The following is a 55,155-nucleotide window of genomic DNA, read 5'->3' on the forward strand; positions in this document are numbered from 1 at the left end:
CCGCACGCTGGACCGGATCCCCGGCCTTGCGCGGATCCGCTACACCACCAGCCACCCCAACGACATGGCGCAGGGGCTGATCGACGTGCATCGCGACGTCGAAAGCCTGATGCCCTTCCTCCATTTGCCGGTGCAGGCGGGCAATGATCGCGTGCTGAAGGCGATGAACCGCAGCCACACGCGCGATTCTTACCTTCGCCTGCTCGACCGCATCCGCGCCGCGCGGCCCGATATCGCGCTGTCGGGCGACTTCATCGTCGGCTTTCCCGGCGAGACCGATGCCGAGTTCGCCGACACGCTCAGCCTGGTCGATGCGGTCGGCTATGCCCAGGCGTTCAGCTTCAAATACAGCCCGCGCCCCGGCACGCCAGCGGCCGATCTGTCGGGCCAGGTGCCCGATGATGTGATGGCCGATCGTCTCCAGCAGCTCCAGGCCGCGCTCAACCGCGATCAGCACGCCTTCAACACCGCCACGGTGGGGCGCACCTGCGACGTGCTGATCGAACGGCGGGGCAAGTACCCCGGCCAGATGCTCGGCAAGTCGCCCTGGCTCCAGTCGGTGCTGCTGACCGGCGATCATGCGATCGGCGATCTCGTCTCCGTCACGCTGACTCAGGCCGGTCCCAATTCGCTGATCGCCGTCCCCCGGCTCGACCGCGCCGCCTGATCGCAGCGCCGCCTGATCGCCGCCTCGGGCGCCAACTTGCTGGCGGGTTGCGCGAAATCAGCAACAGGGGGGCTTACACTCGCCGATCCGCGCTGCCACATTGCAGTGACATGATCCGCTTCCAAGGAGCCCGATGAGCCGCAAGCCCGTAGCCGCCCAGCCGGGCGAGCGTAGTCGCGTCGAACTGACGTTCGATCGTCCCCAGCTGCTCAGCGCCCTGTTCGGTCAATATGACCGCAACCTCGTGATGCTCGAAAACCGGCTCGGCGTGTACATCACCGCGCGCGGCAACCGCGTCGGGCTGGAGGGGTCGGCCGAACAGGTGGCGCTCGCCCGCGACGTGCTGAACGATCTCTACCATCGCATCCAGCGCGGCGAGGAGGTCGACGGCGGCCTCGTCGACGCGGCGATCGCGATGGCGGCCGAACCGACGCTCGACGGCATCTTCGCCGCCGACCGGGGCAGCGCCGGCGGCACCGGCGGCGGCGCGCCGCCCATCATGATCCGCACGCGCAAGAAGACGATCGTGCCGCGCACCCCGGCGCAGGCGCATTACATGCGCGAACTGGTCAACAACGACATGATTTTTGCGCTCGGCCCCGCTGGCACCGGCAAGACCTATCTCGCCGTGGCGCAGGCGGTGGCGCAGCTCATCACCGGCAGCGTGCAGCGGCTGATCCTGTCGCGCCCGGCGGTGGAGGCGGGCGAGCGGCTCGGCTTCCTCCCCGGCGACATGAAGGAAAAGGTCGACCCCTATCTGCGCCCGCTCTACGACGCGCTCTACGATTGCCTGCCGGCCGAGCAGGTCGAACGGCGCATCGCGAGCGGCGAGATCGAGATCGCACCGATCGCCTTCATGCGCGGCCGCACGCTGGCCGATGCCTTCGTGATCCTCGACGAGGCGCAGAACACCACGCCCGCGCAGATGAAGATGTTCCTCACCCGCTTCGGCCAGAACAGCCGGATGGTGATCTGCGGCGATCCCAACCAGACCGACCTTCCCGGCGGCGTCGCAGCGAGCGGGCTGGCCGACGCGACCATTCGGCTGGAGGGCGTGGAGGGGATCGCGATGGCGCGGTTCAGCGCGGCGGACGTGGTGCGTCACCCGATCGTCGGCCGCATCGTCGAGGCCTATGAAGGGCCCGATGCCTGACACATTGGGATTTTTGGGCCTGATCAAACGCGCCGCTTTGCTCTACGGACAGGTTCGATGATCGAGATTGCCCTTTCGCAGGAAGTCCCCTGGACTCAGGATCGGTGGGAAGCGCTGGCGCTGGCGGCGGTGCGTGCCGCCGTCGGCGCGACGCCCTACGGCACCCTGCTTGCCGCCCCCGCGACGGTGGAGGTCAGCATCCGCCTGACCTCCGACGTGGAGGTGCAGGCGCTCAATCATCAATATCGCGGCAAGGACAAGCCGACCAACGTCCTGTCCTTCCCGATGGTGCAACCCGACCTCATCGACACCGTCAGCCAGAATTCGGACGACGGCGAGGTGCTGTTGGGCGACATCGTGCTCGCGCACGGCGTCTGCACCGCCGAAGCCGCCGAACGGGGGATCAGCGTCGCGGATCATGCGACCCATCTGATCGTGCATGGCACCTTGCATCTGCTCGGCTATGATCACATCAACGACGATGAAGGGGACGCGATGGAAGCGATCGAGCGTGATGCGCTCGCCTCGCTCGGCATCGCCGATCCCTACATTATACGAGAGGACTAAGTGTCCGAGGACCGAAGTAGCGCCGGAAACGGCGAGCCTGGCGAAGGCAGTATCTGGCGCGGCCTGCGCACCTTGATCTTTGGTGATTCCGAAGAGGCCACGCTCCGCGAAGTGCTCGAGGCGGCGATCGACCGCCACGAGGAGGAGGATCGTCCCGAAACGAAGGGCGATCTGACCCCGCTCGAACGGCAGATGGTGCGCAACCTGCTGCATTTCAGCGAGCGCGATGCCGGCGACGTCGGCGTGCCGCGCGCGGACATCATCGCGATCGAGGAACGCACCCCGTTCGACGAGCTGGTCCACGTTTTCGCCGATGCCGGCGTCAGCCGCGTGCCCGTTTATCGCGAGCGGCTCGATACGATCATCGGCATGGTCCATGTGAAGGACGTGTTCGCGATCCTCGCCGGGGATGGCCCGCGGCCGGATGACATCACTGGCCTCATCCGCCAGCCGCTCTACGTCCCGATGAGCCGCGGCGCGCTCGATCTGCTCGCCGACATGCGCCAGACGCGCGTCCACCTCGCCGTGGTTCTAGACGAATATTCCGGCACCGAGGGGCTGGTGACGATCGAGGATCTGATCGAGGAGATCGTCGGCGAGATCGAGGACGAGCATGACGAGGCACCCGCCGCGCTGCTGGTCCCGACCGATGGCGGCGCGTGGGATGCCGACGCCCGTGCGGAGCTGGAGGATATCGCCGAGCTGGTCGATGCCCGCTTCGACAAGGCCGGTTATGACGTCGACACGATCGGCGGCCTCACCGCCGCACTGGCCGGCCATGTGCCCGAGCCGGGCGATTGCATCGACCACCCCAGCGGCTGGCGGATCGAGGTGCTCGACGCCGACGAACGGCGCGTCAATCGCGTGCGGCTGCACCCGCCGCGGCCGGAGCCGGAAGAGGATTGATCCGGCGGCGCTGCGCCGATCGCCCCTGACGGGCCGGTCGGCGCGCGCCGCTCAGCTCAGCGGCGCCGCGGATCAGCGGAAATTGTCGGCGTAGCTCTGCAGCTTCAGCGTCTTCTTCGGCGCCGGGATGACCGTATAGGCCAGCCCTTCGCGCTCGGCATAGCGATCGCCGCCTCCACCGTCGGGAAGAACAGGTTCACCTGCTCGCGCGTGTCCGCGCCCCCGGCCCAGCCGGTCAGCGGATCGGGGCGCTTGGGATCGTCGGACGGGATCTCGAGCTGCCACAGGTCGGTGCGGTGCTTGCCCGATTGCATGGCGTTCTTCGGGCGCTGAAAGATACGGGCGGTCGACATGGCCCTGCCCTTACCGCGAACCGCGCGCTCTTGCATCGGCATTTTTCGTCCGCAGCGTCGCCGCCGCCGCGGCCGGGTCATCGGGCCAGGGATGGCGCGGGTAGCGACCGCGCATTTCCTTGGCCACCGCGGCCCAGCTTCCCGCCCAGAAACCGGGCAAGTCGCGCGTCGTCTGGATCGGGCGGCCGGCGGGTGACGTCAGCGACAGGACCAGCGGCACGCGCGCCGTCCCGACCGTCGGATGCTCCGCCAGCCCGAACAGCGCCTGCACGCGCAGCTCCACTCTTGGCCCCCCTTCCGCGCCATAATCGATCGCATGGCTGCTGCCGGCCGGGCTGGTGAAATGCGACGGCGCCACGCGCTCGACGCACTGCTGCTCGTCCCAGCTCAACAGGCCGCGCAGCGCATCGCCAAGCGCGCCCGGCGGGATGGCGTCCAGTCGCCGGCGCCCCGCCACCAGCGGCGGCAGCCACTCGTCCAGCCGCGCCAGCAGCGATTCGTCGTCGAACGGCAGCCCGGCATAGATCGCCCGCTGGCGATAGGCCTCGGCCCCCGCCTGCCACGGCAGCAACGCCAGCCCATGCGCCCGCACCCCCTCGACCAGCGCCGCCTCGATCGCCGCCGGAGCGGCGCTGCTGTCGGGCCCGCTGCTCAGCCGGATCGCACCCAGCCGCCGCTCGCGCAGCGGCCGCACGCCGCCCGTCGCGGGATCGAACTCGGCGATGTGCCGCGTTTCGATCCGCTCGCCGAACAAGGCCGCCACGCTTTCCTCGTCGATCGCCGCCGCCGACAGGATTCGCGCGCCGGCCGCCATGCCCTGCGTTTCGGCCACCGCCAGCCATTGCTCGCGCGCCAGCGTCGACGCCGGGTCCAGCTTGAACCCGCGCCCGCCGACCGAGGCCCAGCGTTCGCCGCTCGCATCGCGCCGCCGCGCCACGCGATCGGGAAAGGCCAGCGCCACCGCCACCGCGACATCATGCCCGCCCGCCGGCGGCGCGCTGACGGCCGCCGGCATCGACCGCGCCCAACGCTCCGCCAGCTTGCGCGCCGCCTGCGCCTTGGGCGATCGATCGCCGCGCCAGCGCCGCAGCCGAAGCTCAAGGTCCGGGTCATTGCCCCCCAGCCCGCGCTCGCCAAGCAGCACCGCGACCTCCGCCGCCACGCCGCCCAGCCCCATCTCGCCCGCGCGCACCAGCATGTGTGCCAGCCGCGGCGGCATCGGCAGCGCGGCGATGGCGCGGCCATGCGCGGTCGGCCGCCCGTCCGCGTCGATCGCATCCAGCGCGCCGAGCCGCGCCCGCGCCTCGCTGACCGCTGCCTCGGGTGGCGGGTCGATCCACGAAAAGTCGCGCGGATCAGCCACGCCCCAGATCGCGCTGGCCAGCACCAGCGCCGACAGGTCCGCCTCCACTATCTCGGGCGGGTCGAACCGCGGCAGGCCGGCGGTCGCCGCTTCCTCCCACAGGCGATAGGCGACGCCCGGCCCCTGCCGCGCCGCACGGCCGGCGCGCTGAGTCGCCGACGCCTGGCTCGCGCGCTCGGTCACCAGCCGGGTCATCCCCGCCGCCCGGTCATAGCGCGGCCGCCGCGCCAGCCCCGAATCGACCACGATGCGAATGCCATCAAGCGTCAGGCTGGTCTCCGCGATCGACGTCGCCAGCACCAGCTTGCGCCGCCCGTCTGGCTCGGCGCGGATCGCCGCGCGCTGCGCCCCCGGATCAAGGCTGCCGTGCAACCGATGCAGCGCCACGCCCGGCAGCCCCTCCAGCCGCTCCGCCGTCCGCTCGATCTCGGCGACGCCCGGCAGGAACGCGAGCACGCCGCCCTCCGCCTCGCCAAGCGCCAGCCGCACCGCCGCCGCCACCGCATCCTCGATCCGGTCATGCGTGCGCCCGATGTGGCGCAGCGTCAGCGGCCAGCTTCGCCCCTCGCTCTCGATCACCGGCGCGCCGCCCATCAACGTGGCAAAGCGCGCCCCGTCGAGCGTCGCCGACATCGCCACCAGCCGGATGTCCTCGCGCAGCCCGGCCTGCGCGTCGAGCGCCAGCGCCAGCCCGAAATCGCCATCCAGGCTGCGCTCATGCACTTCGTCGAACAGCACCGCGGATACGCCCGCGAGTTCGGGGTCGCGCTGGATCCGCGCGGTGAAGATCCCCTCCGTCACCACCGTCACCCGCGTCTTTGCCGAGCGTTTGGTGTCGAGCCGAGTCGCATAGCCGAAGGTTTGCCCCACCGGCTCGCCCGCCAGCGCCGCCATCCGCTCCGCCGCCGCGCGCGCCGCCAGCCGCCGCGGCGATAGCAGCAGCACCTCGCCGGTACACCATTCCTCTCCCAGCAGCGCGGGCGCGACGGCGGTGGTCTTGCCCGCCCCCGGCGGCGCGACCAGCACCGCATTGGCGCGGGTGCGCAGCGCCCCCAGCAGATCGGGGAGGACGGCGTGGATCGGCAGGTTGTCGACCATCACGGCAGCGCCATCACCTCGGGCGACCGGAGCGCCGCGTCGATCAGCGCCTCGTCGGGCTGGCGCACCGGCGTCGTGTAGGGCGGCACCTCCACCGGCGCGCCCACGGTCACCGCGGCGAAACGCGCCGGATCGCCGCCGGTCTGCCGCAGGATCGCCTCCAGCATCCGCACCGGCGTCTCGCGCCCCTCATAGCTCAGGCGGAACGTGCCCCAATGGAGCGGGATGGCATGTGACGCGCCCAGCCGGTTGAACACGCGCACCGCATCGGCCGGGCCGATATGGCTGCCCGTCCCCATCTGCCCGGGGACGAAGCGGAATGCGCCGACCGGGATCAGTGCCAGCCGCACCGGGCCAAGCGCCGCCGCCTCGCGCGGCCAGTTGCCGTCGCCCATCCCCGTGTCACCGGCGAAGAACAGATTGCCGCCGGGCAGCGTCACGGTGAAGGCGGACCAGAGCGCGCGGTTGCGATCGCGGAACCAGCGGCTGCCCCAATGGTGGTTGCGCGACACCGCCACGGCGACGCCCGGCTTCACCGTCACCGACTGCCCCCAGTCGAGCGCGGTTGCCGGCACGCCGGCCTGCCCGATCACGCTGTCATTGCCGAGGCTGGTGACGATCAGCGGCCGGTCACGCTCCCACAGCCGCTTCAGCGTCGCCTTGTCGAGATGGTCGTAATGATTGTGGCTGACCAGCACGAGGTCGATCCGCGGCAGGTCCTCCAGCCGCACGCCCGGTGCGGTGACCCGGCCGGGGCCAAAGCCGAACGGCCCGGCGCGATTCGACCAGATCGGGTCGGTCAGGATGTTCAGCCCCTGCGTCTGCACCAGCACGCTGGCATGGCCGATCCAGGTGGCGCGCATCCGCTCGCCCTCGACCTGCGGCAGCGGCCGGGTCTGGGTCACCGGCACCGCCGCCGGCCATTCGGGCCGGCCGTCGCCCCCCGTCAGGTACCGCCAGAAAAAGCCGCCTCGGCTGCCCGCCGTCGGTGGGCGAACCGTATCGGCGTCGCCATCGGGGTTGAAGAATCGCGCGCCATCGAAATGGTCGCCCGCCGGCCCCTCGTAATAAATGCGGTCCAGGAATCGCGGCACGATCGTGATCGCCAGCAGCCCGCCGATCACCAGGAACAGCAACCCTGTCCCCGCCGCCTTCAAAATCGTCTTCAACCCGGTGGCTCCTCAGCGCAGCAATTCGTCAGGCACCCGGATCGCGCGGATGGACATGTGAACTTCGACCATGAACAGAACGAGGCTGGCGATCAGAAGGACCATCGCCAGGATGAAACAGACCGCGAGATACTGGCCGATGTGAAGCCCCGCCAGCACCGCGACGAACAGCAGCGCGACGACCAGGCAGGTCATCACCGCGGAGGATACCGCCAGGAACAGCGCATGGTTGATGTTGTTCATCCGCCGCGCCAGCAGCCGCAATTCCATGACATGGCGGTCATGCTCCGGCCCGGTCGTGCGCGGATGCAGCGCCTGCAGGCTGCGCGACCGATCCACCACCCGCGACAGTCGGCCCGCCAGCACGTTCAGCAAGGCGCCGATGCCGGCCAGCATGAACACCGGGCTCACCGACAATTGGATGGTCTGCGCGATGGTGAGGACTTCGGGCGAATAGGGCATCGTCATGGAGTCTGGCCTGTTCGGGGCGGCGCAACAAGCAGCAATGGCGTGGTAACCTGGATCAGGATAGGCAGCGAAGCATGACCAGCCATGCCGCGCGTGCCCGAATCAACCGTGCGCCGGGGCCGTGGCATGTCCGTCTGGCAGAGGGCCTGCCCTCGGCAATCGATCACGTCGCCGCCGCCGCGCCTGCCAGCCATGGCTTTCTGCGCCGCGCCTGGTTCGCCGCCGCGATGCAGACCTATGGCGGCTCGGTACGGACCATGATCGTTGAGGCGGGCGACACGCCCGTCATCGCGCTGCCGCTGCGCACCGTCGGCCCAAAGCTGGCGCGCCTTGCCGCCGTGCCGGGCAGCTTCTGGCCGTTCCGCAGCGTTCCGGTGGCTGAGGGCACCCCGCCCGCCGCTTTCGACACGCTGCTGTCCGCCCTCGCGCGCACCGTCCGCGTGCTGCGTATTGGGCCGGTCTATGATGGCGACCCCGCCGCCACGCCGCTGATCGATGCGGCGCGCGCCAGTGGCTGGCGCGTGATCGACCGCACCATCGCCACCAGCTTCCTGCTCGACATGGCCGCCGCGCGGGCGGAGGGGGTCTGGCCGCGCAATTCAACGCTGCGCAAGAACCGCTTCCACGAAAAGCATCTCGCCGAACACGGCTCGCTCGGCTGGTCGTTCCTGACCGGCGCGGACTGGCCCGCCGCCTTCGACGATCTCGCCGCGATCGAATGGTCCAGCTGGATCGCCGCCCGCACCGACGGCCGCGACGCGAAATTCACCCGCGCGGGCCACGGCGCCTTCTGGCGTGCCGCCGCAACCGATCCGGTGCTGGCGGGCATGTTCCGCGCCGCGCTGCTGACGGTTGACGGCCGGCCCGCCGCCTTTTCCTTCGATCTGGACGCCGGCGACCTGAAATATGCCGTCGCCAACAGCTATGATCCGACGTTCGGCAAACATTCGCCGGGCAAGCTGCTTTATTACCGCAACCTCGTCGACGCGCTCGACCGTGGCATCACGCGGGTCGATTGGGGCGCGGGCGACAGCGGCTACAAGCGGACGATCGGCGCCGCGCCCGGCCCCACCATCCGGGATTATCTGCTGGTCCGCCCGGGCGCGTCCGCCGCGCTCGCGCCGCTGATCAGGCTGGCGTGGCGGAAACGCTAGCAGCGGCGGGGCGCGACACATCCCCCGATGCGGGCGGCCCGATCAGGATCGCCTCCACCGCATCGATCATCCCCTCCAGCGCGACCGGCTCGCCCCAATAGGGATGGTCAGGCCCGGCGCCCGCATCACGCGCCGCCTCGCGCCCCGCCAGCAAGGTGCGCAGCGACAGGCCCGCGAACAGCAGCCGCTGGTTGACCAGCGCATGCGGCAGATGCGCCAGCAGCCGGTGGAAATGCGCCAGGCAGCGGACATAGCCTTCGGAATGTTCGCCGCCCGCCCATTCGTCGAACATCTGCCGACGCTCGGTCTGCATGCTGGTCATGAAGCGGAAATAGGTCTCGCCCTCCCCCGTCTCGCCCTGCAGCTCGGCATTGGGCACGACCAGCGCACGCACCACGTCGCGCAAGGACATCTCGCCCTTCGCCTCCGCCTCGTCCAGCATGGTCATGCGCGATGCGTCGATCAGGTCCGCGCCCTCGACCACCAGCTCGCGCAGCAGGTCGTCCTTGCTGCCGAAATAATAATGCACCGCCGCCGCGTTGCGCTGCCCCGCGGCTTCCACGATCTCGCGCATGCCCACCGCCGCGATGCCGCGTTCGGCGAACAAGCGGCGCGCGGCGCGCTTCAGCTCGTTGCGGGTGGAGCCGCCACGGCCGGCGGAGGGGGGACGCACCATGTTCATGCGGCGGGACCATCGGCCATGCGCGCCCGCGGTTCAAGTCACATGGCTTAGATTGACGCATCCCGGCCCCGCCGCCATGCTAAGGCGACCGACTTAGAAGCGGCGACCTGACAACGGCGGAGCGGGAGAGAGATGGCGGCATTGGCGCATGATCGTGAGGCATGGGCGGAACTCATCGATCTCGACGTGCTCGCGCGCTGGATGGATCGCCAGGGGCTCGGCGACGGGCCGATCACCGGGGCGCAGACGCTGGGCGGCGGCACGCAGAACATCCTGCTGCGCTTCGACCGCGCCGGCCGCACCTATGTCCTGCGCCGCCCGCCGCGCCGCCCGCGTCCCGAAAGTGATGAGGTGATGCGCCGCGAGATGAAGGTGCTCGCCGCGCTCGCCGGATCGGACGTGCCCCACCCCGGCTTCATCGCCGGCGAAGGCGATCCGGCCGTGCTGGGCACCGCTTTCTACCTGATGGAGCCGATCGACGGCTTCAACGCCACCGTCGGCCTGCCCCCGCTTCACGCCGAAAGCGCCGATGTGCGCCGGCAGATGGGCGAGGCGATCGTCGACGGCGCGGTGGCGCTGTCGCGGGTCGACCCGCATGAGGCGGGGCTGGACGATCTGGGGAAGCTCGACGGCTGGCTCGAACGGCAGGTGCCGCGCTGGCGCGCGCAACTGGATGGCTATGCCAAGTTCGACGGCTGGACCGGGCTCGACGCGCTGCCCGATGTCGATGCGATCTGCGCCTGGCTGGAGGCGAACCGCCCGACGACAATGCGCCCCGGGCTGATCCACGGCGATTATCACCTCTCCAACGTCATGTACCGGCCGGATTCGCCCGTGCTCGCCGCGATCGTCGACTGGGAACTCGCCAGCCGCGGCGATCCGTTGCTCGATCTCGGCTGGCTGACGGCGACGTGGCGCGACCCCGATGAGGCCAATCCGCGGCTGTCGGTCACGCCGTGGGACGGCTTCCCCACGCTGGCCGAGATCGCCGACCGCTATCTCGCCGCTACCGGCCGCACTGCGGCGGAGGCACGCTGGTACACCGTCCTCGCCCCGTTCAAGCTCGGCGCGATTCTGGAGGGAAGCCACGCCCGCGCCTGTGCCGGCCTGACGCCAAAGCCGATCGGCGACGCGCTCCACGCGCACACCATCTCGCTGTTCGACCGCGCGTTGCGCCGCATCGACAAGCCTTTGCTCTAGGCCCTCACTCGCCCCGCGCCAGCCGCTCCTCGGTCAGCGTCAGCGCCGATCGCGCGCCCGGCTCAGGCGTCACATTGGTCGCGAAATAGGCGATTCCGGTGCCGGCCGCGCGATCGACCCACAGGCCCGACCGCAGGCCATAGGCCTCGCCCGCATGGCCGATCCGTGGCCGCTTGTCGCCCACCGGATCATCACGGCAGGCCGGCAGCGGCGTCGCGGTAAAGCTGACCGCCAGGCCATAGCGGCAGTTGAAGCCGCCCGCGCGCACCCCGCTCTCCGCCTCCTCATTCTGCACGCCATTGCTGCCGTCGAACGTCCATTCGGGCGTCGTCAGCACCCGCATCGACGCCGGCGACAACAATCGCACGCCATCCACCGCCCCGTCGCTCAGCAGCAGCCGCCCGATCTTGGCCAGCCCGCGCATCGAGATGCGAAGCCCCCCCTGCGGCGAGAACAGCGCGCCATTGCGCCCCGCCTGCCAGGTCGTGAGGTCGCAGCTGCCGTCCTTGGCGGGCGTCACCGGACAGCCGGCAACGAACGCCTGTTCGTCGCGCACCGGCTGGCCCTCATCGTACAGCACCACTGCGCGCGCCTTCGCCTCGGCGCTGCACCCGGCCCAGTTGAAACAGGCGTCGAGCTTCAGCGGCGCCAGCACCAGCCGCTCCATCAGCCGGTCGAACCGCTCACCCCTCGCCCGCTCCATTACGCTCGCCACCACGGGGAAATTGAGGTTGGTGTAGCGAAAGAACCGCCCCGGCGGGTTGGCGTCATCCCACGCCTTCGGCTCCGCCACCGCGCCCTCAATGCCCTCGCCCAGCGCGATCAGATAGCCGCCCTGATCGGTCAGGCCCGAACGGTGCGAGAGCAGCAGGCGCAAGGTGATCGGCACGTCGGGATAGCGCGGGTGGCGCAGCCGCCAGCCAAGCCGCTCGGACACATCGGCATCAAGGTCGAGCACCCCTTGCTCCACCAGCCGCATCACCCCGATCGCCACCACCAGCTTGGAGATGGAGGCGATCCGCACCGGATCGTCCCCCGTCACCGCCCGGCCGCTCGCCGCGTCTGCCAACCCGCGGCTGTCGACCGTCGTCACGCCGTCGCGATCGAACGCCACCCGGACGGTCGCCATCGGCGCACTCGCAGCAGCCAGCATCATCAGCAGCATCACCATTCCCCCTCACCCCCTCGATCGCTCGCCGGAAAGAAAACGATCGACTTAATTGTGCACAACGGTAATCCTCCCGCTCATGCTGCCGCCGACGAGCAGCAACCGGAAGAGGACCGCCATGACCATCCTGCTGCACCAGTATGACAGCTCGCCCTTTTCCGAAAAGGTGCGTGTGTGCCTCGGCATCAAGCAACTCGCCTGGGCCGCGGTCGACCAGCCGGTGATCATGCCCAAGCCCGATCTGCTGGCGCTCACCGGCGCCTATCGCCGGATCCCGGTGATGCAGATCGGCGCCGACATCTATTGCGACAGCGTGCTGATCGTGCGCGAGCTGGAACGCCGCTTCCCGAGCCCCTCGCTCTTCCCCACCGGCAGCACCGGGCTCGATCAGGCGTTGGCGCAATGGACCGACCGGTCGTTCTTCCAGGCGGCGGTCGGCGTCATCTTCGGCGGCCTGGGTGACAAGGTCGATCCCGCCTTCCGCGCCGATCGCGAGAAATTGAGCGGCGCGCCCTTCAACCCGCAGGCGATGGCCGCCGCCGTCCCCTATATGGCCGCGCAGCTGCGCAGCCACGCCGCGCTGGTCAGCGATCAACTCGCCGATGGCCGCGCCTTCCTCACCGGCGACCGACCCGGCCTCGCCGATGCCAACGCCTTCTACAATCTGTGGTTCGTGCGCTCCTTCCACGCCCCGGCGGCGGACGCCTTCCTCGACCTGCCGGGCCTCGCCGCCTGGTATGACCGGGTGGTGGCGATCGGCCATGGTGATCGCAGCGCGGCCACGCGGGAGGATGCGATCGCGGCCGCGCGCGACGCCACGCCCGCCCCCGCCAGCGTCGATCCCGCCGATCAGGCGCTCGCCGGCCGCACCGTCACCGTCGCCGCCACCGATTACGGCCGCGATCCGGTCGCGGGCCGACTCGTCGGATCATCGCCGCACCATTGGTCGATCGCGCGTGATGACGACCGCGCGGGACCGGTGGTCGTTCACCTGCCCCGGCTCGGCTTCGCGCTAACACCCGCCCACTGATTGTTGCGCCATTTCCCCGGTACACAGCGGAAAGGATGCGCGCATCACGGCGATGGAAACGATAAATAAACCCTGATCGTGTCATCCGGGTGTCGTGAAACTGCCGTTCAGCCCTGGTCCGGTCCCCGTGCCTTTATGGCAGCTGCTGGGTATCCGGAATGGTGACGACCCGGAATTGTGGGGGCGGTTGCGCGCGACTCAGCTGTTTGTCGGCCGCCGACTCGCGCTGTTCCTGCTCGCCGCCAACCTGTCGGGCGCGGTTGCCGTCTCGATTCTGTTCAACGGGCGCGTACCGCATTGGTGGCTCGCGACCTGGTTCGTCGGGCTGGTCGCGGTATCGACCCTCATCACCCTTCGCCGCCTCAACACACGGCATCTGGCGGAGGGGCAGGCCTCGCTGCAGGAGATGCGGGACACCGCGCTCGAAGGGCTCGCGCTCGCCGCGATCTGGAGCTTCCCGCCGCTCGTCTTCGCCGCCACCGCCCCGGCGGCGACCTTCGACCTGTGGATGATCCTGTCGGTGCTGATGACCGCGGCTGCCTTCGCCATGGCGCCGCTGGTTCTTGCCGCGCTCAGCTTCATCGGCGGCGTCGCGGCCTCTGCGATCCTCCTGCTGCTGCTCCAGCAAGCGATCATCCCGGCGCTCGCGACCTTGATCTTCGCCGCGCTGCTGGTCGCCGCCTGCATCACGCGCGCCCGGTTCCATGTCATGCTGCGCGCGATCGAGCTGAACCTCTCCGACAGCAATGAAACCGTCAGCCTGCTGCTCGGCGAGTTCGAGGATTCGCGCGCCGACTGGCTGTGGGAAACCGATGCGCAGCGCCGGCTCTGCCGCGTCAGCACTCGGGTTGCCAGTGCGCTCGGCTACACCCCCGATCAGCTGGAGGGCATGTCGCTGCTCCAGGCGCTGGCCGGCCCCAGCTGGGACACCGGCGATTTCAGCCCCGGGCTCCGCCTGCTCGCCGACAAGCTGAAACGGCGCGAGCCGTTCCGCGACCTCGTGCTGCCGGTGATCGTCGGCGGCAAGCAGCATTGGTGGGAAATCACCGCCAGCCCGCGCCACGACGAAAGCGGCCGTTTCGTCGGCTTCCGCGGCGTCGGCTCGGACGTCACCGAACAGCGCACGTCGGCCGACAAGATCAACCGGCTGGCCCGCTTCGACGCGCTCACCGGCCTTCCCAACCGGCTCTACGTCAACGAGGCGCTGGCGCGCGCGCTGGCGGAGGCGGAACGCTGGGGCAGCCGCGCCGCGTTCATGATGATCGACCTTGATCGCTTCAAGGCGGTGAACGACACGCTCGGCCATCCGATCGGCGATCGCCTGCTGGGCCGCGTTGCCGAGCGGCTCGGCCAGCTCATCACCGAAAACGAGCTGATCGGCCGGCTCGGCGGCGACGAATTCGCCGTCGTCGTCAACGATGCGACCGATCCGGCGCGGGTCGAATCGCTCGCCCGCACGATCATCGACACGCTGTCGCAACCCTATGAGGTCGATCAGCACACGCTCCACATCGGCGCCTCGGTCGGCGTCGCCACCTCGCCGCGTGACGGCCGCACCGCGGAAACGCTGATCCGCTCGGCCGATCTTGCGCTCTATCGCTCGAAGGACGCCGGCGGCGGCGTCTTCCACGCCTATGAGCCGCAGCTTCATGTCGATGCGGAGGAGCGGCGCGTGCTCGAAATGGCGCTGCGCAAGGCGCTCGACCGCGGCGAGCTGCAGCTCGACTACCAGCCCGTCGTCGATGCGACGAGCGAGCGTCTGTCCGGCTTCGAGGCGCTGCTGCGCTGGCACAATCCCGAATTCGGCACGATCTCGCCGGCGAAATTCATCCCGCTGGCGGAGGAGACCCGGCTGATCGGGCCGATCGGCGAATGGGTCGTGCGCACCGCCTGCGAGGAGGCGACCCGCTGGCCCGATGACGTGCGCGTCGCGATCAACGTCTCGCCCGAACAGCTGCACAATCCCAATTTCGTCGCGGTCGTCGCCCGCACGCTCGCCAGCACGAAGCTTGCGCCGCACCGGCTGGAACTGGAGGTCACCGAAAGCGTGTTCATGCGCGAGGGGACCGGCGCGGTGAAGGTGCTGGACCGCATCCTCGAATTGGGCGTCCGGCTCAGCCTCGACGATTTCGGCACCGGCTATTCATCGCTAGGCTATCTGTCGCGCACGCGCTTTTCCTCGATCAAGATCGACCGCAGCTTCGTGACCGCCGCGGCAAAGGGCGTGCCGGAGGCGCTGGCGATTATCCGCGCGGTCGTAGCGCTCGCCGGCAGCCTCGGCATGGCGACGACGGCGGAGGGGGTGGAAACCTCCGACGAACTGACGCTCGTACGCGCGCTCGGCGTCTCCAAGATCCAGGGTTTCTACTTCGGCCGCCCGCTGCCGGTGAGCGAGGCGCGCGCCCTGGCCGGCCGGACGGGCCCCGCGTTTCGTGCCGCTTGAACCTTTGCGCCAGGGCCGCTAAGGGCCGTGTCGCTGCAGGGGTGTAGCTCAGCTGGTTAGAGCGTCGGTCTCCAAAACCGAAGGCCCTCGGTTCGAATCCGAGCTCCCCTGCCAAGCATCCGGTGCGGCCAGGCCGCACGATCCGACGGACATATCCGGCGCCACGATCTCCCGCGCGCCCTGCCGCCCCTCACGACCCGTCCCTTTTGCGCGGCATGCCGTGCGCCCTTGCTCTTGACGGCGCGCATCGCTATTTCGCTGGACGCATCCGACAGCGCGGACGGCTTTTACCACCGTTTCCCCCCGGGGACGCGGTAGAAGGCACATGCCCCGCTCGCGGTATCGAACGATTAAAAGGCTAACGCACGTGGCGAAGACGTCCCCGATCGAGTTCATCAACCAGGTTCGTGCCGAGACCAGGAAGGTCGTGTGGCCGAGCCGGCGCGAAACGATCATGACCGGCGTCATGGTGATGATCATGACGACCATCCTGGCGCTCTTCTTCCTTGGCGTCGACACGGTCTTCAACGCGATCGTCAACGCCCTGCTCAGCCTGGCCAAGTAAGAAAAAGGACGCGCCCGCAACATGCCACGCTGGTACATTATCCACGCTTATTCGGGCTTCGAGGGCAAGGTTCGCGACGCGATCATGGCCGAGGCCAGCCGCATGGGCCTCGAACAGCTGGTCGAGCGGATCGAAGTGCCCACCGAGACGGTGCAGGAGGCGCGTCGCGGCAAGAAGGTCCAGGTCGAGCGCAAGTTCATGCCGGGCTACGTGCTCGCCAAGCTCGAGATGACCGACCAGGTCTATCACCTCGTCAAGAACACGCCCAAGGTCACCGGCTTCCTCGGTTCGTCCGGCAAGCCACAGGCGGTGAGCGAGGCGGAAGCCGCGCGCATGCTCAACAGCAAGGAAGAGGCGGCCGCCGCGCCGAAGACCAAGATCAAGGTCGATTTCGAGATCGGCGATTCGGTCAAGGTGCTCGACGGCCCGTTCGCGAGCTTCAACGGCACCGTCGAGGAGCTCGATTTCGACAAGGCGAAGGTCAAGGTGTCGGTGTCGATCTTCGGCCGCGCCACCCCGGTCGAACTCGACTTCGAACAGGTCGAACGCAGCAAGTAATCGCACGGCTTCGCTCTCCTTCCCGCCATCCGGCCGGGAGGGAGAGCGCCGTCATGCAGCGGCGATCATTGCCTTGCCGCCACCGCCGTCATCGGCCGCGGCCAAAGCGCCGCTCCAGCCACGGCCGGACGATCAGCGCATTCACGTCGACCACCGCGTGCAGCAGCATCGCGGCCCATAACAGCCCGGTCGACAGATACAGCCACCCCAGCCCCGCGCCGACGAGGCCAACCGCGATCATCCCGCCGCGCCCCTGGTAGCGATGCGCCAGCGTGAACAGCGCCCAGCCCAGGACGCAGCCGATCGCCGCGCTCCCCGTCACGATCGCCGCCAGCAGCGGCACCGTCAGGCGGAAGAACAATTCCTCCGCCACCCCAGCGCTTGCCGCCAGCAGCAGCGCCGCGCCCGTCTCCCGGGGTGATCGCGCGATCGCGGGCGAGCGGTAGGTCGGCCCTATCACCCGCCACCGCCGCCACAGCGACACCGCGACCAGCCCGGCGCCCAGCAGGAAGCCGCCACCGATCGACAGCGCCGTCTCGCGCAGTGCCACGCCATCAAGGGGAAGGATGCCAAAGGCGCCGTGCAGCTCGGGCGGCAGCACCGCTACCGCCTCGATCCGCCCGATCAGCGCCAGCGCCACCAGCGAGGTCGCGCCATACATGCCGGCGATCCCCGCCGCCCAGCCAAGCGAGGCGCGCGGCCGCGAGGGGGAAGCGCCGCGCACCGCGTCGGCGATCCGCGCGGCGATGCTGCGCCGGCTGCGCAGCGCATGGGCGATCAGCGCGATCGCCCCGATCAGCAGCGCCAGGGCCGGCAGCATCCCCGCCGACATGCCCGCCGACGTCCCCGCCAGCATCAGCGCGGCCGGTTCACCGCGGCCCGGTCACGCCCGCCGCATCAGCGGTTCAGGCGGTGCTCGCCGCGTACCCAGCGCACCGTGCCCGACGAGGCGCGCATGACGACACTCTCGGTGGTCATGATCTTGCCCTTGCGCTTCACGCCTTCCAGCAGCGACCCGTCGGTCACGCCGGTCGCGGCAAAGATGCAGTCGCCCTTGGCCAGCTCGGTCAGGTCATATTGCTTGTCGAGGTCGGTGATGCCCCATTTGCGCGCACGGGCCCGCTCGTCCTCGTTGCGGAACAAGAGCCGGCCCTTGAACTGGCCACCGACGCAGCGCAGCGCCGCGCAGGCCAGCACGCCTTCCGGCGCCCCGCCCGACCCCATGTACATGTCGATCGTCGTGTCGGGATCGGTCGTCGCGATCACGCCCGCGACGTCGCCATCGCCGATCAGCACCACGCCGCATCCGATCGAGCGCAGCTCGGCGATCATCTTCTCGTGGCGCGGGCGATCCAGCACGCACACGATGATCTCGTTGGGCTCGACGCCCTTCGCCGCGGCCACTGCCTTGACGTTCTCGGTCGGCGACTTGTCGAGGTCGATGACGCCCTCGGGCAGCCCCGGGCCGACCGCCAGCTTTTCCATGTACACGTCGGGCGCGTTCAGCAGGCAGCCTTCCTCGCCGATCGCCAGCACGGCCAGGCTGTTGGGGCCAGCCTTGGCGCAGATGGTGGTGCCTTCCAGCGGATCGAGCGCGATGTCGATCTTCGGCCCGGTGCCCTGCGCCGCGCCGACCTTCTCGCCGATGTACAGCATCGGCGCCTCGTCGCGCTCGCCCTCGCCGATCACGACGGTGCCGTCGATGTCGAGGGTGTTGAGCGCCTCGCGCATCTTCTCGACCGCGGCTGCGTCGGCCGCCTTTTCGTCGCCGCGCCCGATCAGGGTGGAGGCGCCGATCGCCGCCGCTTCCGTCACGCGAACCATTTCAAGCACCAGAACGCGATCAAGCACCTTGCTGGGTGTCGGCATTCAATCCCCCAAAGAAAATCGTTGTTTCGCCGATGCGATAGGCATCAACCGCGACCGTGTCGAGACGCCGCTTGCCCGCCCGCCGTCGCCGAGCGACAAGTGGCCGCATGGCGAAGCTGAAGGTCTATCGCACCCCCGCTGGCTTTCACGACGCCTATGTCGCGGCGACCAGCCAGAAGGCGGCGCTCGCGGCATGGGGCAGTGATGCCAATCTCTTCGCGCGTGGCATCGCGGAGGAAGTGACCGATCCCGCGCTGATGGTCGCCCCGCTCGATCGTCCGGGCGAGGTGATCCGCGTCGCCCGCACCATGGGCGACGCCGACGAGCCCCCACCCCGCCGATCGACGCGCGCCCCGTCGAAAGCGAGCGCGCTGGAAACTCCCGCCGCAAGGGCCAAGGGCCGGCCGCAGCCCAGGGCAGCACCCAAGCCCAAGCCCAAGCCCAAGCCCAAGCCGGAGCCGAAACCAAAGCGCACGAAACTCGACCAGGCCGAAGCCGCCCTCGCCGCGGCCGAGGCGCGTCACAAGGCCGAACGCGAGGCGCTGCGCCGCGAGGAACAGGCGCTCGCCGCCAAACGCCGCGCGCTCGACAAGGCGCAGACCGCCGAGCGCACCCGGCTCGATCGCCGCCGCATCGACGCGCGGGAGGCGTATGAGGCCGCGCTCGACCAATGGCGCGAGCCATGATGACCAATGATGCCGGGCCGCCCGCGACGTCGCCCCTCACCCCCACCCCCGCCCCCTGCTAGCACCGGCGCGATCATGGAAAGCGACACGATCCTTCCCGCCTTCGCCGCCTGGTTCGACCTTGCGGGGCTCGCCGTCTTCGCCGCCTCGGGTGCGCTGGCCGCGGCGCGACGCGCGCAGACGCTGGTGACGTTGCTCTTCTTTGCCCTCATCACCGGCGTCGGCGGGGGCACGATGCGCGATCTCCTGATCGGCGCGCCGGTGTTCTGGATCGTCGACAGCCGCGCCTCGACCGTGTGCCTTGGTGTCGGCCTGCTGATCTGGGTCACGCCCGAACGCTGGTGGCGCGGCCAGGCGCTCGACTGGTTCGATGCCGTCGGGCTCGCCGCCTATGCCGTCTACGGCGCGGCCAAGGCGATCGGCTATGGCGTGCCGCCGGTTCCGGCCTTTGTGATGGGAGTGGTCACCGGCTGCGTCGGCGGCATCATCCGCGATGTGCTGGCCAACGAACCCTCGATCCTGATGCGGCCGGAGCTCTATGTGACGGCTGCCGCGCTCGCCGCGGCGCTCTACGTCGGGCTGACGTATGTCGCGCTCCCCGGCTGGGCAGCGGCGATGATCGCCGCCTCTGCCGGCTTCGCGCTGCGCGCCGCGGCGATCCACTGGCAGATCCACCTTCCCGCCTATCGCGGCCGGCGCTGATCCTCAGTTGCCGACCGGCGCGGCCCCGCCGCCCCCCGGCAACCGCACCCCCACCTCGGTGAACGGCAATATGTCGGCGGCAGGCGCATCGCGCTCGCCCAGCGCGCATTGCCACAGGCCGACGTCGATCCAGCGGCCATATTTGTGGCCCACCGCCTCCAGCACGCCGACGGGGCGAAATCCGACCGCCTCGTGCAACCTCACCGATCGTTCGTTGGGCAGCGTGATGACCCCCATCGCCTGGGTGAAATGCTGCACGCGCAGCGTCTCCAGCAGCGCCTGGTACAGCCGCCGACCGATGCCGCGCCCGCGCGCCTCGGGCGACAGGTAGATCGACGTTTCCACCACATGGCGATAGGCCGCACGCTCGCGGAACCGGCCGGCATAGGCATAGCCGGCGACCGTCTCGCGCGCCGGCCCGGCCACAGTCGCCACCAGCCAGGGATACAGCCCGTCCGTGCCCGTCATGCGCAGCGCCATCTGCGCTTCGTCGGGCGCCTGGGTCTCGAACGACACGACGTCACTGGTGACGAAGGGGGCGTAGATGGCGGCGACCGCAGCGGCGTCTCCCGGCCGTGCCGCGCGGATCGCCAGCGTCACCGCTGGACCGCGACCGTCAGCGCGCTGATCCGCCCACCCTCCAGGATGCCGCGCAGCCGCGCCCGCCGCGGTGCGGCACCGGCCACGCCTTGCGTGCCATAGATGCTGAGCTCGCCCGTGCCGTCACTGCGGCAGCGGACGTCCAGCGATTGCGCATCGGCCAGCCGCGCCGCCATACGCCGCACCTCCGCCAGCACGCCGGCATCGACCGGCTTGCCGCCCACCGTCAGCCGGTCAAGCATCACCGGATTGCCCGTCGCGGGCGCGGCGGTCAGCTGCAACTCATAGGTCACGGTACCGCAGGTGAACCGTCCCGACAGGCTGCGCGGCGACGCCGCCTGCACCGTCACCGCCGCTGCCGGGTCCGGTGCCCCGCCGGCGGGCGCCGCCGCCTGCACCAGCAACAGCGCCGCACCGAGCATGGTTACAGGGCCAACGATCACAGACCCAGCCGCGCCAGCAGCAGGTCCATCAGCCGTGCATCGCTCGCCGTCGCCTGCTGCGGTCCCAGCCCGCCGCACTCCAGGCAGCGCGCCTGCACGCCGCCGCCCGCGGCCATCCGCCGCAGGTCGCCTGCCGCCTGCGCCATCGCCTGGCGCTGGACCCAGCCGATCCGCGCAAAGGCGTCGGCCGGCGCTGCGCCGCTGTCCTCCTCGCGGCTGCCGATCTGCTGCACGATCTGGCTCGCCCAGGTCGGCTTCTTCTCCAGGTAATTGGGCTTGGCCGTGTCGGGGTCCAGCTTCGCGCGGCGCGCCGCTTCCTTGATCGCGTCGTTCAGCGATCCGAAGCGATCGACCAGCCCGATCTGCCGCGCCGTGCCGCCATCCCACACGCGGCCCTGCGCGATCTCGTCGACCCGCGCGACCGGCAGCTTGCGCGATTGCGACACCAGCCGCACGAACTCGCGATAGCCATGCTCGATCGTCGATTGCAGCACCATGTCGGTCTGCTCGTTCAACCCACCCAGAAGGTCCGGCTGCCCTGCCAGCGGCGTCAGCTTCACGCCATCGGTGGTGATGCCGATCTTGGCCAGCGTTTGCTCGAACGTCGGGACGAGGCCGAAAATGCCGATCGATCCGGTGATCGTCTGCGGCTCGGCAAAGATCACGTCGGCCGGGGTCGATACCCAATAGCCGCCCGACGCGGCCAGCCCGCCCATCGAAACGACGATCGGCAGCCCCTGCCGCTTGGCCTGCAGCACCGCGGCGCGGATCTGCTCGGACGCCATCACCGACCCGCCCGGCGAATCGACCCGAAGGACCAGCGCCTTCAGCTTGTTCTGCGCCAGCCCGTCGAGGATGTACTTGGAAATCGTCTCGCCGCCGGCGGTGCCCGGCGCGGCCTTGCCATCGACGATCTCGCCCGCCACCGTCACGACGCCGATCTCGCCGCCATTGGGCGCCGGATTGGCGCTGACATAGGCGGCATATTTGATCTGGTTGAACCACCCGGCGGGCTTGCCGCTCTCGGTACCCGCCAGCTCGGCGACGCGGCGGCCGAACGCCAGGCGATCGCCGATCTTGTCGACCATGCCGGTTGCCAGCGCCACCTTGCTGATGTCGCCCTGCGCCGACTGGGCGAGCTCGGCCGGCTGCTCCAGCCAGCGGGCAATCTGCGCCTTGGGCCGTGCGCGTGCGACGCCGTCCTTCCACTGGTCGAGCAGCGATCCGTACAGCGCCTCCGACGCCGCGCGCGATTCCGCGCTCTCGTCGGTACGGGTATAGGGCTCGACCGCCGACTTGAACTTGCCGACGCGGAACACGTGGACGTCAACGCCCAGCTTGTCGATCAGCCCCTTGTAGTACAGCCGGCTGCCGCCCGGACCGGACAGCGCGACCCCGCCCAGCGGCGCGGTCCAGATCTCGCTCGCCGCCGCCGCCAGGCGATAGCCGCCATCGGTATAAGCGGTGGCAAATGCCAGCACCGGCTTCCCCGCCTGCCGCGCGCGCAGCAGCGCATCGGCAACCTCGGCCAGCGTCGCGGGATAGCCGCCACCGAACCGGTCGAGGTCAAGGACGATCGCCTTGACCTGCGCGTCGTCCTTCGCCGCGTCGATCGCGCGCACCACGTCGCGCAGCCGATATTGCTGTCCGATCTGCTGCCCCGACACCAATGCCAGCGGGTCCACTTCCTGGGGCTGCTCGACGATCGGGCCGTTCAGCGCCAGCACCAGCGCACCGTCCTTGATCGACGGCGCGCTCGGCCGCGAATTCAGCGCCGCGAACAGCAGCGCAAAGAACAGCAGCATCGCGACGAGCACGAGCGCGTCCTTGATGCCGACCAGCAATTTCCACGCGCCGCGAACCAGCTTCATCATGTTTTCCCGGGATAATCGTCGATCGATCTAGCCCATGGTGTATGGCATCAGCAATACGCGCCCTCACTTAGCGCGCGCGCCGCGCGTCCCGGCCCGGAACGTCTCCGGTCACAGCATCAGGGTCACGGCATCAGGGTCAAAGCGCCTGCGCCGCCGCCCAGCCGCTCGCCCAGGCCCATTGGAAATTATACCCGCCCAGCCATCCGGTGACGTCCACCGCCTCGCCGATCACATACAGTCCCGGCACCTTGCGCGATTCCAGCGTCTGCGACGAAAGGTCCGCGGTCGATACCCCACCGACGGTCACTTCCGCCTTGGCGAACCCCTCGCTGCCATTCGGCACGAAACGCCACGCCGCCAGCGCCTGCTCCGCCGCCGCCAGCTTCGCGTCGGACAAATTGGCCAGTTCCCCGCGCAGCCCCAGCATCTCCGCCAACGCATCCGCCAGCCGCTGCGGCAGCGCCCCGGCGAGCAGCTTGCCGACACCGGCGCGCGGCGTCGCCCGCTTTGCCTCGCGCAGCCAGCCCTCTCCGCGATCGGGGACGAGGTCGACGATGATGGGGTCGCCATGCCGCCAATAGGAGGACACCTGAAGGATCGCCGGCCCCGACAGGCCCCGATGCGTGAACAGCATCGCCTCACGGAACGCTGCCTTCCCCGCCCGCGCCACGACCGGGGTCGCGACACCCGCCAGCGCGCGGAACGGATCGTCCCCGCCCAGCGTCAGCGGCACCAGCGCCGGGCGCGGCTCCACCACCTTCATCCCGAACTGCCGCGCCAGGTCATAGGCAAAGCCGGTCGCGCCCATCTTGGGGATCGACGGCCCACCGGTCGCCACCACAAGCGCGCGCGCCTGCACCGGAACGTCGCGTCCCCCGCCGATCGCCACGCGAAACCCGTCAGCCCCATGCTCGACCCCGCCGACCGGCCGGCCGAGCGCGAAATCGACCCCGCCCCTGGCGCATTCCTCCAGCAGCATCGCCACGATCTGCCGCGCGGATCCGTCGCAGAACAATTGCCCGAGCGTCTTTTCGTGCCAGGCGATGCCGTACCGCTCGACCAGCGCCAGGAAGTCGGCCGGCGTGTAGCGCGCCAGCGCCGATCGCGCGAAATGCGAGTTGGCCGACAGGAAGCGGTCCGGCGCGGTACCGATGTTGGTGAAATTGCACCGCCCGCCGCCGGAGATCAGGATCTTCTTCCCGGCCTTTTCGGCATGGTCGATCACCAGCACGCGCCGCCCGCGCTGCCCGGCAGCCGCGGCGCACATCAGCCCCGCCGCGCCGGCCCCCAGCACGATGGCGTCATAATCCTGCGCGGTCACGTCCGGTCAGTGCAGCTTGGCGATCGACAATCCGTCGCGCTTCGCCTGCTCCTTCACCGATTCCTCGCTGCGGGTCAGCGCCTTGGCGATCGCCTTCAGCGCCATGCCCTTCTTGGCCAGCGTGTGCAGCTTCTGGATCTCGTCCGGCTTCCACGGCTGGCGATGTCGTTCAAAGCGTTCGGCCATGGCCATATCCTACTCTATCCAGCGCCCACCGTCATCCCGCGCGGGATGAGCGGCGCATGTCACCGCTCGCGAGTCGCCGCGAAGGTGACCTTGGAATAACGATCGGCGATATAGCCGACTTCCCACGCGCTCTTCGCCAGGAACACCGGATTGCCGTCGCGATCCTTGGCCAGCGCGCCGCGGTTCAGATCGGTGAATTCCTTCAGCGCGGCGGGATCGTCGGAGGATATCCAACGCGCGGTGTCGAACGGCGACGGCTCCAGATTGGCCGCGACCTTATATTCCGCCTCCAGCCGCGACAGCAGCACTTCCAGCTGAAGCTGCCCGACCACGCCGATGATCCAGTTCGATCCGATCTCGGGATAGAAAACCTGGATCACGCCCTCTTCGCTGAGGTCATCTAGCGCCTTGCGCAACTGCTTGGTCTTGGTCGGATCCTTCAGCGCCACGCGGCGCAGGATTTCCGGCGCGAAGTTCGGCAAACCCGTGATCCGCACCCCCGGCTTCTCGCTCAGCGTATCGCCGACGCGCAACGTGCCGTGGTTGGGAATACCGATGATGTCGCCCGGAAACGCCTCGTCGGCGATTTCGCGATCCTGGGCGAAGAACAGGATCGGCGAATGGACCGCGATCGGCTTGCCATGCCCCGTCGGAGTCAGCTTCATGCCCCGCTTGAACGTGCCCGAGCACAATCGCATGAACGCGATCCGGTCGCGGTGCTGCGGGTCCATGTTGGCCTGCACCTTGAAGACGAAGCCGGTGACGTCCTTCTCGTCGGGCTGCACCGGCGCCGGCTCGGCCGGCTGCGGGCGCGGCGGCGGCGCGTATTCGGCCAGCGCGGCGATCAGCTCGGCCGGGCCGAAATCCTTCAGCGCCGACCCGAAATAGACCGGCGTCAGGTCGCCGGCGCGATACGCCTCGGGGTCGAACGCGGCATAGCCCGCCTGCGCCAGCTCGATCTCCTCGGCGATCTCCGGCGGCAGCTCGGGCGCATCCTCGACCCGCCCCTGGAACGTGCGGCTGTCGCCATCGGGGCGGCTGATGCGATTGGTCTTCAGGTCAAGCACGCCCTGGAACGTGCCGCCCATGCCGACCGGCCAGCTCATCGGGCACACGTCCAGCGCCAGCATGTCGGCAATCTCGTCGAGCAGCTCGAACACCGGCCGCCCCTCGCGGTCGACCTTGTTGACGAAGGTGATGATCGGCACGTTCCTGAGGCGGCAGACCTCGAACAGCTTGCGCGTCTGCGCCTCGATGCCGCGCGCAGCGTCGATCACCATCACTGCCGAATCGACCGCGGTCAGCGTGCGGTACGTGTCCTCGCTGAAATCCTCGTGGCCCGGCGTGTCGAGCAGGTTGAAGAACACCCCGTCCTTCTCGAACGTCATGACGGAGGACGTGACGGAGATGCCGCGCTGCTGCTCGATCTTCATCCAGTCCGATCGCGCGCGCCGGTTCTGCCCCCGCGCCTTCACTTCGCCGGCCAGGTGGATCGCGCCGCCGACATACAGCAGCTTTTCGGTCAGCGTCGTCTTGCCGGCGTCAGGGTGCGAGATGATCGCGAAGGTGCGGCGGGGGGATGGCATCAATGAATCCTGCGAACGTAAGGGCGCGCTTCGACTTTGCGGTTCGGGCAGACCCCGCGTGGCACGCAGCCGATCGGAGCGTGGCTGGCACGCCCCTTCAACATGCGAACGGCAGAAGGGTCAGGAACGCGGAGTCGCGCGCTCGGCTATATAGGCACTCACCGCGTCAAAGGTAGCGTCGAGCGTCACGAACGCTTCCTCGCGCTCGAACAGGTCGCCGACGCGCGCCGGCAATGCGGGGCTGAGGCCCGTCGCCCGCTCCACCGCCTCGGGGAATTTGGCCGGGTGCGCGGTCGCCAGCGTCACCGTCGGGCAATCGAACGCGGCGCTGCGCGCGGCCGACAGCGCGATCGCGGTATGCGGGTCGATCAGCTCGCCGGCATGTTCATGCGCCCAGCGCATGGCCAGCGCCATACCGTCGGCATCGACGCTCGCGCTCGCCAGATGCGCCGCCGCGCCGCCATGCTGCGCATTGGTCAGCCGCATCGCCCTGGACGCCTCGAACCCCTGCATCTGCGCCGCCAGTGCCGCGCCGTCGCGATCGCCCAGGTCGAACAGCAGCCGCTCGAAATTGGATGACACCTGGATATCCATCGACGGCGTGGCGGTCGGCACCACCGTGGCGGAGGAATAATCCCCGGCGGACAGCGCGCGGTGAAGGATGTCGTTGACGTTGGTGGCGACGATCAGCCGCTCGATTGGCAGGCCCATGCGCGCCGCGATATAGCCGGCGAAGACATCGCCGAAATTGCCCGTCGGCACGCTGAACGCGATCGGCCGCCCCGGCGCGCCCAGCCGAACGGCGGCGTAGAAATAATAGACCACCTGCGCCATCAGCCGCGCCCAGTTGATCGAATTGACCGCGCTCAGCCGGAATCGCCCGGAAAAGGCGGGGTCGTTGAACATCGCCTTCACCAGCGCCTGCGCGGTGTCGAAATCGCCGCGGATCGCGATATTGTGGACGTTGGGCGCGCGCACCGTCGTCATCTGCCGGCGCTGCACGTCGCTCACGCGACCGTCGGGGTGGAGCATGAAGATGTCGATCTTCTCGCGCCCGGCAACGGCATCGATCGCCGCCGACCCGGTATCGCCGCTGGTCGCGCCGACGATCGTCAGCGGCGCGCCATCGTCATCCTTCAGGAACCGCTCGAACAACAGCCCCAGCAGCTGCAGCGCGACGTCCTTGAACGCCAGCGTCGGGCCGTGAAACAGCTCCAGCACCCATTGGTCGTGGTCCAGCTGGCGCAGCGGCGTGACCGCGGCGTGTGAAAAGCGGCCATAGGCCTGCTCGCACAGCGCGCGCAGCTCGTCCCGGCTCAGCGAATCCCCGATGAACGGCGCCATCACCGCCACCGCGGTATCGACATAGGACAGGCCGGCCAGCCCCGCGATCTCGTCGGCGCTCAGCGTCGGCCAGTGATCGGGCACGTACAGGCCGCCGTCCGACGCGAGCCCCGCCAGCGTCGCGCCGCGAAAGTCGAGCGTAGGGGCTGCCCCGCGAGTGCTGATGTACCGCATGGACGTGCGCGTTAGCCCGGCGACCGCCCCCTCGCAACCGCGCCCTCCTTGCCCGCCGCCTAGCTCAGCTTCGCACTGCGGGTCAGCGGCGCGCCCGGGTCAGGCGCGGCTCGCCAGCCGCCGGCGCAGCGCGACGAGGTAGATCAACGCGGCGACCGCGGCGAAGAAGAACCATTGCCCGGCATAGGCCAGGTGATTGTTGGGGACGAGGCCGATGTCCGGCCGGCTGTTGGCGGTCAGCCTCGCCGCGGGCTCGGCCGCGACCAGCAGCATCTCCTTCGGCGCAGCGCGGAACAGCGTGGCGATCAGCGGCGTCTGGTCGGGCGCATGGCTGATCCAGCCGCGCACCACGCCCCCGCCCCACTCGACCATCTTCGTCGGGTCGCGCGTCGTGCCCAGCTGTACCTTGATCGGCGCGCCCCCGCCCGGCGTCAGGCAGGTGGCGATCAGGCGATAGCCCGCATTGCCCGCCCCCGCGCGGGTGATCCCCGTCACCTGCGCGCATTCGGCGACGCTGGCGCGGAACAGCAGCGAATCGTCCGGGCTTCGCGGGAACGGCACCGCCGGCCGCGACGGGTTGGCGGCGAGCTGCGCCAGCTGCGCCTCCTTCTGCGGCAGGCGCACGCGCAACTGCCACAGGCCAAGGCCGATCATCGTGGCAACCGCCAGCGCGACGATGATGGTGGGAAGGATCGGCAGCCGCCTCATGCCGCCCGCCCTGCCCTGCCCCCGCCCCCGCTGGCAAGGTCGCATCGCATGGTGGGGCTGGTGGCCCCCCCCCCTAAACGCGAACGGGCGCGGCTCCGGTGGAGCCACGCCCGCTTGCTTGTCGATCCAGTGGATCGGGTCGTCGGTCAGCCGTGGACCGGTGCGCCCCAGCCGCCCCAGATGTAGATGGAGACGAACAGGAACAGCCACACCACGTCGACGAAGTGCCAGTACCAGGCGGCCGCTTCGAACCCGAAATGCGCCTTGGGCGTGAAGTCGCCCTTATAGGCGCGCATCAGGCAGACGATCAGGAAGATCGTGCCGACGATGACGTGGAAACCGTGGAAGCCGGTCGCCATGAAGAACGCCGCGCCATAGTTCAGTCCCTTGAACGGGAACGGCGCGTGCATGTACTCGTAGGCCTGGATCATGCTGAAGATCAGGCCGAGGACGACCGTGACCCACAGGCCCTTCAGCACGCCGTCGCGGTCGCCCACGCCAATCATGCCCCACAGGCCGCGCTTCTCACCGCCACGCTGGTTGTGGATCAGCGCATGGTGCGCCCAGGTGATGGTGGTGCCCGACAAAAGCAGGATCAGCGTGTTGAGCAGCGGCAGTTCGAAGGCGTTGATCACCTCCATGCCCTTGGGCGGCCACTGCGCGGCCAGTGCCGCACCCTCGGTCACGCGCTCCACCGCGCCGTCGACGAAGACGATCGCATCGGGGAACAGCGCAAAGTCGAAATAGGCCCAGAACCAGCCGACGAAGAACATCACCTCGGAGGCGATGAACAGGATCATGCCATAGCGGAAATGCAGCTGCACGACCGGCGTGTGATCGCCCGCGCGGCCTTCGCGGATGACGTTGCGCCACCAGCAGAACATCGAGAACAGCACGGCCGCCAGGCCGGCGAAGAACAGCCAGCCGCCGCCGTTCGGCTTGTCGACATGGCCTCCGTGCATCCACATGATGCCGCCAGCCGCCATCGCCAGCGCCGAGAAGGAGCTGATGATCGGCCAGGGATCGGGTGGGAGAATGTGGTAATCGTGGTTCTTGGCGCCGGCCATCGGGCTCTTCCCCTGTTGGTACCCTGTGTTTTGCGTTCGCTTAGCTGGACGGCTTGCCCGAATCTACCGGGTAAAACGTATAGCTGAGCGTGATGGTCTCGATATCCCGCGTATCGGGATCCTCAAGGATTTTCGGATCGACGAAATAGATGACGGGCATCCGCATCGTCTCGCCGGGCTTCAACGTCTGTTCGGTGAAGCAGAAACATTCGATCTTGGTGAAATATTGCCCCGCCTGCCCCGGCGTCACGTTGAACGTGGCGGTGCCGGTGGTCGGCACGGCGGCGCGGTTGGTCGCGGTGAAGAACGCCATGTTGCGCGCGCCGATCACCACCCGCTGGTTGGGCTGTTCGGGCGTGAAGCGCCACGGCAGCTTGCCGTTGGTGTTGGCGTCGAAGTCGATCTTCATCTCGCCAGCGACGGCGCCCGGCGCCTCCAGCCCGCGCTGGGTGGTGCCGTTGAACCCGGTCACCTGGCAGAACAGGCGGTACAGCGGCACGCTGGCGAAGGCGAGACCGGTCATGAACAGGAGGCCAAGCACGGCAAAGGCAGCGGTACGCCCCTTGCCCGAAATACGTGCCAACATCAGTGCGCGAGACCCTCTCTGATCTTCACGATGGAAATGGCGAACACCAGCACCACGAACGCGCCCAGCAACACCGCCATCACGACCGCACGGCTTTTCTGCCGGCGCCGGATCAGATCCCGATCATCAATCATGCAATCCACCGATCGGCGACAAGCGCGCCAAACACCACAAACAGGTACAATACGGAAAATTTGAACAGCGCCTTTTCGGGCAGCATCTTGTCGTCCGCGGCCGTGGTGCGCCGCGCGACGCGCCACGCCAGCACGCCGAACCACGCCGTCATCACGCTCGACACCACGCCATAGATCGCACCGGTCAGCCCCAGCGGCCACGGCGCCACCGCCACGATCGCCATCGGGATGGTGTAGAGGCCGATCTGGTGCCGCGTCACCTTCTCGCCCGCCACGACGGGCAGCATCGGCACGCCGGCATTGGCGTAGTCAGTCTTCACGAACAGCGCGAGCGCCCAGAAATGCGGCGGCGTCCACAGGAACACGAACATGAACAACAGCAGCGGCAGCAGCGCGACATCGCCCGTCGCCGCGGCCCAGCCGATCAGCGGCGGAAACGCGCCCGCCGCCCCGCCGATGACGATGTTCTGCGGCGTCCGGCGCTTCAGCCAGACGGTATAGATCAGGACATAGAACAGGATGGAGATGGTCAGGATCGCCGCCGCCGCGACGTTCAGCGCCAGCCCCATCAGGATGACCGAGAACGCGCCCAGCCCGACCCCGAAATGCAGCGCCGACTGGCGATCCATCCGCCCCGCGGGCAGCGGCCGGCCCATCGTGCGCTTCATCACCGCATCGATGTCCGCCTCATACCATTGGTTGAGCGCCCCCGCCGCGCCCGCGCCCAGCGCGATGCACAGGATCGCGGTGAAGCCGAGCACCGGGTGGATCGTCACTGGCGCCACCAGCATGCCGCACAGCCCGGTGAACACCACCAGGGTCAGCACGCGCGGCTTGGTCAGCGCGAGGAAGTCCCGCCAGTCGGCAGGCGGCAAAAGGGGGCTTGCTGGAGTCATGGAACTGGGGGCGGGCATAGTCTCTTGTCGCGCCTGGGGAAAGTGCGGATGCGCGCACGCGCCGGCGATCACGTCTGGCGGATCAGCCGTGCGGCGCGCGATCCTGCCGGCGATCAGCCGTGCAGCACATGGTCCTTGTCGCGCACGGTGCGCGCGCTGTTCGCCGGATGCGCCGGATCCTCATAGCCAAAGGCGATGCCGAACAACAGCTTGTGGTCATCGCCCACGCCCAGTTCGCGGTGGACGATCTCGGCATGGTGGCTCAGCGCCCCTTGCGCGCACGACGCCAGGCCATTGGCAGTCAGCGCCAGCATGAACGACTGCGCATACATGCCGCAATCGGCCGCCTCGCGCATCCCCGCCCAGGCCGGGATGAACAGGAACATGGCATGCGGCGCATCGAAGAAGCGGAAGTTGCGCAGGAACGATTCGGTCCGCGCCGCCACATCCTCGCGCGCCACATTGGTCGCCGCGAACAGCGATTTGGCCGCATCGATCTGCCGCCCGCGATAATGGCCGGGGTAAGCGCCGGTCAGCCGGAAATCGGGCGTCATCTTGGTGCCGCTCTTGGCCGCATCGTGCAGCACCGTGCGCATCCGCTCCGCCGACGCGCCCGACACGACATGCGCGGTCCACGGCTGGACGTTGCAGTTGGACGGCGCCAGCTGCGCCATTTCCATCACCCGCTCCAGCAGCTCGGCGGGCACCGGATCGGGCTTGAACCCGCGCACCGAACGCCGCTCGCGCAGCAGCCGCTCCAGCGTCGCGCTGTCGCCGGACGAGACATTTGCCTGCCCGCCCGCCAGCTCGTTCGCCAGCTCGCCCGCCTGCCCATTTGTCGCCGCCGCTGCTGTCGTCGCCATCACCCACTCCTAAGTCACTCGTTCGAATCTCCTTGCCTCACCGCCGCCGCGAAGTCACCATCGCCGGCAAAAGACGTAGAAAATGGAGAGGCACGATGTACGACCTGATCATTCGGGGCGGCACGATCGTCGATGGATCGGGCGCGGCCCCCACCCGCGGCGATGTGGCGATTTCCGGCGATCGCATCGTCGCGATCGGAACCGTAAGCGGCCCGGCGCGCCGCGAAATCGACGCCACGGGAAAGCTCGTCACCCCCGGCTGGGTCGATATCCACACCCATTATGACGGCCAGATCACCTGGGCCTCGCGCATGGACCCGTCCTCGACGCTCGGCGCCACCACCGTCGTCGTCGGCAATTGCGGCGTCGGCTTCGCCCCCGTCCGCCCGCAGGATCACGACACGCTGATTCGCCTGATGGAGGGGGTGGAGGACATTCCCGGCGCCGCTCTTCACGAAGGTCTGTCGTGGCAGTGGGAAAGCTTCGGCGAATATATGGATGCCGTCGACAAGCTGCCGCACGACATCGACGTCGCCGTTCAGGTGCCGCACGGCGCGCTTCGCGTGTACGTGATGGGCGAACGCGGCGCGAACCGCGATCCCGCGACGCCGGACGAAAATGAGGAAATGCGCCGCCTCACCGCGGAGGCGATCCGCGCCGGCGCGCTCGGCTTCTCCACCACCCGCACGATGGTCCACCGCACCGCCGACGGCGATCTCACCCCCACCGTCCGCGCTGCGCGCGAGGAGATGGAGGCGATCGCCCGCGGCATCGCCGACGCTGGCTCTGGCGTCCTCCAATGGGTGTCCGATTTCCAGGAAATGGATGAGGAGTTCAGCCTCGTCCGCGACCTGACGAAGATCGCCGGCCAGCCGCTGAGCTTCTCGATGGTCCAGGCCGATGTCGTGCCCAACCAGTGGCGCGAACTGACCCAGCGGCTCGATGCCGCCGTCGCCGAAGGCTATCCGCTGAAGGCGCAGATCGCCGGCCGCCCGGTCGGGCTGATGCTCGGCCTGCAGGGGTCGGTCCACCCCTTCATCAGCCGGCCGAGCTACCGCGAGATCGCCGATCTGCCGCTGGCGGAGAAGGTCGCCCGGATGCGCGATCCCGAGTTCCGCGCGCGCCTCATCGCCGAGGCACCGATGAAGGATCATCCCTTCGTCAATTCGGTCGCCGGCGCGCAGCACAAGATGTTCCCCATCACCGATCGCGTGGATTACGAGCCCGATCCCGCGACCAGCCTCGCCGCCGAGGCAGAGCGGCGCGGCGTCCACCCCGATGAACTCATCTATGACGCGCTGCTCGAGGACGAGGGCCGCGCCTTCCTGTTCTTCCCGATGCACAATTACGTCGAGGGCAATCTCGACAACGTCCACGCGATGATCACCAACCCGAACACGCTCTCGGGCCTGTCGGACGGCGGCGCGCATGTCGGCGCGATCTGCGACGTCAGCCTGCCCACCTTCATGCTGACCCACTGGTGCCGCGATCGTACCCGCGGGCCTCTGCTCGATCTCGCCGACACGGTGAAGCAGCAGACCCGCGACACCGCGCTTGCCGTCGGGCTTGCCGACCGCGGCCTGCTCGCGCCCGGCTATCTCGCCGACGTCAACGTCATCGATTTCGACCAGCTCGAACTCGGCAAGCCGTACATGATCTACGATCTGCCCACCGGCGCGCGCCGCCTGATGCAAAAGGCGAAGGGCTATGTGGCGACGATCAAGTCGGGTCAGGTCATCTATCAGGATGGCGAGCCGACCGATGCCCTGCCCGGCAAGCTGATCCGCGGCCGCCAGCCGGCGCCTGCCCCAGCCACCGGCCGCGAGGCGGTCGCCGCCTGACATGCCGCCGCTCATCATCGAGGCCGCGCTGAACGGCGCGACGCCGAAATCGCGCAACCCCAATGTGCCGGTCAGCCCGCAGGAACTCGCCCGCGAGGCGCTGGCCGCGATGGAGGCAGGCGCCGCCATCGTCCACACGCATATCGAGCGGATGGACATGACCGGCGACGCCGCGGTCGATCGCTATATGGCGGCCTATGTCCCCGTGCTGGCCGCGCGCCCCGACGCGATCCTCTGGGGCACCGTCGCCACCGGCCCCGATGTGAAGGCGCGCTTCGGCCATTACCGCGGCCTCGCCCGCGCCGGCGTTCGCATGGGCGCGTTCGATCCCGGCTCGGTCAATCTCGGCACGCACGGCCCCGACGGCCTTCCCGGTGCCTCGGTCCTCTACGCCACCACCTATCGCGACATCGCCTGGCTCGCCGATCTGCACGAGGCGGAAAAACTCGGCCCGGCGATCGCCATCTACGAACCCGGCTGGCTGCGCACCACTTTGGCCTATGAACAGGCCGGCCGCCTCCCCGCCGGCACCTTCGTGAAGCTCTATTTCGGCGGCCGCTACAATTTCCTCGACGGCAAGCGCAGCAACGTCACCTTCGGCCTGCCGCCGACGGAGAAGGCGCTCGATGCCTATCTCGAGCTGCTCGACGGCTCCTCGCTTCCCTGGGCGGTCGCCGCGATCGGCGATTGCGTGGTGGACACCGGCCTTGCCAAGCTCGCGATCGAACGCGGCGGCCATGTCCGCGTCGGGCTGGAGGATTTCGGCGGCGAGCGTCAGCCCGGCAATCTGGAACTGATCGCGGAGGTCGTTGCGCTGGCGAAACAGGCCGGCCGTCCGATCGCCACGCGCCAACAGGCAGCTCAGATTCTCGGTCTGCCGCGATGAGGCCAGCCCCGTATCAGACGTGGCCAATCGTCTCCGAAGACAGGCCAATGTTCTCCGGCAACAGGCCGGACTGACCCCATTACAATTCCAGGAGAGGCCACATGTTCGATCTGTTGGTGAAGAACGGCACGGTCATCGACGGCACCGGCGCCCCCCGCTTCCGCGGTGATGTCGCGGTGCAGGGCGACCGGATCGTCGCGGTAGGCCAAGTGTCTGGAACGGCACGCGAAACCATCGACGCCGACGGCTGCATCGTCACCCCCGGCTTCGTCGATATCCACACCCATTACGACGGCCAGGTCTCCTGGGACCAGATCCTCGCTCCTTCCTCGATCAACGGCGTCACCTCCGCCGCGATGGGAAACTGCGGCGTAGGATTCGCCCCCGCCCGCGCCGACAAGCACGACTGGCTGATCCAGCTTCTGGAGGGGGTGGAGGACATTCCCGGCACCGCGCTGGCGGAGGGGCTGACGTGGAATTGGGAGAGTTTTCCCGATTATCTCAATGCCTTGAGCGAGCGTGAATATACCATCGATCTCGGCGCCCACATGCCCCACGCCGCGCTGCGCGCCTATGTCATGGGCGACCGCGGCGGCGACCATCTGGCCCGCCCGACGCAGGGCGAGGTGGATCGCATGGCCACCCTCACCGCCGAGGCGATGGAGGCCGGCGCGCTCGGCTTCTCCACCTCACGCACCCATGCGCACCGCAGCCGCGATGGCCTCAACATCGGCACGCTGACGGCGGAGGATCCCGAACTGCTCGGCATCGCCGCCGCGCTGCGGCAGACGGGCAAGGGCGTCATCCAGTTGATTTCGGACGCTTATCTCACCGCCGACGATGATTTCGCCGCCGCCGAACTCCAGCTGATCCGCCGCCTCGCCACCACCAGCGGCCGCCGAGTCTCCTTCACCGTGCAGCAGACCGACGACGCACCCGACCGGTGGAAAAGCATCTATCGTGAGATCGATCAGATGGTCGCCGATGACCTCCCCGTCAGCGCGCAGGTCGCCCCTCGCCCGATCGGCGCGATCCTCTCCTTCGCCTCCACCACCAACCCCTTCGTCGTCGCCCCCACCTACCGCCGCATCGCCGCGCAAAGCGCCAGCGTCGACGCACGGCTGGAGGCGCTGGCCGATCCCGACGTGCGCTCGGCGATCCTCGCGGAACATGCCGCCTTCCACGCCAGCGAAGGCTTCATCGCGCTGATCACACGCGGTTTTTCGCGCATGTTCCGGATGACCGACCCGGTCGATTACGAATTGCACGAAGACCACTCGATCGCCGCCGAGGCCGCCCGCGCCGGCGTCGATCCCGCCGCCTATGTCTATGACGCCCTGATGGAGGAAGGCGGCCGCCGCCTCCTCTACATGCCGCTGATCAACTATGCGCGCGGCAATCTGGACGACGTGCACGGCATGATGACCGGCAATCATGTGCTTTACGGCCTGTCCGACGGCGGCGCGCATTGCGGCACGATCTGCGACGGCAGCTTCCCCACCACCACGCTCGCGCTCTGGTCGCGCGGCAACAAGGCGGGGCTGCGCACGCCGCTCGAATCGCTGGTCCACGGCTACACGCAGAAGAACGCCGCGCACGTCGGCTGGCACGACCGCGGGGTTCTGGCACCCGGCTATCTCGCTGACCTCAACGTCATTGCGCTCGACGACCTTGCGCTCGCCCCGCCCGAGATCGTGCAGGATCTGCCCGCCGGGGGCACCCGTCTCCTGCAACAGCCGCGCGGCTACGAATGGACGGTGAAATCCGGCGTGCCGACCTTCGCCCGCGGCGAATGGACCGGCCGCACACCCGGCCGGCTGGTCCGCGGCGCCCGCAGCCTGAGCTGAGCCGCCGCCCCTTGCCTTCTGGCCGATGGGCGGCATAGGCGGGCGGCGAAGCTGCTGCGGGCCATGAGGCGCCTGCATGCGGCTCGTCAGGCGGCCATGATCGCCGCCACCCGCCATGTTGGACAGCGCCGCCAGATATGAACGTCGACCTCTTTGATTTCGATCTCCCGCCGGAACGCATCGCGCTTCGGCCCGCGGCGCCGCGCGATTCCGCGCGCCTGCTGGTGCTCGACGGCGCCGCCACCCGCGACCGGATCGTGGCCGACCTGCCGGGCGAATTGCGTGCCAACGACATCCTGGTCTTCAACGATACGCGCGTGATCCCGGCCCAGCTCGAAGGCACGCGCGGCGAGGCGCGGATCGGCGCCACGCTGCACAAGCGCGAGGGGCCGCGTCGCTGGCGCGCCTTCATCCGCAACGCCAAGCGGCTTCGCCCAGGCGACACGATCGACTTCGGCGCAGGCGTCTCCGCCACCGCGAGCGATCGCGCGCAGGACGGAAGCTTCGCGCTCGACTTCCCCGGCGACGAGCCGGTCGAGCTGCTGCTGGAACGTGCCGGCCGCATGCCGCTGCCGCCCTATATCGCCGCGAAGCGCCCGACCGACGCGCGCGATGCCGACGATTATCAAACGATGTTTGCGCGTGAGGCCGGCGCCGTCGCCGCGCCCACCGCGGCGCTGCATTTCACACCTGATCTGATCGCGGCGCTCGACGCAGCAGAGATCGCCCACACCACCCTGACGCTGCATGTCGGCGCGGGCACCTTCCTTCCGGTGAAGGCGCAGGACACCGCCGACCATCAGATGCATGCCGAATGGGGCAGGATCGACGCGCCGACCGCCGATCGGTTGAACGCGGTGCGCGCATCAGGCGGGCGAGTGATCGCCGTCGGCACCACCTCGCTTCGCCTGATCGAAAGCGCCACCGACAGCGACGGAACCATTCAGCCGTTCGAAGGCGACACCTCGATCTTCATCACGCCTGGCTACCGCTTCCGCGGGATCGACGGCCTCCTGACCAACTTCCACCTCCCGCGCTCGACCCTGTTCATGCTGGTATCGGCACTGATGGGGCTGGATCGGATGCAGGCGGCCTATGCGCATGCCATCGCAAACGATTACCGCTTCTATTCCTACGGCGACGCCTCGCTGCTCCTGCCCTGACCGCAGGGCGGATCAGCTCGCCGCGATCAGCGCGGTCGATTCCGCATCGGCCCAGTCGCGCGCCCCGCTCACCCGCCACAGCTCGCGCCCGTTGGCGTCGAGCATGATCGTCGTCGGCAGGTTGGCCTTATAGGCCAGGCTCAGGCCGAGCTCGGGATCGACATAGGGCACCAGCCGGGTCAGCCGCTGCTCGGCGAAGAACGGCGCCACCTTCTCCTGCTGCATGTCCTGGCTCACCGCGAGGACATGCACCTTGTCCCCGGCGATCGTCGCCGCGGCGTTGAGGCTGGGCATTTCCTTGATGCACGGCGCGCACCATGTCGCCCACAGGTTCAGCAGCACCGGCTTCCCGCGGAAATCGGCAAGGCTCACCTTCTTGCCGCTCGCATCGAAGAAGGTGACGGCGGGCGCCGCTGCGCCCTGATGCGAGCGGTCGACCTTGCCCGCCATGCTGGCTGCCGACTTGCTCCCCACCACCTCGTCCGGCGCCACCTCATCGGGGCTGGCATTACCCGCGGCAGCGACGTTCGCTTGCTCCGCGGCGGGCGTTTGCTTATCGCAAGCCGAGGCTGCGAGCGCAGCCGCAAGGAGAAAGACAGTTCCCAAGCGCGATGACATGAGCGGTTCCAACCAGATGTGGGGCGGACGATTTGCCGAAGGGCCGGCCGCGGTCATGCGCGAGATAAATGCCTCCATACCCTTCGACAAGCGAATGTGGCGGCAGGACATCCGCGGCAGCCAGGCGCATGTCGCGATGCTCGCCAAACAGGGCATCATCGGCGCCGATGACGCAGCGGCAATCGCGCGCGGGCTCGAGACCGTCGAAGCACATTACGAGCAGGCCGGCGTCGCCGAGGATCTGGCGCTCGAAGACATCCACATGCAGACCGAGGCGCGGCTGGCCGACGCGATCGGCCCCACCGCCGGCCGGCTGCACACCGCGCGCAGCCGCAACGATCAGGTGGCGACCGATTTCCGCCTGTGGGTGCGCGACGCGATCGATCAGACGCTCGCCGCGCTCGCCGCCTTCCAGCGCGCCTTGCTCGACCGCGCCGAGGAACATGCCGCCAGCGTGATGCCGGGCTTCACGCACCTTCAGTCGGCGCAGCCGGTGACGCTGGGCCATCATCTGATGGCCTATGTCGAAATGGCGCGCCGCGACGTCAGCCGCTTCGCCGACGCGCGGGTCCGCATGAACCTGTCGCCGCTCGGCTCGGCCGCGCTCGCCGGCACCGGATTCCCGGTCGATCGTCATGCCACCGCGGCGGCGCTCGGCTTCGCTGGGCCGACGCGCAACTCGCTCGACGCCGTCTCGGATCGCGATTTCGCAATCGAGTACCTGACCTGCGCGGCGCAATGCGCGCTTCACCTGTCGCGGCTGGCGGAGGAATTCGTCCTCTGGGCCTCGCAGCCGTTCGGCTTCGTGTCGCTCAGCGACCAATGGTCGACCGGCAGCTCGATCATGCCGCAGAAGCGCAATCCCGACGCGGCCGAGCTGGTGCGCGGCCATGCCGGGCGGATCACGGGCTGCCTTGTCAGCCTGATGGTGACGATGAAGGGGCTCCCGCTGGCCTATTCAAAGGACATGCAGGACGACAAGCCGCCGGTGTTCGAATGCCACGACCTCCTCGGCCTCTGCCTCGCGGCGATGACCGGCATGGTCGAAAGCGCGACGTTCCGCACCGATCGCATGCGGGCGCTGGCGGAAAGCGGCTTTGCCACCGCCACCGATCTTGCCGACTGGCTGGTGCGCGAGGCGGGCATTCCCTTCCGCGAGGCGCACCACATCACCGGCCGCGCGGTCGCCCGGGCGGAGGCGACGGGCGTCCGGCTCGACCAGCTGCCGATCGAGGATCTCACCGCCATCGATCCGCGGATCGACGCGCGCGTCTATGACGTGCTGTCGGTCGATGCGTCGGTGGCCAGCCGGACCAGTTTCGGCGGCACCGCACCCGATAATGTGCGCGCCGCGATCCGTGAAGCACGCGAGGCATTGGCATGAAGGCAGTCGTTCTCCTCGCCGGCACGCTCCTGCTGGCGGCCTGTGGCTCGTCCCGCGGGCTGCGGCCGGCGGAGGGAGAACGTCTGCCCGTCGCTCCTTATGGCGCGACCGCCACGCCAACCCCGGCCGACCTTCTCACCCCTTCGCCGCAGGCCCGTCCGGGCCGCAGCGACGAAGTGCTGCGCAATTCAGAACAGCGCCGCAGCGACGAATTCGACCTCCCGCCAAGGTAAGCAATGGATCATTTCGCACTCGTCAACGGCGAGCTTCACTGTGAAGCCGTCCCGCTCTCGCGCATTGCTGCAGAGGTGGGCACGCCGGTCTATGTCTATTCCGCCAACACCCTGCGCACCCAGGCCCGCCGCTTCCGTGATGGCCTGAAAGACGTGGCGAAGGTCCATCTCGCCTACGCCATCAAGGCGAACCCGAACATCGCCGTGCTGAAGGTGCTGGCGAGTGAAGGCTATGGTGCCGACGTGGTGTCCGGCGGTGAAATGGCGCGCGCGCTCGCCGCGGGGATGCCGGCAAAGGACATCGTCTTCTCCGGCGTCGGCAAGACACGTGCCGAGCTGGTCAAGGGGATCGAGGCCGGCATCGGCCAGTTCAATATCGAGCTGGAAGAGGAAGGCGTCGTCCTGGCAGAGCTGGCCGCAGCGCGCGGCAAGACGGCCAGCGCGGTGCTGCGCGTCAATCCCGACGTCGACGCCGGCACCCATGCCAAGATCTCGACCGGCAAGCGCGAGAACAAGTTCGGCGTCGCGATCGACGAGGCCGCGGGCATCTTCGGCCGGCTGTCGCAGCTCGACGGGCTGAACCTGCGCGGCGTCGCGATCCACATTGGCTCGCAGCTGCTGAACCTTGCGCCGCTCGAGGCGGCCTTTGAGCGGATCGGCGCCTTCGTCGCCGAGCTGCGCGCCGCCGGGCACACGATCACTCATGTCGATCTCGGCGGTGGCCTGGGCGTCACCTACAAGGACGGCGACGTGCCGCCCGACCCGGCCGATTTCGGCGCAATGGTCGCACGCATTACGCGCGACTGGGACGTGACGCTGATGTTCGAGCCGGGCCGTGTCATCGCGGGCAATGCGGGCGTGCTGTTGACCGAAGTCATCTGGGTGAAGCCGGGCGTCACCAACCCGTACGTGATCGTCGATGCGGCGATGAACGATCTGGCGCGCCCGGCCCTCTACGATGCCTGGCACGACTTTGCGGCGGTGCATCCGACCGGTGAGCGGATGGTCGCCAATATCGCCGGCCCCGTATGCGAGACGGGTGACACGTTCGCGCGCGACCGCGAGATCGATGTGGTGAAGTCCGGCGATCTGGCGATCTTCCGCACGGCGGGCGCCTATGGCGCGACCATGGCATCGACCTACAATTCGCGCCCGCTGGTGCCCGAGGTGCTGGTCGACGGCGACCGGTACGCCGTCGTGGCGGACCGGATTTCGGCCGAGACGATCCTCGCTGCCGAGCGCGTGCCGGACTGGCTGTGACGCTCCACAGCCTGCCGATCTTCGTCCGGCTGAACGGCCGGGCGGTGATATTGGTGGGCGAGGGAGAGGCGGCGGCGGCCAAACGGCGGCTGCTGGAACGGGCCGGCGCCGTCATTCTGACCGAGAACGAGCGTCCGGCATCGCCTGGCGACGATCCGCGACTGGCCATCGTCGTGGATGATGAGCCGGCCGTCGCGCGGCTGAAGGCACGCGGCATCCTGGTCAACGCGGTGGATCGCCCCGAGCTGTGCGACTTCACCCTGCCGGCGATCGTCGATCGCAACCCGGTGCTGGTGGCGATCGGGACGGGCGGCGCATCGGCCGGGCTGGCGGCGGCGCTGCGCCAGCGGCTGGAGGCGCTGCTACCGATGAACCTCGGCCGGCTGGCCGACGCCCTTTACGCCGCGCGGGGCGCGTGGCGCGGGCGCTTTCCGGACGCCACCGCCCGGCGCCGGTCCATCGCCGCGGCACTCGCGCCCGGCGGAGCGCTCGATGTGCTGCGCGACTTCGCCGATGGTCAGGCACTACCGCCCACGCGGGAACCTTCCGATGGCGGGGAACGTCGTGTCGAGCGCATGGTCCTCACCTCCCCCGAACCCGACGATCTGACGCTGCGCCAGGCGCGGCTGCTGGCCAATGCCGATCGGGTGACTCACGGCGCGAACGTGCCGGCGGCAATTCTCGATCGTGCCCGCGCCGATGCCGACCGGCTGCCGTGCGCCGTCCCGCCGATCGATCTGCCCGGCCTCACCGTCGATGTGAGAATGGCGTGAGCGGCTTTGGCTATCGCGTCGGCGCTGACGAGGCGGAGAAGGTTTCGGTCCGCGATGCGCTGGCCAGCGATGCCCCGATGGTGTGGGTGCACCTGACCGATACGGCGGAACATGCGCAGGCGTGGCTGCGCGATGAGGCAAGGCTGCCCGACTATATCGTCGATCCGCTGACGGCGCAGGAAACGCGCCCACGATGCGATGCGATCGACGAGGGCGCCTTCCTGAACCTGCGCGGCCGCACCGACGAGGAGCTCGATTCCTCCGACATGCTGGCCTCGGTCCGGATCTGGGCCACCAGGGGGCGGGTGATCTCGGTCACGCGAAAGCATCTCTTGGCGACCGATGTGGTCGAACGCGACGTGGCGGGCGGCCGGGTGCGCGACCCCGGTGACCTGATCGCAGCCTTCGCAACGGCCATCACTGGCGATCTCGACCCGGTAGTCGCCGATCTCGGCGACGATCTCGACGATTGCGAGCAGCAGCTCGACGCCAAGAAGGTGTTCGCCCTCCGCCGCAACGTCACGCGGGTCCGGGTGGAAGCGATCAATTACCGGCGCTTCCTCAACCCGCAGCGCGCCGCGCTCGAGCAGATGGCAAAGATGGACGGCGACTGGTTGCAACCCGATGACCGCGCCCACCTGCTCGCTGCCGCCGATCGTGCCGCGCGGATGGCGGAGGAGGTGGAGGCGATCCGCGAACGGTCAAGCCTGATGCACGAGGCGCTGACCGATCTGCGCGCCGAGCAGCTCGATCAGCGCAGCCTGATGATCTCGATCGCGGCGATGGTGTTCCTGCCGCTCACGTTCATCACCGGTCTATACGGCATGAACGTGGAGGGTCTGTGGCTCGCCAAGGAGCCCTGGGCCTTCAACGCTATCGTCGCGCTGTGCGCGGCAATCTCGATCGCCGTCGTCGCCTGGTTCGCGGGACGGCACTGGCTGCGCTAGGCCACCCCCTGCCAGTCAGGCCGCGCGTGCCGCCCGCCACGCTTCTGCGATCTCCGACAGGGTATCCGCCACGTCTCGGAACGGCTTGCCATCCTGGCCAAGGCTCGCCTCGATCACTTGCTTGCGCGCGCCGCTATAAAGGCGGGCGAGCGTCACGGACACCTCGCCTCCACGCTCGAAATCCAGGTTCGCCTCCAGCGCGAACAGGATCGCGGTGGCACGCGTCACCCGCTCGCTCTTGACCGCGAACTTGCGGTTCTCCGCCGCCCAAGCCGCCACGCGCAGCGCTTGGCACAATTCGTCGTAGAGCAGCTGCACCAGCGCGGGGCCATCCGCGTTGGCGGTACGGCCGGCCAGGTCGATGCGACGGTACGTCTGCGCCGGATCGCGCAACAGGGCGGACGCATAGGCCATCAATTATCGCTCTTGGTCCAGGCCTTGATCTGGTTTTCCATGAACGTCTGCGTCGATTTGTAGGCGGCGACGCGTGCGTTCATCGACGCGAATTGCTGGGTCAGCCGCGTCGTCATCTTCTCCTGCTGCAGCGTCAGCTTGTCCTGCTGATCGACCAGATCGCTCTTCGCCTGATTGTAGCGCGTCGTCGACGCACCCAGGCCGTAGAGGGTGCTGGTGGCATTGAGCTTGATCGAGTTCATCGCCGCAAGCGCGCCGGTACCATCGGACGAGTTGGAGAACATCGCCTCCAGCGCGCCGGGAAACTGGTTGATCGCCTGGGTCAGGCGGTCGGTGCTGACCGACAAGGTGCCGTCGCGGTTGGTCCCGACTCCGATCTCGGCGAGCGTGCGCGGCGTACCCGGCGCGGCGTTCGGCAGGAGGTCACGCAGCGACAGCGACTTCAGGCTGCTCAGCATGTTCTTGGCGCCGGTGTCGCTGCGCAGCTCGCCCGTGATCGGGTCCGTCTGCTTCTTCAGCTCGGCGAACACCTGATTGTAGGTGAAGACGAAGTCTTCGACAGCGTTGGTCAAGGCTGCGGTCGGCGTGGACGAGGTGAGCGACACCGGCGCGGTTGAGGTCGACAGCAGGTCCAGCTTCACGCCCTCGACCAGGTCCGTGATGGTGTTGGACGCGCGCTCCACCCGAATGCCATCAACCGTCAGCACGGCGTTGCCGGCCGTGCTGGTGATCTGCATGCCGCTGCCGGTCGGGCCTACCGCGAACTGCGACAGCTTGGTCGATGGGTCGATCGACGTTTCCAGCGTGAACGCCTTGGCGCTGCCGCTGTCCCCCTTCAGCGACAGATAGGCGCGGCCATCGGCATCGGTGACGACGGACGCAGTGACGCCCGCCTTGCGCGCGTTGATCGCGGCGGCGATGGTGGTGATGGAGGCGTCCTTCACCTCGATCTCGATCGGATCGCCCACCGCGTCCACACTCGTCATCTCGCCGGTGACAGGATCGAGCACCGCACTGCCGACCTTCAGCACGAAGGTGCCCGATCCCAGGACCTCGGTCTTGCTGGCCACGCTCGCCTTGGACACCGCCGCCTGGCCGGTCGCCAGCCGCTCCACCCCAATGCTGGCGCTGACCCCCGTCAGCTTCGCACCGGTGATCGGTGTGGCGGTCAACACGCCGGGCGTGGAACTGACCGGCTGCGACTGGAGCGTCCCGCTCTTCACCAACGTCTCGAGCGCCGTCGTGAAATCGGTGATCATGTTCTTCAGCGTCGACACGCCGGACAATTGCGCGGTCAGTTTATCGGACCGGGCGGTAATCGCCGCATTCTTGGCGGCGAACTGCGCCTGAACCAGACTGGTGACCAGCGTGTCGGTATCGACGCCAGACCCGGTATTGAGCGAGGTCAGCAGCGCGCTCGCCGCCGACTTGGTCACGCTCGTCGTGCTGGGCGTCGGGGTAGGTGTCGGCGTGGCGCCGCTGCTGGAGACGGTGGTCATGACGTCAGACTAAACGGCCGCGCGCCGCAAAGATTTAGCGCTTTGCGCCGGACCGGCGGCCGTCCCCTGCCCTAGTGCAGCGCGACACCATTTTCGTCGAAGCGCGCGCCGGCCGGAACGTCGATCGCCGGCAGCGGCGCACCGCCAGCGGCAGCGTTCAGATTGAAGACGAACGCCAGCACCGTCGCGATCGCCATATAAAGGTCATCGCGCACCTCCTGGTTCTCGCGGCTGGTATAATACACCGCACGCGCGAGCATCGGATATTCAAGGATCGGCACCGCCATCTCGCTCGCCAGCTCGCGGATCGCCAGCGCGGTCGCGCCGCGGCCCTTGGCGACCACCACCGGCACCTGGTCGCGCCCGCGATCGTAGCGGAGCGCGACCGCAAAATGCGTCGGGTTGGTCAGCACGACATGCGCCTCGGCAACCGCACCGCGGGTGGAGCGGGACAGCATCGCGTGCTGGCGCGAGCGGATCTGCGCCTTCACCTCGGGATTGCCTTCGCTCTCCTTGTGCTCGTCCTTCTGTTCCTGCTTCGACATGCGCAGCTTCTTCATGCGCTGGAACATCTGCAGCGGTACGTCGAGCAGCGCGATCGCGACCAGCCCCATGGACATGACGATCATCAAGGTGGTGAGCGTACCGCCCAGCGCATCAACCGCAGCGCCAAGGTCCGATCGGGCAAGCCCCAGCGTCGTGCGCGCACTGCTCATCAGCAGCCACACGCCGATCGATCCCAGCAGCGCCACCTTGAGCAGCGACTTGCCCAGCTCGATCCAGCCATTCATGCCGAAAATGCGCTTCAACCCGGAGGCGGGATTGATGCGATTGCCCTTGGGCGCCAGCAGCCCGGCGTTGAACTGGAGCGAGCCGAGCGCCGCGGAACTCGCAACGCCAGCCGCCATCACGATCGCGAAGAGCGTCCCGAACGCAGGCAGCAGCTTCCACCCGGCCGCGGCAAGCGGGCGAACCGGCTGAAAATCCTCCACGTCGCCGCGGGTGAACTGGAAGCTTTCCGCCATCACGCCCTTGCACGCGGTGATCAGCATCGGCCCGAAGAAGACGAGCCACGCCACCCCCGCCAGCGCGACGAGCGCCGTTGCGAACTCACGTGATTTGAGGACGTCACCCTTTTTCCGCGCGTCCTTCAGACGCTTGGGTGTCGGGGCTTCTGTCTTTTCGCCGAACTCGTCAGCCAAGTACCAGGCTCCGTGCCGCTTCCAGGCCCTCGCGCACGACGACCAGCATGTAATCCCCCATCGCCGGGAAGGCCGCCGCCATCGCGATGACGCCGACCGCTAGGCTCGCCGGCAGACCGATCGAGAACAGGTTCAGGGCCGGGGCCGACCGCGAGATCATACCGACCACCAGATTAAGGCAGAGTAAAAGGAAGCCGACCGGCAGCGCGAGGAGCAGGCCGGCAAAGAACGCATAGCCCCCGAACAGCGCAATATCGCGCAGCTGGCCGGGCCCGAGCCAGGCAGCACCGGGCGGCAGCGCGGTATAGCTGCGCGCCACCGTGTCAACGAGGACGAGGTGCCCGTCGACCGACAGGAACAGCAGCGTCAGCAGGATCGACAGGAACTGGCCGATCGCGGGCGAGGAGCGGCCCGTATTGGGATCGACCATGTTGGCAAAGCCAATGCCCATCGACCCGCCAATGACTTCGCCGGCAATCAGCGGCGCCGCAAAGGCGATCTGGAGGATGAAGCCGAGCGCCAGCCCGACCAGCGCCTCGGCCGCGATCGCCAGAAAGGTCGCGACGGCGAACACCTGCGGCGGCGGTGTCACGTCATGCATCCCCAGCACCAGCACGCCGACGGCGCCGGCAAGGACGACGCGTACCTGTACCGGGACCGAGACATTGCCGAACACCGGCGCCGCGACAAAGGCCGCGCCGACGCGCACCATGACGAAGATCAGCGCCCACAATTGCGGCTCGATCGACAGGCCCAGCCCTAGCATCGCCGCGCCGCCCCGCCGGCCATTGCCGCCGCGTGCAGGTCGAGAACCCTCATCACCGGCCTATCGAACCAGGTCGGGAATGCCTTCGAAGATCGAGACGGTGAAATCGCTGAGCAGCCCCAGGATCATCGCGCCGAAAATGACCAAGGACAGGCCGACCACGATCAGCTTGGGCACGAAGCTCAACGTCTGTTCCTGGATCGAGGTCGCGGCCTGGATCATGCCCAGGATAAGGCCGGAAACCAGCGCAGGGATCAGGATCGGCGCCGCGGCGAGCGCCAGCACCCAGAGCGTCTGGTTCGCCACGGTGAGGAAATAATCTGCGTCTACCATGCTGAAATCCGACTTCTCACCTGCACCATGCGCTCGGTCAGCGCGGCTTGCGTGATCGCGCTACGTGGCGAAGCTGTTGGCCAGACTGCCCATCGTCAGCGCCCAGCCATCGACCAGCACGAACAGCAGCAGCTTGAACGGCAACGAGATGATCGTCGGGCTGAGCATCGCCATGCCCAGCGCCATCAGCACGGTGGCAACGACCAGATCGATAACCAGGAAGGGCAGGAAGATCAGGAAGCCGATCTGGAACGCAGTCTTCAATTCGCTGGTTACGAACGCGGGCAGCAGCACCGAATAGGGAATGTCATTGGGCGTCGCATAGGGGCCCGACTTTGCCATTTCGGCAAACATCGTCACGTCCTTCACCCGCGTCTGCTTCACCATGAAGGCATGGAGCGGTGCACCGGCGGTCTTGATCAGGTCGGTGCCGCCCATCTGCCCTGCGGCATAAGGCTGGATCGCGGTGGTGTTGATCTGGCTGATGACGGGCGCCATCACGAACAGCGACAGGAACAGGCTGAGGCCGATCAGCACCTGGTTGGGCGGCGTCTGCTGCAGGCCCATCGCCTGGCGCAGGATCGACAGCACGATGATGATCCGGGTGAAGCTGGTCATCATCAGCAGGATGCCCGGCAGGATGCTGAGCAGGCCCATGATGATAAGGACCTGCAACGACAGCGACATCGAGCCCGAGCCGTTCGGCCCGCCGCCAAGCTGCCCCAGTGCGCGATCCACCGCGTCCCCTGCTCCCGGTGCGGCAGGTGCCGGCGCGACCGGCGCGCCCTGTGCCAGCGCAGGCATGGCGACCAGCACCGCAACCAGGAAGGCAAAGGCGATCAGCAGCACCTTGCCCCACGGGAACGCCACCGGGCGGCGGTGCTCGACATCGCGGAACAGGGCCGGGCCGTTGCCGACGCGGGTCACGCTCACGAAAAGGTCCTCGGCGCGTCGGCACGATCGACCAGCGTCACCCCGCCGCGGCCGACCGACACCAGCAGCCGCTTGCCTTCAAATTCCACCACCGCGAGCCGCAGCCCCGGCGAGATCATCATCGTCTCCTTGACGTTGATGAGGCGCGTATCGGTACGTCCCGGCATGCGGCTTTCCAGCCGCCGCCACAGGTACAGGCAGCCGATCATCAGGCCGCAGACGAGCGGCAGCAACACGATCAGCTTCAGGATATAGGACCACATCATCGCAGATGATCAGCCGCGCTTGTCGGGATTGACCAGCTCGGTCATGCGCACGCCGAAGCGGTCGCCCACCGTCACCACTTCGCCGCGGCCGATCAGCGTTCCGTTGACGAACACGTCCAGCAGCTCGTTGGCCTGACGGTCCAGCTCGATCACGCTCGATTCGCCCAGCGCCAGCAGCTCGCGCAGCGTCAGCTGGGTGGAGCCGATCTCGACCGTCAGCTTGACGTCGACGTCCTGCAGCAGGCGGAAATTCGCGGCGAGGGCGCCATCGCCCATGTCCTTTGGCGGGAAGCCGCCGCTCATGTCGTTCACTGGGTCAATCCTTCGAGAGAAGCGAGCGAGGTCAGTTTGATCGCGGCATGGCCGTTCGACGTCCCCACCGTGCCGGTGCCGAGGCGATCGTTGCCGACCATCACCGGCACGTCCTGGCCGAAGCTGATCGGGATCACGTCACCGGGCTGAAGCGACATCAGCTTGGACAGGCGGATCGTCGGTTCCGCGAGGACGGAGCGTACCGGGAAGCGGATGTTCATTGCCGCGCGGGTCAGCGCAGTCTGCCAGAGGGCATCCTCGGCCGCCGCCTTCGCCACGACCTTGCCGGTCAGCGCGGTGCCGTGCGGCTTCAGAGCACTGACGGGATAGACGATGTCGACAAAGGCCGGCTTGTCCTGTCCCGGCGCAATACCGAACCGGGTGACGATCATCGCGTCATCGCCGTCGAAATCGGCGAGCATCGAGGCATTGGCCTCGCACCGCCCGATCGAGAATGACACGCGGGCCAGCGGCTCCCAGGCGGCGGTCAGCGGGCGCGCGATCATGTCGCCCAGCCGCGCGACCATCGCCTCCGCCGCGGGTGAGAATTCGCGCGGCATGTCGGCCGGCGCGGCGCCCGTGCCACCGAAGAACAGGTCGAGCAGCTCCAGCACGAACTCGCCGTCCAGCACCAGCAGCGCGGTGCGATCGTCCATCCCCATCGGCAGCCACGCAGTCAGCCGGTCAGGGCGCTCCGCGCGATAATCGGCGAACCGCTGCACCGCGAGCGGCTCCGCCCAGGCCCGCACCTCTTCGCGCAGCAACGGCTCGAACACGCCGCGCATCCCCCGGGCGAGACGCGCCGAGAGATGCTGCAGCGTGTGCAGGTCGCCGAACGGATTGAGCTTTGCTTGCCCGAGCACGCCGGCCTGAACCGGCCGTGCGCGGGATCGCTCGCGCCGTTCGCGCGGAGGAGAGGACGTGGCGTTAACCATGCACGTTCACTGAACAACGAAATTGGTAAAGTAGACGTTACCAACGCCGCCAAAGCCTTCCTTTTGCTTCAACGTCGTGTTGATTGCGCCCTCCAGCCGCTTGGCCAGCGCCATCTTCCCGGCGGAGGAAAAGACCTGGTCCTCGGTGGTGTCGCCCAGCGTCATCAGGATCGCGGAGCGGATCGCGATATCGTTCGCCTTCAGGTTCTGGATGACCTTCTCATCATAGGGAGTCGAGATGGCGATTCCGACCTGGATGAAGTGCACCGAATCCTGCAGATTGGCGGTAAACTCCTTTTCCAACGCGTAATAATTGGACGCGTAGGGGCCCGCCGCGCCTTCCGGCGTCGGCTTTTCCTCGCCGCCGCCATGCCCGCCTTCGTCGCCCTCTGGCGCGGGCTGCGCACCCTTGGGCACCAGCTTGGGCTTGTTCGGGTCTTCCGCATGGGCAGCGCCGACGAGGCCGGATCCGGCCGCATAGAGGCCGGCGCCGACCCCGCCGCCGACCAGCAAGAGGCCGCCGACCGCCATCACGATGATCTTGCCCAGCTTGCCCTTCTTCTTGGGCGCGCCCTCGGCCTGTTCCTTGTCACTCATTGGTCAAACGTCCCTGGTGTTCACGCGATTCGGTCGTCGTTCCCGCCACCGGCATCGCTGTCGGCGAGATGGGTCGAACGGTTGGATGTGGCTGGCGCGCCGGTCGGCGTGCGCTGCGCCTGTGGCTGCTGCTGATGCTGCTGCCCGGTGCTGCTGCCATCGCCGAGATGCGCCGACAGCTTCAGCCCGCGCGCTTCGGCAAGCTCGACGAGCCGCGGCTGTGCCTCTGCCAGGATCTGCCGGGTTTCGGGACTCTGCGCGATCATCTGCACCGCAACCGCATCACCCTCCCGGTGCAGCGACACGTCGATCGCGCCGAGCTTGTCGGGCACCAGCCGGATGCTGGTATCCACAGCGTCCAGCGCGTCGCGGATCATCTCGATCCGGCCGATCATCTTAATCGGCCAGTCGTTGCTGGTCATGACAATCGGCGCAGCCGCCATAAGGTCGCTTCCGACTGCGGCCGACGAAGCAATGCCCGCCGATGCGATCAGTCCTTCCGCAGGATCAAGGCGGCGTTCGTCGCGCACTGCCTGGTGAATGGCAGCGGCGAACACCTGCGCCGCCGGCGCGATCGCGGGCACGGCTGCAGGTTGCGGCACGGCCTGAGGCGCGAGCGATGGCACCTGAACCGTCGGAGTCACAGCGGAACCGCGCCCCGCCTGGCCAGCGCGGTCCGCCATGATGGTGACTGGCGACAGAAACGGCGCGTCGCTTTCGCGGGCCACCTTCTCCGGGGATTGAACACCAAGAGTGACCGGCGGCTCGCCTGTCTCGCCCAAGCTGGCGCGAGGAACGGCGGCCGCAGCGATTGGCGCCGGTGAACGCGTGATAGACGCATCGCCTGAAGCCGGGCTTGCCTCAACCGCGGCCAGCCGCGGGGTCACGACCGCGTCAACAATCGCCGGCCTGCCAACCAGTGGTTCGACGTTCTCGGTGGCTGCTGCCCCGACCACCAGAGTGCCGCCGACGGCTGGCGTCGCGTTCGCGGCAATCACCGTACGATCAGCTAGCAACGGCGCCATCACCGGATCTGCGTCCGACGCGGCATGCCCTTCGCTGACCTGAGGTGCAGCGACCATGTGGCCCGTCGATTTCAAGGGATCGTCGCGGCCCATCTCATGCGACCCCGCGTCTTGAAGCACCGAGGCCGCGGCATGCGCAACCAGCGGCGGCAGTTCGACGGCGGGAAGAGCGACCGACGCCATGAGCGACGCCCTGCCACTTGTAAGCGTGGGCGCAGCCATCTGACCGCCGTCACCTGCGATCACGGCCAAGTCGGGCGTAGGAGCCGCCTCGCTCGCCACCGACGCTCCGCGTCGCGACAACGCGGCGACGCGTGCAGCGGTGGCGGCCGCAGTGTCGACATCTCCTGCACCCGGAATCGGACTGGGCAGCTCAATCGGATCAACCCCAACGGGCTCAAGCATCAGGGACGGCGGCGGCGCTGCAATCGCGGCCGGGGCAGCAGTGTCGTGGATTTCTGGCGGCTCAACCCCTGCCGCATCGAACGACGGCGGCACCACGTCACACATCGGCATCGCGAGCCACGGCGCAAGCAGTTCGCCATGCGGCAGCTCCTCGCTGCCGGGGCTTGCCGGCAAGGTCTTGCCGCCTGCCGCATCGGCTTGCCGCGTGCTGCCGCTGCCCAGTTCGATCATCGGCACCATCTGCAAGAACGACGCGAACAGCGCCGCCTCAGCCGGCATCGCCGCGCCCGGTCCCGCCATCGGCACCGATAGCGCGCCAGCCACTGGGGCCTGGGAATGGAAGGAGATCAACGTCATCGCGGCAGTCGGTCACTCGTCGTGAAGAACCGACCTAATGATCAGCAAGGATCGTGCCGGACCTTGCGCGTCGGAGGCGCATCTTGCAGCGCCCGGATAGCGCGCAGCGCCGCCTCCGCCTCGCCACGCGCGATCAATTTTTCGACCGCACTCTGATCGCGCTTCGCCGAGCGCGTGGCTTCGCTCGCACGGTCCGCTTCCGCCGCCGCCGTCCGCACGCGGTTCTCGATCACCTCGGCATTGCGGTGCAGCTTTTCGCGATAATGCGCCATCGCCGCAAAGGAGACGGCAGCGCCCGGCCCTTCCCCCGGTGCCACGGCGGAGGCGAGCTGTGCGATCCGCTGCGACAGCGCGGTCTCGCTCGCAACCTGCTCATGCGCACGGCTTTCCGCCGCCCGCGCCATGCCCAGTTGCAGCGTGCGCACGCGGTGGAGGCGCTGGAGCTTCTTGTTATCCATCGCCGAAGACGCCGGTCAGCTCGGTCACCGCTTCGTCCAGCGAGACGCTGGCGTCAGAATCCTGCCGGATGAACTCCATCACTGCCGGGTGATAGGCGATCGCCGCATCGATCGCGGGATCGGCCCCGGCGCGATAGGCTCCCATCAGCACGAGGTCGCGGTTTTCCTCATAGGTCGCCAGGTGCCGGCGCAGCACGCGCGCGGCCTGAACGTGCGGCTTGGGGGCAATGTCGGTCATGACGCGGCTGACCGACTTCGACACGTCGATCGCGGGATAGACGGCATGTTCCGCCAATGCCCGGCTCAACACGATATGGCCGTCGAGGATCGAACGGGCGGAGTCGACCACCGGATCGTTGCCGTCATCGCCATCGGCCAGCACCGTGTAGATCGCGGTGATCGCACCGCCGGTGTTCACATCCGTCCCGGCGCGCTCGATCAGGTTCGGCAGCATCGCGATTGCCGACGGCGGATAGCCGCGCGCCGACGCCGGCTCGCCCAGCGCCAACCCGATCTCACGCCCGGCATGCGCCACGCGGGTCAGCGAATCCATGATGAGGAGCACGTTCTTGCCCTCGTCACGAAACGCCTCCGCAATCGCAGTCGCGCGAAGGGCGCCACGGATCCGCAGCACCGGGGAATGATTGGCCGGCACCGCGACGACCACCGAACGCTGGCGCGCCTCGCCCGCCACCTTGGTCTCCAGGAAGTCGGCAACTTCGCGGCTGCGCTCGCCGATCAGGCCGATGACGATCACGTCCGCCTTGGCCGCGCGCACCATCATGCCCAGCAGCACCGACTTGCCGACGCCCGAGCCCGCCATGATGCCGACGCGCTGGCCCTTGCCGATGGTGAGGAGCCCGTTGATCGCGCGGACGCCGACATCCAGCGGCTCAAGCACGCGGCCACGGTCGAGCGGCGACTGGAGCTTGCCGGCCAGCGGCCAGCGGCCAGCGCCGCGGACAGGACCCAGCCCGTCGATCGGATTGCCCGCGCCGTCGACCACCCGGCCAAGCAGCGCCTCGCCCACTTCCGCCTCGCCCGGCGCGCCGGTCGGGCGCACCGGCATCTGCGGCAGCAGCGCGGCGGGGCCGCCCAGGTTCATCAGAAGAGTGCGGCCATTGCGGAAACCGATCACCTCCGCCTCCACGCCGACACCCGCATCGCCGATGCGGCAGACCGTGCCGACCGGCAGCGTCAGCCCGACCGCCTCCATCAGCAGGCCGTCATAGGACGCCAGCCGCCCCGCGACCTTCGGCGCAGGCCGGAAATCGGCATTGCCCAGCGATTCCAGATAATCGGCAGTGAAGCGGTGGAGCATCTACTATCCTGGAGAAAAGCGGCCCGTCCGCATGGTCGCTGCCAGCGAGCGGACGGGTCAGAGCGCGGGAACGGCAACCTTCTCGAGCGTGCTGGTCAACTGTTCGAGCCACAGGTCCGGGCCATCCTCGACAATGGTGGAAGCCGCCTCGAGCACGAAGGACCCGCGCCCGAGCGACGCGTCACCGACGGAAAAGATCGTGTCGGGAAGGCGCCCGTCGAGCAGCGCGACATCGTCCGGGTGGACGCGCAAGATGGCGCTTTCCGACTGGTCGGCCAGCAGATCTGATGCCGCTTCCACCCGCCGGGCGAGCAGATCGCCGGAAATGCCGACCTGGTCGATCAGCCCGCTGACAAGGTGCAACACCGTCTGGCGCAGCTGCGCGGCGGTCCGCTCGCGATCGACGCGCTGGTCAGATCGAAGCGCCGCAAGGATCCCCTGCACCAACGCCGAGTCACGCTCGACCGACGCGGCATATTCGGCCTGCGCAGCAGCATAGCCGGCATCGAAACCGGACTGATGCGCCTCCGCCAGCCGATCGATCATCGGCACGTCCGCCATCGCGGCAACGACCGGATCGACATGCGCCGCTTCGTCCTGCGTCTCGCTGGCCGCTGCCTCGGCGTGATCCTCTGCCCCATCCGCCATGCCATGCGGCTGCGACGAGGCGCAGAACGCCTCCTCGATCCGCGCGATCATGTCACCGGGCGAGAAGCCCGGCGCGCGTTCGGCAAACACCCTCTGCAGGCGAAGCGCGGCATCATCCTGGCGCGGCGCGAAGCCGGCGATGAACACATTGGCCCCTGTCCCCGACGTGGCCTTCTCCGACCTGGCTGCCTCAGACATAATCGTCCTCGCCCCCACCCATCATGATCGTGCCATCCTTGGCGAGCGTACGGGCAATGGCGATGATCGCCTTCTGCGCATCGAGCACTTCCGACAGGCGCATCGGGCCCCGCGCTTCCATCTCGTCGCGGATGCCGTCGGCCGCACGGGCAGACATGCAGCCGAGGAAGCGGTTGCGCGCCGCCTCGTCCACGCCCTTCAACGCGCGGGTCAGGATGTCGCTGTCGATGTTGCGGATCAGCGTGCCCAGATTCTTGTCGTCCATGTCGAGCAGATTGTCGAAGACGAACATCGCCTCCTCGATCGCCCGTGCGGTTTCCTTGTCCAGCTTGAACAGCTTGGGCATGACGCGCTGCTCGGTCGCCTTGCGTGCGCCCTGCAGGATCTTCGCCGCCTCGCGCGTACCGCCCAGCTTCACCTGCGTGCCCTGCGCAGCGCTCACCGCGCGGCTGCCGATCATCGTCTTCAGCGTCTCGACCGCTTCGGGCGTGATCGGGCCAAGCTTCGCGATCCGGTGCAGGATCTCGGGTTGTGCCGCGTCGGGCAGCAATTCCAGCACCTGCGCACCGACCGCCGGATCAAGGTTGGCGATCAGCAATGCGCAGACCTGCGGATGCTCCTTTTCGATCATCGCCGCGATGTCGGTCGCATCCAGCCAGTCGAGCAGCTCGATCTCGCATGCCGCTTCCGGCGGGGTGATGCGCGCGAGCACGCTTTCCGCCTTCTCCTGACCCAGCGCGCGGTGCATCACCGCCTCGATCTTGGGCTTGGGGTCGAAGGTGATGCCGGTCCGCTCACGCGCGCGCCCGACGAAATCGTCCAACACGCCCTCGACGTCCGCCTCGCTGACATCGGCGACGGTGTACATCGCACGGCCCAGCTCGCGCACCTCGTCGGGCTCCAGCTTCTGGAGGATCGCCGCGGCCTCCTCCTCGCCCACCAGCATCATCA

The 55,155-nt window shown here is 68.4% G+C and carries 57 protein-coding genes, 1 tRNA gene and 1 pseudogene (2 of these 59 only partly in view); 22 read left to right on the plus strand and 37 right to left on the minus strand.

The window, feature by feature from the left end; genetic code table 11:
• The 4 genes from miaB to ACH0BU_RS01715 form a co-directional block, all read left to right on the plus strand.
• Positions 1–667 carry the 3' portion of a tRNA (N6-isopentenyl adenosine(37)-C2)-methylthiotransferase MiaB gene (miaB, locus tag ACH0BU_RS01700; protein WP_500263611.1) on the plus strand. 656 nt of this gene lie to the left of the window's left edge, so only the last 667 of its 1,323 coding nucleotides appear in the window; the start codon falls outside the window, past its left edge; its stop codon occupies positions 665–667.
• A 133-nt stretch (positions 668–800) separates the two neighbouring features.
• On the plus strand, positions 801–1,820 hold the full coding sequence (locus ACH0BU_RS01705; protein ID WP_125944196.1) for a PhoH family protein: 1,020 nt from the start codon (positions 801–803) through the stop codon (positions 1,818–1,820).
• Between the two features lie 57 nt (positions 1,821–1,877).
• Positions 1,878–2,387 carry an rRNA maturation RNase YbeY gene (gene ybeY / locus ACH0BU_RS01710; RefSeq protein ID WP_500263612.1) on the plus strand — a complete coding sequence of 170 codons (510 nt, stop codon included), beginning with the start codon at positions 1,878–1,880 and terminating at the stop codon, positions 2,385–2,387.
• Complete coding sequence (locus ACH0BU_RS01715) at positions 2,388–3,293, plus strand: hemolysin family protein (protein ID WP_500263613.1); 906 nt, start codon at positions 2,388–2,390, stop codon at positions 3,291–3,293.
• Positions 3,294–3,365: 72 nt separating this feature from the next.
• Here the strand turns inward: ACH0BU_RS01715 and ACH0BU_RS01720 are convergent.
• The 4 genes and pseudogenes from ACH0BU_RS01720 to ACH0BU_RS01735 all read right to left on the minus strand — a co-directional run bounded on the left by ACH0BU_RS01720 (position 3,366) and on the right by ACH0BU_RS01735 (position 7,738).
• Positions 3,366–3,646, minus strand: a pseudogene (locus tag ACH0BU_RS01720) (ETC complex I subunit).
• 10 nt (positions 3,647–3,656) lie between these two features.
• Entirely contained in the window at positions 3,657–6,107 is a 2,451-nt protein-coding gene (gene hrpB, locus ACH0BU_RS01725) for an ATP-dependent helicase HrpB (RefSeq protein ID WP_500263681.1), read from the minus strand.
• Positions 6,107–7,267, minus strand: a complete 1,161-nt coding sequence (locus ACH0BU_RS01730) for an MBL fold metallo-hydrolase (RefSeq protein ID WP_500263682.1) — start codon at positions 7,265–7,267, stop codon at positions 6,107–6,109. The genes hrpB and ACH0BU_RS01730 overlap by 1 nt, the downstream gene beginning before the upstream one ends.
• A gap of 21 nt (positions 7,268–7,288) precedes the next feature.
• Entirely contained in the window at positions 7,289–7,738 is a 450-nt protein-coding gene (locus ACH0BU_RS01735) for a DUF2721 domain-containing protein (RefSeq protein ID WP_186314001.1), read from the minus strand.
• 80 nt (positions 7,739–7,818) lie between these two features.
• Between ACH0BU_RS01735 and ACH0BU_RS01740 the strand changes: the two genes are divergently transcribed.
• On the plus strand, positions 7,819–8,898 hold the full coding sequence (locus ACH0BU_RS01740) for a GNAT family N-acetyltransferase (protein WP_500263614.1): 1,080 nt from the start codon (positions 7,819–7,821) through the stop codon (positions 8,896–8,898).
• Here the strand turns inward: ACH0BU_RS01740 and ACH0BU_RS01745 are convergent.
• Positions 8,873–9,580: a TetR/AcrR family transcriptional regulator gene (locus tag ACH0BU_RS01745; protein WP_296222803.1), complete on the minus strand. Its 708-nt coding sequence runs from the start codon at positions 9,578–9,580 to the stop codon at positions 8,873–8,875. The genes ACH0BU_RS01740 and ACH0BU_RS01745 overlap by 26 nt on opposite strands.
• Before the next feature lie 132 nt (positions 9,581–9,712).
• Between ACH0BU_RS01745 and ACH0BU_RS01750 the strand changes: the two genes are divergently transcribed.
• Complete coding sequence (locus tag ACH0BU_RS01750) at positions 9,713–10,780, plus strand: phosphotransferase family protein (RefSeq protein ID WP_500263615.1); 1,068 nt, start codon at positions 9,713–9,715, stop codon at positions 10,778–10,780.
• A 4-nt stretch (positions 10,781–10,784) separates the two neighbouring features.
• Here the strand turns inward: ACH0BU_RS01750 and ACH0BU_RS01755 are convergent, their stop codons facing one another.
• The gene (locus ACH0BU_RS01755; protein WP_500263616.1) at positions 10,785–11,945 is read right to left on the minus strand and encodes a serine hydrolase domain-containing protein; all 1,161 of its coding nucleotides are present in this window, start codon (positions 11,943–11,945) and stop codon (positions 10,785–10,787) included.
• Between the two features lie 121 nt (positions 11,946–12,066).
• On the opposite strand from ACH0BU_RS01755, the gene ACH0BU_RS01760 reads away from it, so the two are divergent.
• The 5 genes from ACH0BU_RS01760 (at position 12,067) to nusG (ending at position 16,544) form a co-directional block, all read left to right on the plus strand.
• Positions 12,067–12,978, plus strand: a complete 912-nt coding sequence (locus tag ACH0BU_RS01760) for a glutathione S-transferase family protein (RefSeq protein ID WP_500263617.1) — start codon at positions 12,067–12,069, stop codon at positions 12,976–12,978.
• 127 nt (positions 12,979–13,105) lie between these two features.
• The gene (locus ACH0BU_RS01765) at positions 13,106–15,421 is read left to right on the plus strand and encodes a putative bifunctional diguanylate cyclase/phosphodiesterase (protein WP_500263618.1); all 2,316 of its coding nucleotides are present in this window, start codon (positions 13,106–13,108) and stop codon (positions 15,419–15,421) included.
• A 37-nt stretch (positions 15,422–15,458) separates the two neighbouring features.
• Positions 15,459–15,535: transfer RNA gene (locus tag ACH0BU_RS01770), tRNA-Trp, on the plus strand.
• Between the two features lie 253 nt (positions 15,536–15,788).
• Entirely contained in the window at positions 15,789–15,986 is a 198-nt protein-coding gene (gene secE, locus ACH0BU_RS01775; RefSeq protein ID WP_046407863.1) for a preprotein translocase subunit SecE, read from the plus strand.
• 21 nt (positions 15,987–16,007) lie between these two features.
• Positions 16,008–16,544, plus strand: coding sequence for a transcription termination/antitermination protein NusG (nusG, locus tag ACH0BU_RS01780; RefSeq protein ID WP_046407860.1), 537 nt, complete (start codon positions 16,008–16,010; stop codon positions 16,542–16,544).
• A gap of 88 nt (positions 16,545–16,632) precedes the next feature.
• On the opposite strand, the gene ACH0BU_RS01785 is transcribed toward nusG, so the two are convergent.
• Positions 16,633–17,400, minus strand: a complete 768-nt coding sequence (locus ACH0BU_RS01785) for a CPBP family intramembrane glutamic endopeptidase (protein WP_500263619.1) — start codon at positions 17,398–17,400, stop codon at positions 16,633–16,635.
• 41 nt (positions 17,401–17,441) lie between these two features.
• A complete protein-coding gene (gene glpX / locus ACH0BU_RS01790) occupies positions 17,442–18,413 on the minus strand; it encodes a class II fructose-bisphosphatase (RefSeq protein ID WP_046407859.1) in 972 nt (323 codons plus the stop codon).
• A 107-nt stretch (positions 18,414–18,520) separates the two neighbouring features.
• On the opposite strand from glpX, the gene ACH0BU_RS01795 reads away from it, so the two are divergent.
• Both ACH0BU_RS01795 and ACH0BU_RS01800 read left to right on the plus strand, forming a co-directional pair.
• Positions 18,521–19,099 carry a hypothetical protein gene (locus tag ACH0BU_RS01795; RefSeq protein ID WP_500263620.1) on the plus strand — a complete coding sequence of 193 codons (579 nt, stop codon included), beginning with the start codon at positions 18,521–18,523 and terminating at the stop codon, positions 19,097–19,099.
• A gap of 75 nt (positions 19,100–19,174) precedes the next feature.
• Positions 19,175–19,801, plus strand: coding sequence for a trimeric intracellular cation channel family protein (locus ACH0BU_RS01800; RefSeq protein ID WP_046407856.1), 627 nt, complete (start codon positions 19,175–19,177; stop codon positions 19,799–19,801).
• A gap of 3 nt (positions 19,802–19,804) precedes the next feature.
• Here the strand turns inward: ACH0BU_RS01800 and ACH0BU_RS01805 are convergent, their stop codons facing one another.
• The 13 genes from ACH0BU_RS01805 to ACH0BU_RS01865 form a co-directional block, all read right to left on the minus strand.
• A complete protein-coding gene (locus tag ACH0BU_RS01805) occupies positions 19,805–20,401 on the minus strand; it encodes a GNAT family N-acetyltransferase (RefSeq protein ID WP_500263621.1) in 597 nt (198 codons plus the stop codon).
• Positions 20,398–20,844, minus strand: a complete 447-nt coding sequence (locus ACH0BU_RS01810; RefSeq protein ID WP_500263622.1) for a hypothetical protein — start codon at positions 20,842–20,844, stop codon at positions 20,398–20,400. The genes ACH0BU_RS01805 and ACH0BU_RS01810 overlap by 4 nt, the downstream gene beginning before the upstream one ends.
• A complete protein-coding gene (gene sppA, locus ACH0BU_RS01815; RefSeq protein ID WP_500263623.1) occupies positions 20,841–22,715 on the minus strand; it encodes a signal peptide peptidase SppA in 1,875 nt (624 codons plus the stop codon). Before sppA ends, ACH0BU_RS01810 begins: the two co-directional genes overlap by 4 nt.
• 139 nt (positions 22,716–22,854) lie before the next feature.
• Positions 22,855–23,985, minus strand: a complete 1,131-nt coding sequence (locus ACH0BU_RS01820; RefSeq protein WP_500263683.1) for a BaiN/RdsA family NAD(P)/FAD-dependent oxidoreductase — start codon at positions 23,983–23,985, stop codon at positions 22,855–22,857.
• A gap of 60 nt (positions 23,986–24,045) precedes the next feature.
• On the minus strand, positions 24,046–24,225 hold the full coding sequence (locus ACH0BU_RS01825; RefSeq protein WP_046407892.1) for a hypothetical protein: 180 nt from the start codon (positions 24,223–24,225) through the stop codon (positions 24,046–24,048).
• A 59-nt stretch (positions 24,226–24,284) separates the two neighbouring features.
• Positions 24,285–25,811: a peptide chain release factor 3 gene (locus tag ACH0BU_RS01830; RefSeq protein ID WP_046407851.1), complete on the minus strand. Its 1,527-nt coding sequence runs from the start codon at positions 25,809–25,811 to the stop codon at positions 24,285–24,287.
• Between the two features lie 120 nt (positions 25,812–25,931).
• Complete coding sequence (gene thrC, locus ACH0BU_RS01835; RefSeq protein WP_500263624.1) at positions 25,932–27,329, minus strand: threonine synthase; 1,398 nt, start codon at positions 27,327–27,329, stop codon at positions 25,932–25,934.
• Between the two features lie 99 nt (positions 27,330–27,428).
• A complete protein-coding gene (locus ACH0BU_RS01840) occupies positions 27,429–28,037 on the minus strand; it encodes an SURF1 family cytochrome oxidase biogenesis protein (protein WP_500263625.1) in 609 nt (202 codons plus the stop codon).
• Between the two features lie 146 nt (positions 28,038–28,183).
• Positions 28,184–29,104, minus strand: coding sequence for a cytochrome c oxidase subunit 3 (locus ACH0BU_RS01845; RefSeq protein WP_500263626.1), 921 nt, complete (start codon positions 29,102–29,104; stop codon positions 28,184–28,186).
• Positions 29,105–29,144: 40 nt separating this feature from the next.
• The gene (locus ACH0BU_RS01850) at positions 29,145–29,690 is read right to left on the minus strand and encodes a cytochrome c oxidase assembly protein (RefSeq protein ID WP_046407844.1); all 546 of its coding nucleotides are present in this window, start codon (positions 29,688–29,690) and stop codon (positions 29,145–29,147) included.
• Positions 29,690–29,824: a cytochrome c oxidase system small membrane protein gene (locus ACH0BU_RS01855; protein WP_269430559.1), complete on the minus strand. Its 135-nt coding sequence runs from the start codon at positions 29,822–29,824 to the stop codon at positions 29,690–29,692. The genes ACH0BU_RS01850 and ACH0BU_RS01855 overlap by 1 nt, the downstream gene beginning before the upstream one ends.
• Positions 29,821–30,720, minus strand: a complete 900-nt coding sequence (locus ACH0BU_RS01860) for a heme o synthase (protein WP_500263627.1) — start codon at positions 30,718–30,720, stop codon at positions 29,821–29,823. Before ACH0BU_RS01860 ends, ACH0BU_RS01855 begins: the two co-directional genes overlap by 4 nt.
• Before the next feature lie 113 nt (positions 30,721–30,833).
• Positions 30,834–31,583 (minus strand): nitroreductase family protein, encoded by a 750-nt coding sequence (locus ACH0BU_RS01865; RefSeq protein WP_500263628.1) that lies wholly within the window; start codon positions 31,581–31,583, stop codon positions 30,834–30,836.
• Between the two features lie 95 nt (positions 31,584–31,678).
• On the opposite strand from ACH0BU_RS01865, the gene ACH0BU_RS01870 reads away from it, so the two are divergent.
• The 4 genes from ACH0BU_RS01870 to queA all read left to right on the plus strand — a co-directional run bounded on the left by ACH0BU_RS01870 (position 31,679) and on the right by queA (position 37,320).
• The gene (locus ACH0BU_RS01870; RefSeq protein ID WP_500263629.1) at positions 31,679–33,424 is read left to right on the plus strand and encodes an N-acyl-D-amino-acid deacylase family protein; all 1,746 of its coding nucleotides are present in this window, start codon (positions 31,679–31,681) and stop codon (positions 33,422–33,424) included.
• A 1-nt stretch (position 33,425) separates the two neighbouring features.
• Complete coding sequence (locus ACH0BU_RS01875; protein WP_500263630.1) at positions 33,426–34,310, plus strand: beta-keto acid cleavage family enzyme; 885 nt, start codon at positions 33,426–33,428, stop codon at positions 34,308–34,310.
• Positions 34,311–34,411: 101 nt separating this feature from the next.
• Entirely contained in the window at positions 34,412–36,157 is a 1,746-nt protein-coding gene (locus ACH0BU_RS01880) for an N-acyl-D-amino-acid deacylase family protein (protein WP_500263631.1), read from the plus strand.
• 137 nt (positions 36,158–36,294) lie between these two features.
• Positions 36,295–37,320, plus strand: a complete 1,026-nt coding sequence (queA, locus tag ACH0BU_RS01885) for a tRNA preQ1(34) S-adenosylmethionine ribosyltransferase-isomerase QueA (protein ID WP_500263632.1) — start codon at positions 36,295–36,297, stop codon at positions 37,318–37,320.
• A 12-nt stretch (positions 37,321–37,332) separates the two neighbouring features.
• On the opposite strand, the gene ACH0BU_RS01890 is transcribed toward queA, so the two are convergent.
• Positions 37,333–37,794 (minus strand): TlpA family protein disulfide reductase, encoded by a 462-nt coding sequence (locus tag ACH0BU_RS01890; protein WP_500263633.1) that lies wholly within the window; start codon positions 37,792–37,794, stop codon positions 37,333–37,335.
• Positions 37,795–37,954: 160 nt separating this feature from the next.
• On the opposite strand from ACH0BU_RS01890, the gene argH reads away from it, so the two are divergent.
• The 5 genes from argH to ACH0BU_RS01915 are packed head-to-tail and all read left to right on the plus strand — an operon-like array spanning position 37,955 to position 42,535.
• Positions 37,955–39,322: an argininosuccinate lyase gene (argH, locus tag ACH0BU_RS01895; protein ID WP_500263684.1), complete on the plus strand. Its 1,368-nt coding sequence runs from the start codon at positions 37,955–37,957 to the stop codon at positions 39,320–39,322.
• The gene (locus tag ACH0BU_RS01900; protein WP_500263634.1) at positions 39,319–39,555 is read left to right on the plus strand and encodes a hypothetical protein; all 237 of its coding nucleotides are present in this window, start codon (positions 39,319–39,321) and stop codon (positions 39,553–39,555) included. The genes argH and ACH0BU_RS01900 overlap by 4 nt, the downstream gene beginning before the upstream one ends.
• A gap of 3 nt (positions 39,556–39,558) precedes the next feature.
• Entirely contained in the window at positions 39,559–40,815 is a 1,257-nt protein-coding gene (gene lysA, locus ACH0BU_RS01905) for a diaminopimelate decarboxylase (protein WP_500263635.1), read from the plus strand.
• Positions 40,812–41,588: a precorrin-2 dehydrogenase/sirohydrochlorin ferrochelatase family protein gene (locus ACH0BU_RS01910; protein WP_500263636.1), complete on the plus strand. Its 777-nt coding sequence runs from the start codon at positions 40,812–40,814 to the stop codon at positions 41,586–41,588. Before lysA ends, ACH0BU_RS01910 begins: the two co-directional genes overlap by 4 nt.
• Positions 41,585–42,535, plus strand: a complete 951-nt coding sequence (locus tag ACH0BU_RS01915; RefSeq protein ID WP_500263637.1) for a CorA family divalent cation transporter — start codon at positions 41,585–41,587, stop codon at positions 42,533–42,535. Before ACH0BU_RS01910 ends, ACH0BU_RS01915 begins: the two co-directional genes overlap by 4 nt.
• A 15-nt stretch (positions 42,536–42,550) precedes the next feature.
• Here ACH0BU_RS01915 and fliS read toward each other — a convergent pair whose 3' ends face one another.
• The 15 genes from fliS to fliG form a co-directional block, all read right to left on the minus strand.
• Positions 42,551–42,949: a flagellar export chaperone FliS gene (gene fliS / locus ACH0BU_RS01920; RefSeq protein ID WP_046407825.1), complete on the minus strand. Its 399-nt coding sequence runs from the start codon at positions 42,947–42,949 to the stop codon at positions 42,551–42,553.
• A complete protein-coding gene (gene fliD / locus ACH0BU_RS01925) occupies positions 42,949–44,448 on the minus strand; it encodes a flagellar filament capping protein FliD (RefSeq protein ID WP_500263638.1) in 1,500 nt (499 codons plus the stop codon). Before fliD ends, fliS begins: the two co-directional genes overlap by 1 nt.
• Positions 44,449–44,519: 71 nt before the next feature.
• Positions 44,520–45,650, minus strand: a complete 1,131-nt coding sequence (locus ACH0BU_RS01930) for an EscU/YscU/HrcU family type III secretion system export apparatus switch protein (RefSeq protein ID WP_500263639.1) — start codon at positions 45,648–45,650, stop codon at positions 44,520–44,522.
• Positions 45,643–46,416, minus strand: coding sequence for a flagellar biosynthetic protein FliR (gene fliR / locus ACH0BU_RS01935; RefSeq protein ID WP_500263640.1), 774 nt, complete (start codon positions 46,414–46,416; stop codon positions 45,643–45,645). The genes ACH0BU_RS01930 and fliR overlap by 8 nt, the downstream gene beginning before the upstream one ends.
• 60 nt (positions 46,417–46,476) lie before the next feature.
• Positions 46,477–46,749: a flagellar biosynthetic protein FliQ gene (locus ACH0BU_RS01940; RefSeq protein ID WP_500263641.1), complete on the minus strand. Its 273-nt coding sequence runs from the start codon at positions 46,747–46,749 to the stop codon at positions 46,477–46,479.
• Positions 46,750–46,809: 60 nt separating this feature from the next.
• Entirely contained in the window at positions 46,810–47,676 is an 867-nt protein-coding gene (fliP, locus tag ACH0BU_RS01945; protein ID WP_432430983.1) for a flagellar type III secretion system pore protein FliP, read from the minus strand.
• Between the two features lie 2 nt (positions 47,677–47,678).
• On the minus strand, positions 47,679–47,948 hold the full coding sequence (locus tag ACH0BU_RS01950; protein ID WP_125944174.1) for a FliO/MopB family protein: 270 nt from the start codon (positions 47,946–47,948) through the stop codon (positions 47,679–47,681).
• 9 nt (positions 47,949–47,957) lie between these two features.
• Positions 47,958–48,260, minus strand: a complete 303-nt coding sequence (gene fliN, locus ACH0BU_RS01955; protein WP_046407812.1) for a flagellar motor switch protein FliN — start codon at positions 48,258–48,260, stop codon at positions 47,958–47,960.
• Positions 48,257–49,195: a flagellar motor switch protein FliM gene (locus ACH0BU_RS01960; protein WP_125944173.1), complete on the minus strand. Its 939-nt coding sequence runs from the start codon at positions 49,193–49,195 to the stop codon at positions 48,257–48,259. The genes fliN and ACH0BU_RS01960 overlap by 4 nt, the downstream gene beginning before the upstream one ends.
• Positions 49,196–49,201: 6 nt before the next feature.
• Complete coding sequence (locus ACH0BU_RS01965) at positions 49,202–49,792, minus strand: flagellar basal body-associated FliL family protein (RefSeq protein ID WP_500263642.1); 591 nt, start codon at positions 49,790–49,792, stop codon at positions 49,202–49,204.
• Positions 49,793–49,812: 20 nt separating this feature from the next.
• The gene (locus tag ACH0BU_RS01970; RefSeq protein WP_500263643.1) at positions 49,813–51,579 is read right to left on the minus strand and encodes a flagellar hook-length control protein FliK; all 1,767 of its coding nucleotides are present in this window, start codon (positions 51,577–51,579) and stop codon (positions 49,813–49,815) included.
• Between the two features lie 41 nt (positions 51,580–51,620).
• Complete coding sequence (locus tag ACH0BU_RS01975; RefSeq protein WP_046407803.1) at positions 51,621–52,037, minus strand: hypothetical protein; 417 nt, start codon at positions 52,035–52,037, stop codon at positions 51,621–51,623.
• Positions 52,030–53,358 (minus strand): FliI/YscN family ATPase, encoded by a 1,329-nt coding sequence (locus ACH0BU_RS01980; RefSeq protein WP_500263644.1) that lies wholly within the window; start codon positions 53,356–53,358, stop codon positions 52,030–52,032. Before ACH0BU_RS01980 ends, ACH0BU_RS01975 begins: the two co-directional genes overlap by 8 nt.
• 57 nt (positions 53,359–53,415) lie before the next feature.
• Positions 53,416–54,204: a FliH/SctL family protein gene (locus tag ACH0BU_RS01985; protein WP_500263645.1), complete on the minus strand. Its 789-nt coding sequence runs from the start codon at positions 54,202–54,204 to the stop codon at positions 53,416–53,418.
• Positions 54,197–55,155: the 3' portion of a flagellar motor switch protein FliG gene (gene fliG / locus ACH0BU_RS01990; protein WP_125944170.1), read on the minus strand. Its footprint extends 52 nt past the window's final position; only the last 959 of its 1,011 coding nucleotides appear in the window; its start codon lies off the right edge, out of view — the gene reads right to left on this strand; its stop codon occupies positions 54,197–54,199. The genes ACH0BU_RS01985 and fliG overlap by 8 nt, the downstream gene beginning before the upstream one ends.

Origin of the sequence: Sphingomonas olei, assembly GCF_045369765.1 — a bacterium.
GTDB classification, from domain to species: domain Bacteria; phylum Pseudomonadota; class Alphaproteobacteria; order Sphingomonadales; family Sphingomonadaceae; genus Sphingomonas; species Sphingomonas panaciterrae.

Excerpts from the sequence above, each read along its gene's own strand:
- glpX (WP_046407859.1), bottom strand. The coding sequence starts at position 18,413 with ATGCCGACACCCAGCAAGGTGCTTGATCGCGTTCTGGTGCTTGAAATG.
- lysA (WP_500263635.1), top strand. The coding sequence starts at position 39,559 with ATGGATCATTTCGCACTCGTCAACGGCGAGCTTCACTGTGAAGCCGTC.
- ACH0BU_RS01830 (WP_046407851.1), bottom strand. The coding sequence starts at position 25,811 with ATGCCATCCCCCCGCCGCACCTTCGCGATCATCTCGCACCCTGACGCC.
- ACH0BU_RS01965 (WP_500263642.1), bottom strand. The coding sequence starts at position 49,792 with ATGAGTGACAAGGAACAGGCCGAGGGCGCGCCCAAGAAGAAGGGCAAG.
- ACH0BU_RS01900 (WP_500263634.1), top strand. The coding sequence starts at position 39,319 with ATGAAGGCAGTCGTTCTCCTCGCCGGCACGCTCCTGCTGGCGGCCTGT.
- ACH0BU_RS01705 (WP_125944196.1), top strand. The coding sequence starts at position 801 with ATGAGCCGCAAGCCCGTAGCCGCCCAGCCGGGCGAGCGTAGTCGCGTC.
- ACH0BU_RS01980 (WP_500263644.1), bottom strand. The coding sequence starts at position 53,358 with ATGCTCCACCGCTTCACTGCCGATTATCTGGAATCGCTGGGCAATGCC.
- ACH0BU_RS01950 (WP_125944174.1), bottom strand. The coding sequence starts at position 47,948 with ATGATGTGGTCCTATATCCTGAAGCTGATCGTGTTGCTGCCGCTCGTC.
- ACH0BU_RS01760 (WP_500263617.1), top strand. The coding sequence starts at position 12,067 with ATGACCATCCTGCTGCACCAGTATGACAGCTCGCCCTTTTCCGAAAAG.
- thrC (WP_500263624.1), bottom strand. The coding sequence starts at position 27,329 with ATGCGGTACATCAGCACTCGCGGGGCAGCCCCTACGCTCGACTTTCGC.
- ACH0BU_RS01840 (WP_500263625.1), bottom strand. The coding sequence starts at position 28,037 with ATGAGGCGGCTGCCGATCCTTCCCACCATCATCGTCGCGCTGGCGGTT.
- ACH0BU_RS01850 (WP_046407844.1), bottom strand. The coding sequence starts at position 29,690 with ATGTTGGCACGTATTTCGGGCAAGGGGCGTACCGCTGCCTTTGCCGTG.
- ACH0BU_RS01735 (WP_186314001.1), bottom strand. The coding sequence starts at position 7,738 with ATGCCCTATTCGCCCGAAGTCCTCACCATCGCGCAGACCATCCAATTG.
- ACH0BU_RS01870 (WP_500263629.1), top strand. The coding sequence starts at position 31,679 with ATGTACGACCTGATCATTCGGGGCGGCACGATCGTCGATGGATCGGGC.
- fliR (WP_500263640.1), bottom strand. The coding sequence starts at position 46,416 with ATGCTAGGGCTGGGCCTGTCGATCGAGCCGCAATTGTGGGCGCTGATC.
- ACH0BU_RS01745 (WP_296222803.1), bottom strand. The coding sequence starts at position 9,580 with ATGAACATGGTGCGTCCCCCCTCCGCCGGCCGTGGCGGCTCCACCCGC.
- nusG (WP_046407860.1), top strand. The coding sequence starts at position 16,008 with ATGCCACGCTGGTACATTATCCACGCTTATTCGGGCTTCGAGGGCAAG.
- hrpB (WP_500263681.1), bottom strand. The coding sequence starts at position 6,107 with ATGGTCGACAACCTGCCGATCCACGCCGTCCTCCCCGATCTGCTGGGG.
- ACH0BU_RS01795 (WP_500263620.1), top strand. The coding sequence starts at position 18,521 with ATGGCGAAGCTGAAGGTCTATCGCACCCCCGCTGGCTTTCACGACGCC.
- ACH0BU_RS01975 (WP_046407803.1), bottom strand. The coding sequence starts at position 52,037 with ATGGATAACAAGAAGCTCCAGCGCCTCCACCGCGTGCGCACGCTGCAA.
- fliD (WP_500263638.1), bottom strand. The coding sequence starts at position 44,448 with ATGACCACCGTCTCCAGCAGCGGCGCCACGCCGACACCTACCCCGACG.
- ACH0BU_RS01940 (WP_500263641.1), bottom strand. The coding sequence starts at position 46,749 with ATGGTAGACGCAGATTATTTCCTCACCGTGGCGAACCAGACGCTCTGG.
- ACH0BU_RS01985 (WP_500263645.1), bottom strand. The coding sequence starts at position 54,204 with ATGTCTGAGGCAGCCAGGTCGGAGAAGGCCACGTCGGGGACAGGGGCC.
- ACH0BU_RS01740 (WP_500263614.1), top strand. The coding sequence starts at position 7,819 with ATGACCAGCCATGCCGCGCGTGCCCGAATCAACCGTGCGCCGGGGCCG.
- ACH0BU_RS01820 (WP_500263683.1), bottom strand. The coding sequence starts at position 23,985 with ATGTGCGCCGCGGCTGCCGGGCAGCGCGGGCGGCGCGTGCTGGTGATC.
- ACH0BU_RS01800 (WP_046407856.1), top strand. The coding sequence starts at position 19,175 with ATGGAAAGCGACACGATCCTTCCCGCCTTCGCCGCCTGGTTCGACCTT.
- ACH0BU_RS01845 (WP_500263626.1), bottom strand. The coding sequence starts at position 29,104 with ATGGCCGGCGCCAAGAACCACGATTACCACATTCTCCCACCCGATCCC.
- argH (WP_500263684.1), top strand. The coding sequence starts at position 37,955 with ATGTGGGGCGGACGATTTGCCGAAGGGCCGGCCGCGGTCATGCGCGAG.
- ACH0BU_RS01960 (WP_125944173.1), bottom strand. The coding sequence starts at position 49,195 with ATGGTTAACGCCACGTCCTCTCCTCCGCGCGAACGGCGCGAGCGATCC.
- queA (WP_500263632.1), top strand. The coding sequence starts at position 36,295 with ATGAACGTCGACCTCTTTGATTTCGATCTCCCGCCGGAACGCATCGCG.
- ACH0BU_RS01750 (WP_500263615.1), top strand. The coding sequence starts at position 9,713 with ATGGCGGCATTGGCGCATGATCGTGAGGCATGGGCGGAACTCATCGAT.
- sppA (WP_500263623.1), bottom strand. The coding sequence starts at position 22,715 with ATGAAGCTGGTTCGCGGCGCGTGGAAATTGCTGGTCGGCATCAAGGAC.
- ACH0BU_RS01785 (WP_500263619.1), bottom strand. The coding sequence starts at position 17,400 with ATGCTGGCGGGGACGTCGGCGGGCATGTCGGCGGGGATGCTGCCGGCC.
- ACH0BU_RS01855 (WP_269430559.1), bottom strand. The coding sequence starts at position 29,824 with ATGATTGATGATCGGGATCTGATCCGGCGCCGGCAGAAAAGCCGTGCG.
- ACH0BU_RS01880 (WP_500263631.1), top strand. The coding sequence starts at position 34,412 with ATGTTCGATCTGTTGGTGAAGAACGGCACGGTCATCGACGGCACCGGC.
- ACH0BU_RS01875 (WP_500263630.1), top strand. The coding sequence starts at position 33,426 with ATGCCGCCGCTCATCATCGAGGCCGCGCTGAACGGCGCGACGCCGAAA.
- fliS (WP_046407825.1), bottom strand. The coding sequence starts at position 42,949 with ATGGCCTATGCGTCCGCCCTGTTGCGCGATCCGGCGCAGACGTACCGT.
- ACH0BU_RS01970 (WP_500263643.1), bottom strand. The coding sequence starts at position 51,579 with ATGACGTTGATCTCCTTCCATTCCCAGGCCCCAGTGGCTGGCGCGCTA.
- ACH0BU_RS01860 (WP_500263627.1), bottom strand. The coding sequence starts at position 30,720 with ATGACTCCAGCAAGCCCCCTTTTGCCGCCTGCCGACTGGCGGGACTTC.
- ACH0BU_RS01755 (WP_500263616.1), bottom strand. The coding sequence starts at position 11,945 with ATGCTGCTGATGATGCTGGCTGCTGCGAGTGCGCCGATGGCGACCGTC.
- ACH0BU_RS01865 (WP_500263628.1), bottom strand. The coding sequence starts at position 31,583 with ATGGCGACGACAGCAGCGGCGGCGACAAATGGGCAGGCGGGCGAGCTG.
- ybeY (WP_500263612.1), top strand. The coding sequence starts at position 1,878 with ATGATCGAGATTGCCCTTTCGCAGGAAGTCCCCTGGACTCAGGATCGG.
- ACH0BU_RS01825 (WP_046407892.1), bottom strand. The coding sequence starts at position 24,225 with ATGGCCGAACGCTTTGAACGACATCGCCAGCCGTGGAAGCCGGACGAG.